Source organism: Arthrobacter sp. CAN_A1 (assembly GCF_015751665.1).
Classification (GTDB): domain Bacteria; phylum Actinomycetota; class Actinomycetes; order Actinomycetales; family Micrococcaceae; genus Arthrobacter_D.
Map to the genome: position 1 here is coordinate 283421 of NZ_JADOUR010000001.1, position 55374 is coordinate 338794.

A 55374-nucleotide genomic window follows, 5' to 3' on the forward strand; every position below is an offset into this window, starting at 1 on the left:
GAGCGGGTTGCCGCGTACAAGTACCCCCGCAGGGTGGTGCTCGTGGAGGCCCTCCCCAAGGGGCCGACGGGAAAGATCCTCAAACGCGAGATCCAGGTCTAGCGGCCGGGCTGCCTGCCTGACCGGAGGTCGCGGGGAACGGGCAGGGAGGCCCATCATGAGCGCACCAGGTGACCAGACCGCCAGGGTGTTGCGCGCCTGGGAACGGAACGCCGGGACCTACGACCGGCAGATCGCCTTCCTGGACCGGGTTTGGTTTGGGGGCGGCCGCGAATGGCTGGGTGCCCGGGCAGCTGGCCGGGTCCTGGAGGTTGCCATTGGTACGGGACTGAGCCTTCCTCACCTTCCGAATGATGTGCAGGTGACCGGGGTTGACCTCAGCCCGGCCATGCTCGCAGTCGCAGTTGACCGTGCACAACGGTTGGGCCGCGACGCGGACCTGCGGGTAGCCGACGCCGAACAGTTGCCGTTCGACGACAACTCATTCGATACCGTGATCTGTGGACTGTCGCTCTGCGGGATTCCCGCTCCGGAGGCCGCCATCCATGAGGCCTGGCGGGTACTGGTGCCCGGCGGGAGGCTACTCCTCCTCGATCACGTGGCCAGCACCTGGCCCCCGGTGTACGTGCTGCAATGGCTGCTGGAACGGTTCACGATCCGGGCCGCCGGCGAACACTTCACCCGCCGCCAGCTACCCCTCGTGCGCGCTGCCGGGTTCACCGTGGTCGAGGTGGAACGCCTCAAGGCAGGCACCATTGAAAGGATCAACGCCCGTAAGCCCTCAGCTGGTGGACCGGGGCGCTGAAACACGCAGCGCATTTGTGGCCCGGGGCTGTAATAGTCACGGTTCTTTGGCATGCTGTAGCAATGGCAAACCGAGCGGGCACAGTCGCCCTCCCCAGCGATCTCGTCAATATTTCCTCTCTTCTGGACGCGTATTTCGACGTTGTCCCGGACCTGAGCAACCCTGCACAGCGGGTGGCGTTTGGCACGTCGGGTCACCGCGGGTCCTCCCTGAAGGCGTCGTTCAACGAGGGGCACATCGCTGCGATCACCCAGGCGATCGTCGAATACCGGGCGGGGCAGGGCATCACCGGCCCCCTGTTCATGGGGCGGGATACCCATGCGCTGTCCGAACCGGCCCAGCAGACGGCCCTTGAGGTCCTGGCCGCGAACCAGGTGACGGTCAAGGTGGACGCGCGCGGCGCCTACACCCCCACCCCTGCCGTCTCCCACGCGATCCTTGCCTACAACGCCCGCGGCGCGGATCAGGCCGACGGGATCGTCATCACCCCCTCGCACAATCCTCCCGGCGACGGCGGATTCAAGTACAACCCTCCGCACGGCGGCCCCGCGGACTCGGACGCGACCAACTGGATCGCCGACCGGGCCAACGCCCTGATGGAAGGCGGGCTCCGCGAGGTTCGGCGCGTCCCCGCAAGCCAGGCGCTACAGGCGGAGGGCATCGGCTCCTACGACTTCCTGCAGCACTACGTCGAGGACCTGCCCACCGTCCTCAACCTTGACGCCATCCGGGCATCCGGACTGCATATCGGCGCCGATCCCATGGGCGGGGCGGCAGTCGATTACTGGGGTGCCATCGGTGAAACCCACAACCTCAACCTGACCGTGGTCAACCCTGCCGTCGACCCCCAATGGGCGTTCATGACGCTCGACTGGGACGAAAAGATCAGGATGGACTGCTCCTCCCCGTCGGCCATGGCCTCCCTGATTGCACGGTCGTCGGAGTTTGATATCTCCACCGGGAACGACGCCGACGCCGACCGGCACGGGATCGTCACCCCCGATGCGGGGCTCATGAACCCCAACCACTACCTTGCCGTGGCCATTGACTACCTCTACCGGAACCGTCCGCAATGGCGGGCGGACGCCGTCGTCGGGAAAACCCTTGTTTCGTCGTCGATCATTGACCGGGTGGCCGCCGAGCTGGGACGGTCCCTCGAAGAGGTCCCCGTGGGCTTCAAGTGGTTTGTACCGGGCCTGCTCTCCGGCGGCCTCGCCTTCGGTGGGGAGGAATCTGCTGGAGCGTCGTTCCTGCGCCACGATGGTGGGCCCTGGACCACCGACAAGGACGGCATTCTGCTGGCCTTGCTGGCCTCCGAAATCACTGCTGTCACCGGACGCACGCCGTCGCAGCACTACACCGGCTTGACCGACCGCTTCGGCTCGCCCGTCTATGCCCGGATCGACGCGGCGGCGTCGAGGGAGCAGAAGGCAGCGCTGGGGAAGCTATCCCCGTCGGATGTCTCGGCCACCACCCTCGCCGGCGAGGCCATCACCGCCCGGCTGACCACCGCGCCGGGCAACGGGGCGTCGATCGGTGGGCTGAAAGTCACCACCGAGAACGCGTGGTTCGCTGCCCGCCCGTCGGGGACCGAGGACGTGTACAAGATCTACGCCGAGTCCTTCAAGGGTGCCGACCACCTGGTGCAGGTCCAGGCTGAGGCAAAGGCCCTGGTCGACGGGGTCATCGGCGGCTAACCCCGTGGCCCGAACCGGGAAGGGCTGGTGTGGGTAAATCCGCGGCCAGCTCAGAGGAGCCGACGCAGGAGCCACCTCTTCAGACCGGTGTGCGGCGGGTAGGCCAGCCGTAGGGTGTCGATTCCGGTGCCCTTGGACAGCACCCCGCGCAGCTGGCTGAACGTGTCGAAGGAATAGCGGCCATGGTACGCGCCGGTGCCGCTGTCCCCCACCCCGCCGAAGGGCAGTCCGGGCACCGTCAGGTGCAGGTTGCAGGCGTTGTGGCCGATCGCGCCGGCACGCACCCGTGCCTCAAAGTCCTGCCGCGCAGTCGACTCGTTGCTGAACAGGTACGCCGCCAGCGGACTGGGACGGGAGTTGATGAAGTTCACGGCTTCGTCCATCCCGCTGACCGCCAGGATGGGCAGGATGGGTCCGAAGATTTCCTCCTGCATCACCGGAGAGTCCGGCCGGACAGCCGTCAGCAGTGTGGGTTCAAGGTATCGGATGGCCCGGTCGTGGGCCCCACCGGTGTAGACGGTGCCGCTGCCGAGAAGTGCCACCAACCGGTCGAAGTGCTGCTCGTTGATGATTCGCCCGTAGTCGGCGCTGCGGTGCGGATCCCTTCCATAGAACTCGGCGAGCGCCTCCTTCAGGTGCTGCAGCAACTGCGTTTCGAGCCCCGCTGTGACCAGCACGTAATCGGGTGCCACGCAGGTCTGGCCAGCGTTAAGGAACTTGCCGAAGATCAGCCGCCGGGCCACCGCGCGGAGGTTCCCGTCCATGACGACGGCGGGAGACTTGCCTCCCAGCTCGAGCGTGACCGGGGTGAGCTGCTCAGCCGCGGCATGGGCGACGATCCTTCCGACGCGTGCTCCCCCGGTGAAGAAGATGGAGTCGTACTGCTGGCTGAGCAGCTCGGTGCTCACTTCGGGGCCGCCCTCCATCACGGTCACGGCAGTGTCATCGCAGTAGAGCGGCAGCAGGTCGGCGATCACCGCCGACGTGGCGGGGGCAAGTTCGCTCGGTTTCAGGACCGCGCAGTTTCCTGCAGCGAGCGCGCCGACGAGAGGTGACAGGAGCAGTTGCACCGGGTAGTTCCAGGGACCGATGATCAGCACCACGCCCAGTGGCTGTGCCTGCCGGTGTGCCGCCGCCGGCAGCAGCCCGGCCGGCACCGGTACGCGTTCGGCTGTGGCCCACGCGGTCAGGTGCTGCAGGGCATACTCGGCTTCGGCCCTGACCAGCGAAAGTTCGGAAACCAGTCCCTCCAGGCGGCTCTTGCCCAGGTCGGCGTGCAGGGCGTCGGTAAGATCCACCTCCCGCTCGGCGAACAAGCGGATCAGCCCCTTGAGCTGGGCCCGCCGCCAGTCCAGGGGGCGGGTGGTCCCGGCGTCGAACGTCCGGCGCAGCCGGGCCACGGCCGTCGCCGCCCCGACCCCCGATGAGAGGGTCACTGTGCGCGACCCGTGAAGTGCTCCATGGAGCTGTACACCTTGAACACCCGCCCGGCGACCACATCCCACACCGGCTGCGGCAGGACGCCCCGCAGCGCGCTGCCCAGTGCCACCGACCACGGTAACTGGAGGCGGGGACGCCCGGCGAGCAGCGCCCGCCAGGCCTTGTCGACGACGTCGGCCGGGTCCATCAGGGGCGTCAGCAGGGGGCCCCTTGCCCCCTCGAACATGCCCGTCCGGATGTAGCTGGGAATCAGCGTGGTGACCTTGATGTGGCGGTGACCGGCCTCGCGCAGTTCAAGGCGCAGCGAGTCGCTCCACCCGATCACCGCCCACTTCGATGCCGTGTAGACGCTCATCCGGGGGACCGACAGAGTGCCGGACGCTGACGCGACATTGAGGATTCGTGCCTGCTCGCGCAACGCGATGAGCTCCGGCAGGAACGCCCGGGTCAGATGCATCAGGGCGAGGGTGTTGATCTGCATGACCAGCGCGATGTCCGCCTCCTGCTCGTGCTCCCAGAAGTACTTCCCCCGCACAATGCCCGCGTTATTGATCAGTACAGCTGGGATCCCGACGTCGTTCCTGACGGCCGCTGCCGCCGCAGTGATCTCGCTGAGCGAGGCGAGGTCGACGACGTAGCTGTGCACCGAGGACCCCGCGCCCCCGAGGGAATCGGCAGTCTCGTGGAGCGCCTCGGCATCAACATCCCAGAGGACAACGGCGGCGGCCCGCTCCCTGACCGCGCGTTCCGCGTACAACCGGCCCATCCCGCTGGCAGCACCGGTGATGAGGACTATTCGGCCTTCGACAGTGAATGACATGAGTGCAACGTAACATCCCGCGGCGGACTGTAGGATTTCCGACAGACCACCCCACATCTTTTGGAAGGCACAGCCATGAGCAGGCTCGGTACCTCTTGGACACTCCACGGCGATGGGAAGAACGTTTTGCCGGGGCAGTTTGTCGCCCCGGATGAGCGGCTGAGTTGGCCCCGGACGGTGGGCATCGGCGCGCAACATGTGGTCGCAATGTTTGGCGCAACCTTCCTCGTTCCCCTGATCACCGGGTTCCCGCCAGCTACCACCCTCCTGTTCTCCGGCATCGGAACCATCCTGTTCCTGATCATCACCGCAGGGAAAGTTCCCAGCTACCTCGGATCGAGCTTCGCCTTCATCGCGCCGATCGCCGCCGCCCAGAGCCAGCACGGAGCGGCAGGCGCGCTCGGCGGGATCATCATGGCCGGTGCGGTCCTGGCGGTCATCGGCGCCATTGTGCACAAGGCTGGGTCCCGGTGGATCCAGGTGGTGATGCCACCGATCGTCACCGGTGCCATCGTCGCCCTGATCGGCCTGAACCTGGCCCCCACAGCAAAATCAAGCTTCGAGCAGGCACCCCTGACCGCAGTCATCACCGTGGTGGTTATCCTCCTGGTGACCGTCCTGTTCAAGGGAATCCTCGGGCGGCTCTCCATACTTGTGGGCGTTGTCGCCGGCTACATCGTCGCCATGGTGCGCGGAGAGGTGGATTTCGCTGCCATCGGCGACGCCGCCTGGATCGGCCTTCCCCCATTCCAGACCCCCGAGTTCCACCTGTCAGTGGTGGGACTGTTCATTCCGGTAGTCCTGGTCCTCGTCGCCGAGAACATTGGCCACGTGAAGTCGGTGGCCGCGATGACCGGACGCGATCTTGACCCGGTAACCGGGCGCGCCCTGATGGCCGACGGCCTCGCCACGATGCTCGCGGGGTCCGGCGGCGGCTCCGGAACCACCACCTACGCGGAGAACATCGGCGTCATGGCGGCGTCCCGCGTCTATTCGACGGCGGCCTACTGGGTGGCGGGAATCGTTGCCATCCTCCTGAGCCTTTTCCCTAAGTTCGGGGCACTGATCGCCACTGTCCCCGCCGGTGTTCTCGGAGGAGCCGGGGTGGTGCTGTACGGCATGATCGGCATCCTTGGGGTCCGCATCTGGGTGCAGAACCAGGTCAACTTCTCCAACCCCATCAACCTGTCGACCGCTGGCGTGGCACTGGTCGTCGGCATCGCCAACTTCACCTGGACCATCGGGGAACTCACTTTCGAAGGCATCGCCCTCGGCACAGCCGCAACCCTCGTGATCTACCACGGAATGAACAGCCTGGCCCGCTGGCGCGGCAGTGAGCATGTCACCGGGCCCGACGACGTCGACGCCTCCGACAAGGGGTCCCGCCCGTCGAAGCTGGGCTGAGCAGCATGGACATCTTCGTGGTCCACGGGTACCAGGCGTCTCCCGGCGAGCACTGGTTTCCCTGGCTGACGTCCCGCTTCCCGTCGCCTCAGGACAGCGTCACTGTGCTCGAACTGCCCACGCCGAACGAGCCCACCACAGCCGGGTGGATTGCCGCCCTCCAGGAGTCCATCGGCCGCCCTTCGGCCGGGACCGTGATCGTCGCCCACAGCCTCGGCTGCATCGCTGCACTCCGCTTCCTGGCGTCACTGGACCCGGGCTGGTCGCTCGGTGGCCTGATCCTTGTCGCCGGATTCGCTGAGCCTCTCGACTCTCTCCCTCTCCTCGACAGCTTTACCACCGGCAACGAGTTTGTCGACCGGCTGGAGATCTCCCACTGCACGGTGATCGGATCAGACAATGACCCAGTGGTGACTCCGGCGCTAACCGCCAGCCTCGCGGACAGGCTCGGTGGCAGGCTGGTCATCGTCCCCGGGGGCGGGCATTTCGGGTCCGACGACGGCTACCTGACCTTCCCCGAGGTTGAGGCGGAACTCGTTGGACTGGCTACTACGGCTGTCCGCGACTAGCGCGCAGCCCGGCCGCGCCCCTGGCAAGTTTCCGGGAGCGCCAGTGACAGGCTTCGGAGGTCGTCGTCGTTTGTCGTGACCACACGCTAGCCCCACGGAAGTCCGGTGGGGAGCTCCGCAACCGGATTAGGCTTGGGCCATGGGCGAAACGATGCGGGTCGGGGTGTTCCGGGATGGAGTGTTCAGGTGCGTCTTCCTCAACGGAACCGTGGGGGCGGGTAAGACATCGGTCGCCCAGGCGGCCGCAGCTCTCCTGGCCGCCGACGGCGTACCCCACGCGGTAGTCGATCTTGACTGGCTGCGCTATGCCTGGCCTGCCCCGTCCGGTGATCCGTTCAACCGCGACCTTGAGCTGGCCAACCTTGCCGCCCTGGTGACCAATTTCCGTGCGGCGGGCCCCACCGTTCTGATCCTCGCCGGGGTGATCGAGGGCTCCGCGCAACGTCAGCAATACGAACTGGCGCTGGGCTGCCCCCTCATGGCGATTCGCCTGGACGCCCAGCCCGCCACAATCCGGGACAGGCTCCGTCATCGTCACGGCTCCCTCGATCCTGCATTGGAGTGGCACCTGCATCGGGCCGGCGAGTTACAGGCGATTCTGGAGGAGGCCAACGCGGACGATGCAGTCATTTCAACGGAGGGACGTGATGTCAGCCAGGTGGCCACGGCGGTGATTGGCCTCGCCACCGAACATGCAGCAGAAACTGACACATCCAAAAGATCGCCTGCGACGAAGTAACCCACAGACAGCTACTTTAATCTTCAATTGAATGGCTGGAACGTCGAGGCACACTATGAACATTTCTTCTCCCACCTGCACTGACCGCCCTGCGGCCGGCGCCGCAACGCGACAACTCCTGTTGCGTGAGGACGGCGTCCTGCACGTGTGGTGGCGCCCCTCCACCGTGGCCACTATCGAGGATGCCCGAGCCACCCTCGATGCTTCCCTCCTCAACCCCGGAACGCGCCGGATCCTCATGAGCATGACTGCCGTGGCATTCACCAACGCCGCGCGCCGGGCCTTCTGCGATGAGGAGGGCATCACTGCCATCGCGCTGGTTGGCGAGGATCCAGTGGACCGTGTGGTGGCAGCGTTTGCCGATAATGCGGCACACCCGGCCCAGTTCTTCACTTCCGAGGGCGAAGCGCTCGACTGGCTCGAAACCTTCGCCTGACCCGACACCGCTGCGTGCGCGTCAGCCGCGGTGTCCTGGGCAGTGCCTAAACTGGTGTGATGTTGAGGATCAGTTTGCTGGGCGGGTCAGGGTGGGAGACCAGTTGATGGATCTGCAGCAGGTGTGGGCTTCAGCTGAATGGCGGGTTGGAGTGCAGCAGTGGATTACCCAGGTGCTCGAAAGCTGCAACCTCACGCAGACCGGCCCGCTGGAGCCGACCCGAACCCGGTTCTGGTCCACTCAACTCACCGTGCCAACCAATCACGGACGCCTCTGGTTCAAGGAAAACAATCCCGGCCAGTTCGCTGAGGCCGCCCTCGTGGCCCGCATGTCCGAACTGATACCCGATCAGGTGGCAGCGCCTCTGGCCATCGAACCAGCCAAGGGTTGGCTGCTCACTCCCGACCATGGGAAGACCCTCGCCTCCCTCAATTCAGCCGACTACCAACTGTGGGTCCGGGTGGTGAAAGACTTCGCCGACCTCCAACGGGAGCTCATCCCCCACGGCGCCCCGCTGGCCGCCGTAGGCCTGGTCAGCATGGATCCCTCAGTAGCCGGGAACTTCGCCAGCAACCAGTTACTCCTTCACACCGGTCTGCCGCCCGAGCATCCCCTGCATCTCTCAGCACAGGCTGCCGACGGTGTCTTCGCCAGCATTCCTGCCCTTGAGCGGGCTGCTGCAACCGTCCTGGCTTCGGGAGTCCCGCTGAGCCTTGAACATAACGACCTCCACTCGGGCAATGCCTTCATCCCCGTCACCACCACCGCCCCGCTGCGGTTCTTCGACTTCGGCGACTCCTATTGGGCGCACCCCTTCAGTTCGCTCTATGTTCCTCTCACCGTGATGCAGGAACAGTGGCAGACCACGCCTGACGACGCGCGGATCCGGCAAGTCATTACCGCCTACCTGGAGTGTTGGACAGACTACGCTCCAATGACCGAGCTGCGACTCGCACTGGAGCCGGCCCTCCAGCTGGCGCGGCTGCACCGTTATGGGTCGTGGTTGCGGCTCCTGATTCACGCCGACAACGCCTCGATGGCCCAGTACGGCCCGCACGCCCTCGGCTACCTGAGGACCCTGACCGATCCGGTGCTTCGGTAGGCCGTAGGCTTGCCGGGTGATGGAATTTTCGCTGGCGGCCAACGGGTCGATCGACGTGGTGCCGATGGTTTCCCTGCTCGCCAACCACTTCATCCCCGGCTGCGAGATCCCCGACGCACCCGGGTTGTCCCACACCCGACTCCTCACCACACCCACCGGCCAGTACGCGGCCACAGTCACCGTCAACCCGTCAGGGGTGACAGTCACCACCACCGCGCCAGCCAGCCAACTCCCCGCCCTGACAGCGACGGTCAGGCGCTGGCTTGACCTGGACACCGACCTTGACCAGGTGGCCCGGGCCTTCGACCCGGACCCGCTGCTCGGCCCACTGGTCCGCCGACGCCCTGGCTTGCGCGCCGTAGGATACCCAGAACCATTCGAGGCTGCCATCATGACCGTCCTCGGCCAACAGGTCTCGGTGGCTGCTGCTGGCACCTTCGGTGGACGGCTGGCCGCCGCCTACGGAACTCCGGGCGACGCAGGGCTGACCACCTTTCCCACTCCCTGGATACTCGCCGCGGCCCCGGCGGAGGACCTTCGCGGCGCCGTCGGCGTTACCCGCACGCGCGGGGCAACAGTGCAGCATGTTGCCCGTGCCTTCTGCGATGGGCTCGCCCTCCACGGTGACCCCGTTGCAGTCAGGAAGGCGCTGCTGGCTATTCCCGGGATTGGCCCGTGGTCGGCCGACTATCTGGCGGTCAGGGTGCTTGGCGATCGGGACGCCTTCACGCCGGGAGACCTGGTGCTGCGCCGGGCCATGGGCAACCCCAGCATCAGCGACGCCGACGCCGCATCCCAGCAGTGGCGACCCTACCGCGCGTATGCACTGTTCCACCTCTGGACTGAAGCCACTACAACCGGCCAGAAAAGTGCCGCAACTGCACGGTAGTGATTGCCCGACAACGCGTCTGCGGGAGAGGCACTTTCCTGGCCCCGCATGGCCAACCGGTTGCCCGGGTCAGCTGCCCTGGGGCCACTGACCGCTGCGCTGCATGGCCGTGGCCAGGCGGTCTGCACGGTCGGACACCAGCCCGTCCACGCCGCCGCCCAACGAAAGAAGCCGATCCATCGACTCGGCGTCGTTGATGGTCCAGACGTGAAGCGGCAGGCCAGCCTTCCTGCACCGCCTGACAAAGCGTTCAGTCACCACCACCACCCCTGCGTGCCGCACCGGGACCTGCAGGCAATGGACCCGGGCCAACCGCGCGAGGCGGCGCGTCTGACCCAGCGGACTCAGCAGCCAGAGCGACGCCGACCATACCCTCCCAGCCGATGATGCCACCGGACGGGTCAGCAGTTTCAGCACCCGCAACCGCCGACGGTCCGAAAAGGACGCAACCAGCACCCGCTCATGCGCCCCCAGCCGTTCCACCAGTTCAACGAACGGCTCCACTGAGGCGTCGTCCTTGATGTCGATGTTCAGTTTCATGGCTGGCCACCGGGTCAGCACTTGTTCAAGGGTGGGAATCGGCTCGACGCCCTGGATGAGGACGGATCCCAGGTCCTCCAGCGTGCGATCAGCCAGCGGGCCCACGGCGTCGCACACGCGATCGAGCAGTTCGTCGTGGAAGACCATGACCACTCCGTCGCTGGTGGTGCGGATGTCAATCTCCAGATAGCCGAAGCCCAGCTCCACTGCTGCGGAGAAGGCGGCCATCGAGTTTTCCAGCCCATCGGGTGAGAACCCGCGATGAGAGAGGGCCAGCCTCCGCTGTTCCCCGTCCGGTCCGACGTTCCGCAGGTAGGGGAGCATCCCTAGCGGGCGGCCTTCAGCTCGGCCAGGCGCTCCTCAAGGATCTGCGCCACGCCATCATCCTCGAAAGCCGGGGCCAGCAGGTCGGCTGCGGCGATCGCTTCCGGGTGCCCGCTGGCCATCGCGTAACCGGTGCCGGCCCAACCCAGCATCTGGACGTCATTGGGCATGTCCCCGAAGGCGACGACGTCGGCCTGGCTGATCCCGCGGGTCGCGGCGAACTCGGCGAGGGTGACCGCCTTGTCGATGCCTGGCATCGACATCTCCAGCAGGGCGATGCTGGGCGCCGAGTGGGTGGCGGTGACCAGGTGGGCCACTGCGGGTCGGACAGTATTCAGGAAGTGATCGGGCAATACGTCGCGTTCCCGGGCCAGGAATTTGATCACTCGCTCTCCCGCAAGGGAATCCGCAAGCGGCATCGCAACGGCGCCGGCGAGCAGTTCCACCGCGCCCTCCTCGGCGAACCCGTGCTCGATGTGGAAGCCGTTGACTGTTTCGGCGGCGAAGGAGGCGGCGGGGTAGAGATCAAGTATGATCTCGCGGGCGGCAAGAATGTTGCTGTGCTCCAGGAGATGGGCGCTCAATACCTTCTCTTCGTGAAGGCTGTAGGTCACTGCGCCGTTGGAGCAGATAACTGTGCCGCGGTGCCCTAGCTGTTCCCGTAGCGGGTCCAGCCACCGCGGGGGTCGGCCGGTGACGAACACAACCTCGACTCCAGCGTCCAGGCAGGCCTGGAACACTTCGATTGTCCTGGGACTGATCCTGCCGTCGTGGCCGACGATCGTTCCGTCCATGTCGCTGGCGACCAGGCGCATGCAGGTACTCCTCAATAAACGGGCGTTCAAACAGCAGGGCTATCTAAGCCTACCTGCGCCGACCCCGGCGGAACTGACCGGATCAGCGGGTTATGCCGGCCGTCCTGGGCGAGGCCGCTGGCTTCTGTCCAGGACGGCCGGCCGGCGCGTCCTACTGCTCGAAGGTGGGGATCAGCCGGGCGCGTCCGAGGGTATGCGAGAAGAGGTTGAACCCCAGATAGGCGTTGCTGCCTTCTGCGGGCACCTCAAGGGCTTCCACGTCTACTGCGTGCACCACCACGTGGTAGTGGTGTGGCCCATGACCGGCCGGAGGCGCCGCACCGATGAAACCGCTGAAGCCGCCGTCGTTCTTCAACTGAACTGCGCCCTCGGGCAGGTCGGTGCTGCCGTCCACGCCGGCACCGGACGGCAGGGATGTGGTGCCCACTGGAAGGTTGAAGACCGCCCAGTGCCAGAATCCGCTGGCGGTTGGGGCGTCGGGGTCGTAGACCGTCACGGCAAAGCTTTTAGTTCCCTCGGGGAACCCGCTCCAGGACAGCTGGGGCGACAGATCCCGACCGCCCTCGATGCCCATTGCCCCCGAGGCGTGCCTGATGTCCAACGGCTGGTTGTGCTCGACGTCGGTGCTGGTGAGGCTGAAGTCGGGGACTGCGGGGAGGTCTGCGTAAGGATCGCGGGTCATAACTGCTCCTGTTTCACTGGGGGTCTGCTACTAGCTCGCTGCGCACCGGTGGATTGGCACCGGCACGTGAGACGGTTACTGCCGCCGCCTTTGCTGCATAGGCGAGGACTGCTTCCAACTGCTCAACGGATAGGTGGCGAAGCTCATTCCGCTGGTGCGCGCCGACGAGGCCGCGGTCCACCAGCGAGCCCAGCAACGCCGACATGAATGAGTCTCCGGCGCCGACGGTGTCCACCACCTGGGTGGCGGGGGCCGGGACCGAGGTTTCGCCGCGTGCCACGACGGCCCACGGACCGAGGGAGCCGCGCGTCACCACCACCATCGCAGGGCCCTGAGCGAGCCATTGCCGGGCTGTTTCGAACACGTCCTGGCCCGGGTAAAGCCACTCAAGGTCCTCATCGGAGGCCTTGACGACGTCGGCGAGTGCGACAAATTTCTCGGCCTGAGCGCGGGCGAAGCCCACGTCCTTGACGATGCTCGGCCGGCAGTTCGGATCGTAGGAAATGGTCGCCAGCGGATGGGCGTGCTGGACGACGGCGAGCACCTCGGTTGCCCCCGGCTCCAGCATGGCGGCAATCGAGCCGGTGTGCAGGAGGGTGGTGCCGTCGAGGATCTGGTCGCTTTGCGCACGGACGGAGGGGAGGTCCCAAATAAGCTGGAACGTGTAGGAGGCTCCGCCGGCGGGATCCAGGCGGGCAGTGGCAATACTTGTGGGGTGACGGTCCTGCCCCATCGGTGTCAACACCGAGTTGCTGCTCAAGTGCTCGTGGATCATCCGGCCATACTCGTCGTCCCCCCAGCGGCCGATGAACCGGCAGGGGTGCCCCAGCCGGGCAAGCCCCACGGCCACGTTCATCGGGCTCCCACCCACGTGGGCGCGAGGTGAAGCGACATCGCTGATGACTTCGTCTATGAGGGTTTCCCCGATCACGGTGAGCACGCTAACAAGTTAGCATCCCCACCCGGTAGACGACCCCGCCGGGTGCCGAGGGGTTCACCAGGCCAACACTCGTTTACTGGGTGTGATCTCCGACACAGCGGACACCATCCCGTGCCTAGTTGCCTAAGGCTACGGTTAGACTGGATGAGCGGGCCGCCCCGAGCGGAGCCAGAAAACTTACTACCTGTTGGGGAATCCATGAAGATCAGAAATGCCGCGGCCATCGCCGTCATCGCTCTTGCCACGCTGACCGCGTGCGGCGAATCCACCGAGTCCGCTGCCCCTTCGGAGGCTGCGGCTCCCACCCCCGCGAGCTCGACCGCGCCCGCGCAGAACATTCAGCCACCGGAAACAAACGACCTGATGGGCGAGGCAAGCCCCGAAGGCGCGCGGGCATTCCTCCACCACGTCTTCGAGCTGAAGTCCTACAACCAGCGCACCGGGGAGACCGAACAGCTCCTCGCCGCCTTTGATGGCGCCGAAGCAGCGGCTACCGAGGCCGAAGACTTTGCGGCTATCTACGAGGATAGCGGTTGGGTTCTCGGCGGACAGCCGAAGGTCAAGCAGATCATCGTCACCACCCCCGCTGATGAGGTGGCCGAAGACGTTGAGGTTGACGCCCTGATCACCGTCAACCCTGATGCCTACACCTCGTTCGATGAGGCGGGCGAGGTTCAGGAAACCCGCCCGTTCGACCCCGCCGGCACCATCTACTCGGCGACGGTTGTTTACACGGACGGCGCCTGGAAGGCCACCTACCTCGAAGAGACCCCCGACGTGGAAATTCCGTCCGAGTAATCAGGTTCCGGTCGTCAGCGCAGGCCGTTGACGACCGGGCCGGGTTTTCCGCACAGCCTACCCGCCGGTTCGCTCTCGCTCTCGCTGTGAGGCCCAGTAGGCGGCCCCCACCAGTGCGGCGTCGTCGGGCAGGATTGCCTGTTCGATCGTGAAATCCTCGAGGCGCTCATCCACCAGCCTCAGTCCGGCGCGGATGGCGGGCTCCACCAGATCCCAGGACCTTGACATGGACCCGCCGATCACAAGGATCCCAGCATCGAAGCGCCTGATCACCACCGCCAGGGTTTCCCCGAGGGCGCCAAATGCGGCGTCCAGCACCCGCCGCGCGGTCTCATCACCGGAGCGGCTGAGGTCGGCGATGATGTGAACATCGGGGCCCGTTCCCGGATCCACCCCGGCGGCCTCAGCAAAAGCCGCGCGGATGGCCCTGCGGGACACAGTGTTCTCCAGCGGACTGCCCCGATACAGCTCGTGATGGATGCTCCCATCGGGAGAAACTGCTGGACCGGTGCTGACGGGTGTCCCATCGACCAGGAACGTTGACCCGACGCCGGTCCCCAGGGTGATGCAGATGGCACGTTCACGATTGCGGGCGGCGCCGAGCGCGTACTCGCCGATCCCGAAAGCGTCGGCATCATTGAGGAAGTGGATGATGCCGGGGGTGGGGGTGATGCGCTCCATCAGGGCGGCACCGAGATTGAAGCCGTTCAGGCTGTCGAACTTCCCCACGTGTTCAAACCGGCCGATCCCCTGCTCGTAGTCGAATGGTCCGGGGATCGCCACCGACCAGGTGGCTCCTGGTGCTCCCCCGAGTGCGTCGGCGGCAACCCCGATCTCCTCGACCAGGCTCGCCGCGGTGCCCTGGGCCTGCAGGTCAACGCGGGCCAGAGACTCCCGGTCAATGCGCCACGTTCCGGATTCCACCAGCGCGGCGGTGAGGTGGGTGCCTCCAATTTCAAGCACGGCAAGGGTGGTGCCACTCATCGATGGGCGCCTTTCAGTCGGTCTGATTACGGTATCCCCGAACCCGGATCAACAGTAATGCGTTGCGGTCCGCTGCGTTACCGGTCGGGCAACGTCTTCGACGGCGCCATCAGCCGATCCACTGCCTGCACCACCTGTGTCCAGGCGTCGGTGCCGGGCGTGATCATGGCGAAGTGATCGCCGGGAATCATGATCAACTCCGCGTCAGCTCCAGCGGCATCCGCAGCGGTCACGTAACTCTCCGATTGGCTGAGCGGCACCGTCGAGTCCTCCTCCCCGTGCAGGGCCAGCACCGGAACGGCGAGGGGAATCGCTGTCATTGGGTCGGCCAGCCGGTACCGTTCGGGGTCCCCGTCAGAATCTACGCTCAACAGGTTCCGCACCGCTCCCCCGCCCAGCGCCAGCTCATCTGCCTCGGCGAGGTTCAGGACCCCCGACTGGCTGACGACGCCGGTCAACGGCACCAGCGGCGTCCCGGCCCCGGGTGCGCCGTCAGGAAGCGTCGACCGTCCGGCAGCCCACACCGCCAGGTGGCCTCCCGCCGAGTGGCCGAGCGCCGTCGTCGTGCCCAGATCGAGTCCATGCTCCGCTGCCGCGGTCGCGAGGAGGTCAATCCCTGAGCTCACGTCGTCGAAAGTCTCCGGCCAGCCACCCCCGTTGCCGGCCCGCCGGTACTCAAGATTCCAGCAGGCATAACCGCGGGACGCCAAGTCCTCGGCAAGGGGCTGGCCCAGATCCAGTCCATAGCCGGCGCCCCAGTAGCCGCCGTGAATGATGATGACGACGCCGGGCCTGCGCTGGCCCACCGGGAGATACAGCTCGGTGAACTGGCTCGGATCGTCACCATAGGTGTAGCGCTGCGGTGTCACAGGGTCCTCCGGATTCTGGGTGGGGCCGGCGGGCGCACCGGGGGCGCAACCTGCGAGTGCTGCTGCGGCAGTCGCGGCGAAAAGGGTGCCAGCTGCACTCAGCAGCGTGCGTCGGGGTAGGTAGTCCACACCGGAAGCGTAGCCGCACCTGCCCTTCCCTTGTGGTCATCCCGATGTTTGAATGAACAAACCAATCAAGGGGGAATCATGCAGACCACCGGAACACGGCGGCTCGTCGCCGGCAGCGCGGCCCTCGCGGCAACGCTCCTGATTCTGTCGACAACAGTTTTTGACGTTATCAACAGGACTGCCTTAGAAGCCTCGATTTTTCTGCTCGCGACCGGAGCGGCTCTCCTCAGCGGCGGATTGTTCCTCCTGATCAGTGGCTTACGGGCACGGTCCCGGGACCTCAACACCGTACGCACCTACGATTCGCTCGGGTACGACTCGCCGGGTTTCGATCCGCGGCGCGGGACAACCTACGGGGGCAGCTCTGTCAGCACCCCCGACATGGCCCCGGTCAGATGTGCCGGGGATCTCGGTTCGCTCTAGCCCATCCCTTCCGTTGTGGTGACCCCGGTGCTTAAATGGACAGACCAACCAAGGGGGAACCATGCACAGCACAGGAACCTGGCGGCTCGTCGCCGGCGGCATCGCTCTGGTAGCGACCATCTTCGTCCTACCCACCGCGCTGTTTGAGGTGTTCAACGGCACCGCCGAGGGTGGCACTATCGCCCTCTTCAGTGTGGGAGCGGTCCTCCTGCTGGGCGGACTGTCTCTGGTGATCACCGGGCTGCGGATGCGATCCCGCGACCTGAATACGGCGCGCAGCTACGACACCCGGCAGGCGACCACCCAGGACGACGACCGGCCCATCGACAGCCACTCCATGCCGACCGCCGCCCGCCAGGGACAGATCGGCGGCCCCCTCTAGCCCTCCCTCCGGCGGGACTGTCAGACCCGGCCGATAGGATGGCCTGAAGCCATCGTCGGAGGAGTCTCTATGAGCGCCTGGGATCAGTTGGATGACCGTCTCCGCCCCGCGGTGGAAGCGAGCACCCGCGAGTTCGAACGTGTGCGCCCGCGCCTTGAAGAGGTGACCCGGCAGATGCAGGCAGGGATCCAGGAGATCTTTGTCGGCTCCGAGTTGAGCCCCCTGTTCGTTACCGCCCGGACCAAAACCGTCCAGTCGTTCCGCGACAAGGCCTCACGGATGCTCGCTGCAGCCGTACCCGGGGACCTCCCCACCCTCGTGTTCCCTGACCCGCTGCGCAACCTGACCGACGTCGTCGGGGTCCGGGTAATCACCACCTTGCCGCACGAGGTGGACGTTGCAGCCAACCTGATCAAGCGGCAACGCCAGGAGTTCGACTGCCGCGGTGACCGCGAAAAGGACATCGGCACCATCGAGTCCGGCACCTACGGCTACTCAAGCCGGCACCTGATTCTGAGGACAATCCAGAGCGACGCCGTGAAGGAGTACCAGCGGGCCCTTGACCCTGCAGCAAAGGCAGGCGGAAGCTACATGCTCGAGGTGCAGATCCGCACCGTGCTGGCGCACGCCTGGTCAGAAATCGAACACGACATCAGGTTCAAGGCCTCCAACCCGCGCGCCTGGAGCCCCTACTTTGACCGGCAGTTCACGGGAACTGCGGCCATGCTCGAATCGGTGGAGTCGGCGTTCGCGGAACTCCACGAACGGTATGAGACGGTCACCGGGTTCTGGGACGAGGACGGCGAAGGAAGCGCCCCGCTTACCCCCAACCGGGTGCGGGACGTCTGGCAGACCCTGCTCCCCCACGTCGACCGGAAGTCTGACGACAACTGGGGCTGGGCAGCCGAGTTGCTCGCCGCACACGGACTGACGACGACGACGGCCCTCGCCTCGCTGCTCCAGGCGGACACCATCACCTCGGTGCGGCGCGCCCTGGATCACCGGTACTCGCCGGGCCCGGACCGGCTACTCGACGATGTGCTGCTGTGGCACTACGGTGAACGCCACCTCGATCTGACCGCCGAGGCCGCAGACGCCGCGGTATCGCCACGGCGCGATAGCCTGCAGCGCAGGCACCGGCAGATGGCCATCTACCGGGCGCTCGAAGCCAACCGGTAACGCCGCCGTAACGCCCGCTCAGCTAAGGTTCCGCCTACCTGCGACGGGGCAGGTCCTGCGGGAGGAACTGCACCATGTCCAAGTACGCACTCTGTGTCGGCATCAACAAGTTTGAGAACCTCCCGACCAACGGCTGGCTCAACGGCTGCGTCAACGATGCCAAGGATTTCGCCGCCCTGCTCACGGACCAGTACGGTTTCGCGAAGCGCAACGTCACGGTGCTGCTGGACTCGAAGGCGACGAAGGCCGCCGTCGTCGGGAAGTTGCAGGCGATGATCAAGCGGGCCAAACCGGGGGATCACCTGGTGTTCACCTTCTCCAGCCACGGCACCCAGGTGCTCGACGCGTCGGGAGACGAACCGGATGGCGCCGACGAGGCCTTTGTTACCTTCGATATGCGGCAGAAGGGCGACCAGTGGGACGCCGCCACGCTCATTCTCGATGACGAACTGCACGACCTGCTGGGGACCCTGCCCGACGGTGTCCTGCTCGACGTCGTCCTCGACACCTGCCACAGTGGCACCGGCCTGAGGGCCCTGGACCTGCTGCCCACCCGGCGGCCGCGGTTCGTGCCGCCGCCCACCCCGCTCGGTCTTGAGCTGACAGAGTCAGCGGATCCGCGGGCTTTCCGCGATCTGGTGCGGTCAGACACGAAAGCCAAACCCGTCCTCTTCGCAGCCTGCCGGTCGGATCAAACGGCGGCCGACGCCGACTTCTCCGGCAGGTACAGCGGTGCCTTCAGCTATTTCCTACTCAAGGCGCTCAGGGACGACCCGACCAAGAGCCGCCGGGAAATCCTGAAGCGGGTCAGCGCGGACCTGCGCGGCGGGCGGTTCACCCAACGGGCCCAGCTGGAGGCGCCGGCGGCAGCCAAGAGCCTGGCGTGGGGCACGGCGCCCTAGGCAATACACCAAGGCGATACACCGGGGCGCGGACCAGCTACCGTCCACGACCCTGCCGGTGGAACGTGAGCTTCTCCGCTCCGCCGCCGGCCCGGGATCCTGCAGCGGCGGTAATCTCCGCGAGCATCGCCGCGTCACGGCTCTTGGCCTCCCGGATGTCCTGCTGCCGCCGGGCGTCGTAGACCGGTTTCAACGCCGCGTAACAGAGGTGGCCCCCCTCGTCGAAGCGCAACAACCCGCCGCCCCTGACCGTCACCGGCCCGGGGCCCGTCAGACCCAGGCGGCGCATTTCAGTGCGTCCGATGGTGAACTCCTGCACAAACGAGGCACCGATCTCCGACACCACGAACCCGTCGGGACTGAGCCTGATACTCGGGCGCACCCGGTCCACGGTGATTGAGTGCCGTTCGTCCATCGCAGTTTCCCGCAGCAGGTCGCCGTTCTCCCAGATGAACCTGACGATCTCCTCCGGGTCCGTTCCCAACGCCGACAGGCGCACGGGATACCTGAGGCTGTTCATGGCACCCGTCCCGGAGAGCAGCTCGTCAGGGTCCGTGGTCACTCCCACTTCGGCGAAGGCGTCCCGCACCACCTGTCGATAGCGGTACCGGTCCTGCGGCACCAGCACCAGATCGGCGGACAGGATGCCCCGTAGGAGGTCGGTCCAGGTCACATCCACCGGCGCCATGTAGCCCAGTCCGCGAATCAGCATGGCCAGCACCTGCTCGCCCACCTTCGCCCCCGATTTCGCCACCTGGTACAGACTTGATCGGCCACCGGGCTGGTCCAGCCGGACCTTCCAGAGCCGTGCCACCACATTGAGGATGACCTGAACAATCGGTTCCCCTCGTCGATGCGGATCCGGCAGGGTCCGCCAGTCGCCGGGTACCGGAGTCCGCATGGACTGACGTGCCGGTCCGTGCGAGAAGAGTCCGTCCCCGAAACTGAACAGACCGCTCAACAGGATTTGCTCATCCAGCCCCGCCAGATCTGTTACCCCGGATCCCAGCGGGTCCAGTAACTGCTCCACCCGGTCCGCTGACGAGAATACCGACAGCATGGCCACCAGATCGGCGATCGCCTCATGCAGGGCAAACTGGTCGAGGGACGCGAACTGATCCGACCAGCGCGTCCGGTAGCCGGCGAGGATGGCGTGTGTCACCTCATGAGACACCAGGTCCCGGTACAACGCCAGCGGCACGGACAACCGCTCCCTGCCATCCCTGCGATGCCCAAACCTGATCACTCCCTCCTCCCGGTCGTAACCGGAGTCGGCGTAGGGCACCGTATCGTAGGCGTGGATTTTCAGTCGCCGTCCGCGGGCCCAGCCCATCCGGCGGCCCAGGGTGGATTCGAACGCGGCGAGGGTCGACGCTGCCACCGCGTAGGTATGTTGCGCGAGGAACCGCCGGTTGGCCAGCAGCTCCCCCAGATCGCGGGGCGGGCACTCGTCCATCAGCATCCACGGGTCGTTGTCCTCCCCGAGGAGCAGGTCCAACGGTTTACCGTGGGGACCGCGGACGACGACGTCGAACCGTGCCCCGCGCGGACCTCCACTGACCCGTTCAACCGGCACCCGGAGCGTCGTCGTCATCGGACCATCGCGGCCAAGCGTGAAGGGACCTTCGGCGAGGATGGTCAGCGGGCGCAGCTCCCCGGTGTGGCTCCCTGGGCCGAGCATCACGCCCACAATCGGCACCTCTTCCTCCGGCCTGCCCGTGATGCTTGGTGGCCCACTGGGCAGCTACCTGCAATATCCACCTCCGCGGCGCGGCCGTCAAGGATCATCCCCAGTAACACCCCGGTAACAGGCCCCGGCGGATACTGCGTCCTGTGCGGTCGCCGTCGCCGTGGCACTGCTACCGAAGCGAATGCCGCTCACCAAGGAGTAGCCATGAGTACCCCCACCGCCGCGACCGCCACAGCCCCACGCGGCTCAGGGCTGAGTGCCGGGCAGATCGCAGCCCTCAAGCCCCATATCGTGAACCTCACCCGCGGCAGGTTCTCCACCGGCGGGGAAACCAGCACCACCGCCGCCGACGTGGACGCCATTTTCGAGCGGCATCTTCCCGCCTTCGCTCCGGCGGACTCAGCTGTACCGATCATGCTGTACGCCCACGGCGGCCTGGTGAGCGAGGGCGCCGGGTTGCGGTCCGCCCACCTGCAGAGCGAGTGGTGGAAATCGAACGGGGTGTATCCGATCTTCTTCGTCTGGGAGACCGGCTTCCTCGACGCGGTTTTTGGTGCACTTCCCGGCACCCGCGGGGTGCTCGGTGAGGTGAAAGACAGGGCGATCGAGCTATTGGCAAGGGCGGCCAACGGGGAGAAGATCTGGGGCGAGATGAAGCAGTTCGCCGAGGATGCGTCGGCACCCGGAGGCGGGGCTCTCTATGTCGCCCAAGCCCTGGCGAAGTATGTCTCAGCCCATCCCCAGACCACTGTGCACGCCGTCGGGCATAGCGCCGGTTCCATCTTCCACTCCCATTTTGTGCCAGCCGCGCTCAAGGCCGGCGTTCCGGAGTTCACCACCGTGAGCCTGCTGGCTCCGGCTGTCCGAACGGACACCTTCAAGGCGATGCTGGCCCCGGAGACCGGTAAAGGCATCAAGTCCCTGGCCATGTTCACCATGACGCAGGATACGGAACTGACTGACACCTGCCCGGGTGGGTACGGCAAGTCGCTGCTCTATCTGGTCCGGGCGTCCTTCGAGAAGGAGGAATTCACTCCGATCCTCGGTCTGCAGGAGTGCGTTAACGCAGACCCGGAGTTGCGCAAGTTCTTCAGCGCGGATGGTGCCAAGGCGAAAGCCGAGGTGGTCTGGTCGGTGACCGAGGGTGGGCCCCAGACCCGCAGGAGCACCGCCACCTCGCATGGGGGTTTTGACGATAATTCTTCGACCATGGAAAGTGTTGCCCGCCGGATCACCGGGAAGAAGCCGAAACCGTTCGGCACCCGGGCGGTGAGTGAACCCTGGGCCGTGGCACCCATCGCCCGTGAGGAACCCCCGGTGAGCACCCGCCGCGCACTGTGCATCGGGATCAACGCCTATCCTCCCGGCAGCGAGCTTCATGGCTGTGTGGCCGACGCGCAGGCCTGGGGCAAGCAACTGGAATCGGTCGGGTTCGATGTGACCACGCTCCTCGACGCCCAGGCCACCCGGGTCAACATCCTCCAGGGGATCTTCGAGCTGGTCACCCACAGCACCACCGGGGACGTGCTGGTGGTGCAGTACGCCGGTCACGGGACCTACGTCGACGATCTCGACGGCGACGAAAAGGAGGCAGGAAATGAGGAGAAACTGCACGACGAGGCCCTCTGCCCGGTTGATTTCCAGGGCGGGAACCTGATTATCGACGACGATCTCGGGGAGATTTTCGATCTGCTGCCCGACGGCGTGAGCCTGACAGGATTCTTCGATTCGTGCCATTCAGGCGACGGCACCCGGCTGTTACCGTCCTTCGGCGTCGCAGTCGTTGATGGAGCGCAACAGGCGGCCGATCATGGACGGCGGGCCCGGTTCCTCGTGCCAGACGAGACCACCACCAGGAATTTCAGGCTGCGGCGCGGTTCCGCCACGAGTGCGCTCCGGCGCACCAACGCCCGCGAGCTGCTTTTCAGCGCCTGTCAGCCCGACGAGGTGGCTTACGAGACGGGTGGGCACGGCGACTTCACCGCCGCGGCCAGCCTGCTGCTGGCCCCCAGCGCCGGGAAAGTCACGAACGCCGATTTCCTGGCGAAGGTGCTTGAATCATTCGCCCATCAACCGCGGCAAAACCCTTACTTCTACGGCGTGACGGCAGCGGCGACCAGGACGTTCCTGGCACCGTTGACCGCACCGTTGACCGCACCGTTGACCGCACCAGCGCTTGAGGGGCAGGGTCTCCGGCCGGCGCCCGGCCCCGCGGGTCAGATTGTGGCTGAGGCGAAGGGGGACGCCGCCGCACGCGCACGTGCGGCGGCAGCCTTCCTGCGGGCAACTGCCGATTTCCTTGAGGGATGAGACCGGCGGGTGTGCTAGACGACAGTCGGGTGAGTGTTCTCGGTCGGCGATGCCGGGGTCGCACCGTTCTTGGCGCCACCCCAGTTCTTCAACATCTCGACGGCGTCCAGCCCGGTGGTGTCCTTGAGTAGCTGGAAGGTCTCCTGCAACCCGCCGGATACGTTCTTGCTCAACTGGGTGGCACCATCGTTGGAGATGACAGTCATTTTGTCGATTCCCGCCATCGGGGCGGCGATTTCCCGCGCGATCTGCGGGAGAATCTCCATCACCTTGTTGAGAATTGCGGCTTCGTTGAACTGCTCGTAAGCCTTGGCCTGGGCTTCGATTCCTTGGGCCTCAGCAATTCCCTTCTGCCGGACAACATCTGCCTCCGCCTGGCCGCGGAGCGCAATGATCTCCGCTTCCGCCGCACCGTTGGCACGGGTCACTGACGCCGCTGCGTTACCGCGTGCGGTGTTCGCTGCGGCCTCCGCCTCGGCGGTCACCTTGTCCCCCTCAGCACTGAGGCGCCGTTTGGTCAGCGCTACTTCAGCCTCCACCTGATCAGCTTCCGACTGACGCTTACGCTGCTCGAGCTTACCTGCGGCTTCCTGCTCCACCCGGTACTTCTCAGCGTCAGCGGGCTTGCGGATCTCAATATCCAGTTCACGTTCACGCAGCTCGGATTGCCGCGAAGCAACCGCCTGCTCCTTGACCAGAATGGACTGACGCTGCTCGGCAGCCGCAAGTGGTCCGGCAGCATCGGCCTGGGCCTGCCGTGCGTCAGCAACCTCTTTGAGCTCGGCGCGGCGGATTGCAAGCTGTTGTTCAGCCAGAGCCACCTGTTCGTCGGCGATAGCTGCGGCCTGTGCAGCTTCCTGCGCCGCGTTCGCTTCAGCGATCTTGGCCTGTTTCTCGGCGAGCGCCGCCTCGGGTCGGCCAAGGTTCTTCAGGTAACTGGAGTCATCGTCGACAGACTGGATCTGGAAAGTATCAATCTCCAGGCCCTGGTTGTGCATCGAATGCTCGGCCTCTTCCTTGACGCTCTTGGCGAAGGAAGCACGGTCCTTGATGATGGAATCCACGGACAGGGTGCCCACGATGGAGCGCAACGAACCCGATAGGGTTTCCTGGGTGTAATGGTCGATCTGGTCTTGCTGGTTCAGGAATCGCTGGGCTGCCCGGCGCACCGCTTCCTCGTCGCCACCCACCTTGATCTGCGCGACGCCGGTGAGACGCAGCTTGATGCCGTTCTTGGAGATGCCCTCAATCTGGAGGGTCACCTGGCGTGAGGCGAGCGAAATGGAGAACGCACGCTGGCTGAACGGGTTGATGAATGTGCGGCCGAACACCACGCGCTGGCTTTCCTGGCTGCCTTTGCCGGTGATGATCAGTGCTTCGGACGGGCTTGCAATCCGCAGTGCGAGACGCGCGACGATGGCGGCAACAACTGCCAACACCACCAACACGGCGAGCACAATGCCGACAACAATAAACTGACTGAGGTCCACTACAGCCCCTTCTGTGGGATTCAATAAGGTTTGAGTGGCCGGAAGTTCCAGTGCCGGCCGAATCGGCTGGTTCATCACTGGAGAGCCCGTGCGGTCCCCCACCGCCCGTCATGTGTCGGACGCCACCCTATGGACGGTACACGACCCGTTCATCCGCGGCAGGAGTTTGCGGCGGGACGAAACCGGAGGTCCCCCAGCGCTGAGCTGGCGGACCTCCGGCGTGAGTCATCAGACGAGGTTTCGCAACGAAGTTACGCCTCCGACACCGCAGCGGCCAGGTTGTTCAGCGAGGACTCCAGATCGTGGGCGGAAACCGCCGGGAAGGACACCATCTTGAGCACCTTCGTGTCGGTGACGGCGGCCCAGTCGTAGGTCAGTGCCACCTCGGTGGAGTCCGGACCCTGTGGGGTCAACTCCCACACCCACTGCCATCCCGCAGGCTCGGTGCCGGCCTCGGCCGTCTTCCACGCGAGTAACTTGTTGTGGTCATAGCCCACCACATGGTTGTCGGTTTTGTAGTCGCCGCCCATCTTTTCCCAGTGCTGGTTCATGGTGAATACCTGTCCGACAGCGGTGATCCGATCCGACTTGTCGTCGGACTGCACCATTCCCGAACCGTCAACCTGCGCATGCCGCTCAGGGTTGGACAGGACATTGAAGATCGCGGCCGCTGACGCGTCGATGACTCGGGTTGCGGCGATGGATTTCTCACTCATTGTGGTTCTCCTTTGATGTTGTCGGTCTTGAGCACCCTCTATTGCAGTCTATGAGGTTCTTCCCGCCTACAGTTCGATGACGACGTCGGACGGCCGTTTATCGGGTCGCCAGCCACGCCACACGGGGTGGCGGAGTTTCCCGCCGTCGGTGCGTTCGCTGAACTGGACCTCCCCGACCAGCGCGGGGCGCACCCAGTGCGCGTCCGAGGCGTCGGCGGCCGGCACATCGGCGAGCGGCGCGGTTTTCCGGGACATCTTCCGGAGGCGGGAGCCGAGTTCGGCGAGGTCCCGTTCGGTCAGGCCGGACCCGACCCGCCCCACATACTTCAGGTCGACGCCGTCGGGCACGGCCACCAGCAGGGAACCCACCTTGTGCGCCCGGCTGCCTTTGCCCGGACGCCAGCCGACCACCACCACCTCCTGGGTGAGCTGTTGTTTGATCTTGATCCAGCCCCGCGAGCGCCGGCCCGCGGCGTAGCTGCCGTTCGTGAGTTTCGCCATCACTCCCTCAAGGCCGAGCTCCTTGCTCGCTGCGACAGCCTCCTCAAGGGTCGCATCGAGGGCTGGTGGCACCTGGATGTGGCCATCCGCCGGACTATCCACGGCCTGTTCGAGAATCTCGCGTCTCTGGTCGTACCGGAGCTGCAGCAGGGAATTGCCGTCAAGGTAGAGCAGGTCGAACAACATGAAGTGCACCGGGGCTTTCCGGCGGGCAGCTTCAATTTCGGAGCCCTTGGTGAGGTTGAACCGGTTCTGCAAGAGCCCGAAATCGGGGCGGCCAGACCGGTTCAGAGCGACGATCTCGCCGTCCAGCACCGCGTTCTCGGCATTGACGTAGTCACCCAGGTCAGCGAGCTCGGGATACAGGAGGGTCATGTCGTTGCCGTTGCGGCTGGTGAGGCGCACTCCGTCGGGTGTGACCGTGGCGATGGCCCGGACCCCGTCCCACTTCATTTCAAACGCCCAGTCGTCCTCGGCGGTCACGTCAGCGGTAGTCCCCGGTGTGGCGAGCATGGGCGTGAGTTCCGGCGGGGCTGCGTCGCTGGCCGCCGGGGGTTTGCCACCCGAACCGTGGTCATCCCCTTGGTCCTTCATCAGGTGCATCAGCCAGTTCCTTTCACCCGATCCGTCCCCTCCTCCGGTGTGGATCAGGGCATACCGCCGGACGGCGCTGCCGCTGCGGGCCAGCCCGCCGTCGTCACGGCCCTGGACGGTACAGATCACTTCTTTGCCCTCACGCCACTTTTCCGTCTCATAGGTCCCGGAATCCCAGATGTGCATCTCCCCCGCGCCGTACTCCCCTGTGGGGATGGTGCCCTCAAAGGTTGAGTATTCCAGCGGGTGGTCTTCGGTCTGGACGGCGAGGTGGTTTGTGTCCGGGGTGTCCGGCGGACCCTTGGGCACCGCCCAGGAGACGAGGACGCCATCGTGCTCCAGCCGGAAGTCGTAGTGCAGACGGCGGGCGTGGTGTTCCTGGATGACGAACCGGTTGCCGCCGGTATGACCCACACTGTCGGGGATGGGTTCCGGCGTTTTCGCGACGTCCCGCATGGAACGGTAGGTGTGGAGGCGGTCGGTGGAACCTGCACCATCGCCTGCCGTGGCGTCGTCGTCGTTCCGGCCTTCCGCCGGTCGGTCGTCGAGTCCTGCCAGCAGGTCGCCTAGCTCGTGCACCCGGTCCATCATCTGCCGGTAGTCGATCTGCGCCAGCGTGGGGTCCTCCATCTCCGCCCAGGAGCGGGGGGCGGCAACGGTCGGGAGCAGTTTGCCACGCATCGAGTACGGCGCCACCGTGGTCTTGTTCCGATTGTTCTGGCTCCAGTCGACCAGCACCCTGCCGCCGCGGAGGGATTTCTTCATGTCGCTGACCACCCGGTCGGGGTGGTCGGCTTCAAGTGCGCGGGCCAGCTCGTGGGCCACCGTTGACACCTCGTCGGAGGTTTGCGAGCCGTCCAACGCCGCATAGAGGTGGATGCCCTTCGACCCGCTGGTCACCGGGTACGGCGTGAGGCCCATATCCTCCAGGATCGCGCGGGCATCGCGGGCAACCCCGGCGCACTCCGCGAGGCTGACCCCTTCTCCCGGATCAAGGTCGAGCACCAGCCGGTCCGGGTTGCTGATTTCCCCGTCAGCTCCGAACCGCCACTGCGGTACATGGATTTCCAGGGCGGAGATCTGGCCGAACCAGGTCAAGGTGGCCAGGTCGTTGACCATCGGGTACAGGTTGACATGGTCTTTGTGGGCAATCGAATGGCGTTGCACCCAGGCCGGTGCCGACTGGTCAAGGTTCTTCTGGAAAAACACCTGGCCGGGTTTCTCGGCGGTCCCCACCCCGTTGACCCAGCGTTTGCGGGTGACCGGGCGGTCGCGGGCGTGCGGGATCAGGTACCCGGCAATGGCGGCGTAGTAGGCGAGGACGTCGGCCTTGGTGGTGCCGGTCTGGGGGTAGATCACCCGGTCCAGGTTGGTCAGCCGAAGGCGCTGTCCGTCCACAGTGACGGTCTGCTGCAGCTGGCCTTTACTGGAACCCATGGGACCAGTCTTGTCCGGAATGGCATCAAACTCCACCTCCGGGACGGCGTGCACCCGGGGCTAGTCGCTGAACTGCTCCTGGTACTGGGCCACCAGCCGTTCCCAGTCGGCGGGGTTTTGCCCGAGCGGCCGCTCGTTCAGCAGGTCGTCGAGGCCGATCAGTGTGAAGTGCCAGCCCGCGGCCGAGTTTCCGGCCGCCTCCGGATCCTGCAGGGTGTTGGTCAGGGAGAGCAGGCAACCGGAATCGCCGTCGTCGTCAAGCTCCCAGCTCAGCACCTCACGGTCCCAGGTATAGGCGAGGAGCCGCGGCTTCTCAGCGTCGAGGACCTTGCCCTTCGTGGGCCGCTCCCCGGGGAACGTGAACGTCACCTCGGCACCCCTGCGCGGCAACAGGTCCATTTCGCAGGGGAACCAGTACTTGAGTTTGCGTGGGTCCGTCAGGTGCTTCCACAGCACTGCTGCGGGGAAGTCGTACCGCATCTCGAACCGGAGGGCCGGCTTCCCGTCGACTGTCGTCTTGGCGACCATGGGCTGGGCTTTTTCAGGATTCACCAAGCCATCGTATCCGCGGAACCCAAACACTGGTTCACTTGGTACATGAGAGCCATCTGGAAGGGCGCCGTTGCTTTTGGGCTGGTCAACGTGCCGGTCAAGGTCTACAGCGCCACCGAAGATCATGACATCAGCCTCCACCAGGTCCATGACAAGGACGGCGGTCGTATCCGCTACCAGCGTCGCTGCGAAATCTGCGGGGAGGTGGTCGAGTATAAGAACATCGATAAGGCGTACGACGACGGCGAGCGCACCGTGGTGCTCACGGAAGAGGACTTCGCGACGCTTCCGGTGGAGAAGAGCCGGGAGATCGGCGTCGTCGAATTTGTGCCCAGCGACCAGATTGATCCGATCATGCTTGACCGTTCCTACTTCCTGGAGCCGGATTCGACCTCCACCAAGGCCTACGTCCTGCTGCGGCGCACCCTTGAGGAGACTGACCGGACGGCGATCGTTCAATTCACGCTGCGGCAAAAGAGCCGGCTGGGAGCGCTCCGCGTCCGTGGTGACGTGCTGATGCTTCAGTCGCTGCTCTGGGACGACGAGGTGAGGGAAGCCAAGTTTCCGTCCCTCGATGAACGGGTGCGGATCTCAGCAAAGGAGAAGGAGATGTCAGCTGCGCTGGTCGACTCCTTCTCCACCGATTTTGATCCCGAGAACTTCACCGACGAGTACCAGGAACAGCTGCGTACCCTCATTGACGCGAAGCTGGAGAAGGGTGAGGCGCTCGACACCGAGGAGACGTTCGGGGAATCCGCTGACGACGACGGCGGCGGCAAGGTCCTTGACCTGATGGAGGCGTTGCGGCGAAGCGTCGAAAAGAATCGCGAGAAGAAGGGCGCCACCGGAACGAAGGCGCCCGAGTCGAAGACCGCTGCACCAGCCAAAGCAAAATCGAAAGGCGCCTAATGACCAACCCGTCCTCCCTGCCCAGCTTTTTTACCAATGCACGTGGTGAGCAGACCATTGCCCAGGCCCCCAACGCGCCGGTGCTGGGCTGGACCGTGTTCGGGATCGCCTCCCGGATGGCTCTGAAGGAAGACAACCAGCGGATCCTGCGGACCGCCAGCCTCGCCTGCCTGGGCCTCTGGGCGGTGCTGGAGCTCACCCGCGGGGAGAGCGGATTCCGCCGGACCATGGGCGGGCTGACTCTGGGCTGGATCGCACTGCGCTAGTCCGCGGCTGCTGGTGTTCCTCCGGGCACGAACCGGTACCCCATGCCCTTCTTGCCTTAAGTGAGGGCACTGAAGGCTTCGGCTTTGGCTGTGGGCCCCGCGACGATGATGAGGTCGTCGCTGTACACGGTGGTCTGGGCTGTGGTGTGACCCCACTCCCCACCGCTTCGCCTGACCGCGACGACCGTGACGCCGTGCCTGCCACGGATGCCGGTTGTTCCCAACTCCCGGTCCCAGATCTCGCGGGGAGGGCGGGTCTTGACGAGGGCAAAGTTGTCCTCAAACTCCACATAGTCGAGCATCGCCCCACGAACCAGGTGGGCAACCCGCCTGCCCATGTCGTGCTCCGGCCTGATGACATGTTCCACCCCCAACTGGGCGAGGATCTGGGCGTGGGCTTCGCTGACTGCCTTCGCCCAGATGGTGGTGTTCTTGAACTGCAGCAGCAGCGACGTCGTCAGAATGCTCGCTTCCAGGTCACTTCCGATCCCCACCACCACCCGGTCAAACTCGTTGACGGACAGCTGCCGGAGAACTTCAGGGTTCGTCGAGTCTGCGCGGACCACATGGGTCAGCCGACCATTGAAGGACTGGACGATGTCCTCGCGTGCGTCGATCCCCAGCACCTCGGTGCCAGCCTCAGCGAGTTCGAGTGCGAGTGCTCCCCCAAACCGGCCGAGCCCGATCACTGCTACTGAGTCAGCTTCTGCGATCCGGTCGAGGGACTTCGGGGAAAATAAGCTAGCCAATGAGGGGCCTTTCTTTCGGAAACTCGTAGAGAACAGGCCGCGACCGAAGGGCCAGGGCTGAGGCGAGGGTGATGGTTCCCAACCGTCCGACAAACATGACAGCCACCAGGACCAGCTGGCCGGCAGCAGGAAGCTGGGCGGTGATTCCGGTGGACAGCCCGACCGTTGCGAATGCGGAAACCACCTCGAAGAGCAGCCGGTCGAGACCAATGTCGGTGGTCAGCATAAGGATCATGGTGGCTCCAACCACCAGGGCCACCGAGAGCAGCACCACAGTGATCGCCTGCCGGTGCACCGAACGGGGGAGCCGTTTCCCGAACACGTTCACTGCAGCACCCCCGCGGATCTCCGTGTACAGGATGAAGAACAGCACCCCGAAGGTGGTGATTTTCAGTCCACCAGCGGTTCCTGCGGGTCCCCCGCCGATGAACATCAGAAGGTCCATGATCAACCAGGTCACGGGGTCGGCCTGGCTGAGGTCGACGCTGTTAAAGCCCGCTGTGCGGGTCTGTACCGATTGGAAGAAGCCGGCGAGTATCTTGTCGGGTGCGCTCAGCGGGCCAAGCGTCCCCGGGTTTGACCATTCGAGGCCGGTAATCAGCAGGGCACCGGTCAGCAGGAGGATGACCGTTCCGCTGAGCACCAGTTTGGTGTTCATGCTCCACCGGCGGGGCACACGAAACTCCTTCAGCAATTCGAAGACAGCGGGAAAGCCAAGTCCGCCGATGACGACGGCCAGCGCAATCGGACCGCAGATCCACGGGTCAGAAACGAACCCCATGAGGCTGTCGCTGAAAAGGGCGAAGCCAGCGTTGTTGAAGGATGATATCGAATGGAAGACACCCAGCCAGGCAGCTCCGAGCGGGCTGTGGCCGTAGCCCGCCCAGAATCGCACAGTGAGGAGGACAGCGGTTATCACTTCGACGACCAGTGTTACCTTCAGGACGCCCAGCAGGACCCGCCGGACATCCCCAAATCCGGCGTTCTTGGTTTCGGCCGCTACTGACATCCGGGACTTCAGCCCCAGCCGGCGGGCCAGCAGCACTCCCAGCAAGGAGGCAAACGCCATGATTCCGAATCCGCCGAGCTGGATCAGCACCAGGATGATTACCTGCCCAACGGGCGTCCAGTAGATAGCAGTGTCGACGACGGTCAATCCCGTCACGCAGACTGCCGAGGTTGCGGTGAAGAGTGCCTCGAGAACCGTGGCACCGCCTGGTCCGACCTTGGACACGGGCAGCATCAGGAGGGCGGTGCCCACGGCGATGGCGGCGGCGAACCCCATGACAATGAATTGCGCCGGGTGTTTCGGCGAGAGGGCTTCGGCCGTAGCGGCCGACCAGCGGGACGCACCACGCAGGATGGCCGCGGCCCCGCTCACCGTCACCTCGATGGCGGAGTTGATGGACTTCACCGCTGGAACTAACCCCCACAAATCACCGGCCCCGCAGAACCGCGGGCTGATCTGTCAATTGAACCGCCTTGATCTGGCGGCACCGGCGATCTTTATAGGTTCTTTACGGTCGGATGGTGAAGCTCACTCAGCGGGGTAGGGTGCGGCCCGCAGCGCCTTGGGCATGGCCTCACCCACCCAGTAGGTGCCACCCTGCGCCGGAACCGTGAACCCGACGTCGTTCAGGGCCTGCATCATGTCAGCTCAGCTCGCTGCTGGACGGTGCGGGAGAGAACATGAGGCTACCGACGAGGGCGAAGGCGGTGAGGCTGTCCGTCGGCGCGTCCAATCAATTGTCAGCGGGTGAGCTGTTCCGCCAGGGCGGCGAGGCTCTCAGTGGTGTAGGTGGGGGGCGGCGGCGCAGCGGTCAGCGGCATACGTGGAGGACGCGGGTGCGGGCTTCCAGAGCGGAGCGTCCTCAACGGACAGCAGCAGGTGGAATCGGTCCCGCACCCCGGCCCGCTGCGGCCAGACCGAAGCCGTCGCGGAGCACTCCAGCGAACCAACTGTCCGCCAGCTCCTCAGGCACTCCCACCTCGGCGAAGTGCTGTGCCAGGGGGGACAGATCGGAGCGGTTTCGTTGACGTCGAAGACGATGACGGGCTTGGCCATTTACTGTCGGTAGCCCTCTACCTGGTCAATGGGGCGGGCGCCAGCGTCGGCAGGATTACCGCCGGCGTCGTGTTTTGCGCGGCGCTGGCGCAGCAGATCCCAGCACTGGTCGAGGTCCTGGCCCACCCGGCGCAGCCGTTCGCGGCGTGACTCAGCTTCCTCCGCCGGGCCCTCCCGGAGCTGGTGTTCTTCGTCGACCAGCGTCTGGATGCGCTGCAGAAGGTCCTGGTTGTCCATGGTGGAAACTCCTCAACGGTGGTGCGTTCCAGGCTGGATAGCCTACCCGGAGTGTATGTGGGCTCAGGGTGTCAGGGTATGCAGTCCCAGACTGAAATGCCAGACCATCGTGTCCTGTCAGCAACTTCGGGGGTCAACGGATTTTGTGCAACCCGAGTATGGCCTAAACTAGCTACTGTTGCTCTGCGCTGAGGCGCAGCGACACCCGCCTGTGTAGCTCAGTCTGGTAGAGCATCCGCTTCACACGCGGAAGGCCCGGGGATCAAGGCCCCGCGCAGGCACCACGACCGGCCCACCGCAATCGCGGTGGGCCGGTTCTGTTTACCCCGAAAGAGCAGCAGGCTTGCTTTCACAGCTCGGTCATCGCAAGGATGGGGCTATGGCATACTCACCCAGCACAGCAATAGTCACTGGATCCGACTCGGGGATTGGCCGGGCAACCGCCCTCGCCCTCGCAGAGGCCGGGTGCGATGTAGGAATCACCTGGCATTCCGATGAGGACGGCGCCAACGAAACCGCGCGCCTGGTCCGCGGGTTCGGTCGCAAAGCTGTGGTGACCCAACTCGACACCACTGACGCACCAGCGTGCGGCGATGTGGTGGACCAGATGATCAGCGACCTCGGCGGACTCGATGTCTTCGTCAACAACGCTGGCGTCAATGGCGGTACCCCCTTCATGGACACCAGTTACGACGAATGGCGGGGTACCGTCGCAGCGAACCTGGACGGCGCCTTCGTCTGTATCCAGCGTGCCGCTGCCGCCATGATCTCAGCGGGGAACGGCGGCCGGATCATCGCCGTCACCAGCGTGCACCAGGAACAGCCGCGCGTCGGCTCCGCCGCCTATGATGCATCAAAACACGGCCTCGGCGGGCTGATCAAGACCATCGCGCTGGAATTGGGTGATCAGGGGATCACCGCCAATGCTGTCCTTCCCGGAGAAATTTCGACGCCGATGAACGACGCCGGCGACGAGGACCCCCACAATGTTGACCGGCCGGGCATCCCCCTGGGCCGTCCGGGTGCGGCCGAGGAAGTCGCGGCGGTGATTGCGTTTCTCGCGTCCCCCGCGTCCAGCTACGTCAACGGCGCGTCCTGGGTGGTCGACGGCGGCATGCTACAGATGGGACCCCAGGCCGGGTCGCATCTGACCACCGGGAAGTGGCGAACGGTTTAGGGAGACCCTGGGCGCCCGGGACCACCCCGGACGCTCAGGTGGCATTCACCTGCTGTTCAGGCGGGATCAGTACGTTTGGAGGCATCCGCCACCACACTGAAAGGATTTCCGGCCATGGACAATTCCACACTTTCGCCCGAACCTATCAAGGACTGGTCTACCCTCCGCCGGGGGCAGCAGGTCGCGTTTAACCATCACAGCGATGGGCCGGTGGCCGGCGTCGTCGAGATGCGCACTGACGACGCATCGGTCCTATGGATCCAGCTCAACGGCGGCGCAGGCCGGCGTCTGATTCACTGCGACGACGGATACCGGCTCAAGCCCGCAGATTAGCCTGCACCCGCTGCCAGCTACGGCGGCAACTCCCGCAGGTACCCAGCGAAACCGCCCGGGGTGCGGCCCATCGTCCTGGCCGAGGTGGTGGCCCTGATGGTGTCCACCGCCGACCAGGTGACGCCGAGCGCTTTCAGGCGGTTCACCAGATCGACATCCTCGTGGACATCCAAGGCAGCGAATCCGCCAGCCCGTTGGTAGCCATCCGCCCGGAAGCCAAGATTAGCCCCGTGGATGTAGTCGTGCCCGTGTTCAAGCGGATGCGCCGCGTGCCATGCCCGGTCCCGTTCAATGCCCAACCCCGACGGATCAGGCACCACGGTGCCCAACACGAGCTGAACTCCTTGTGCTGCCAGCCGGCACTGCTCAGCGAGCCAGTGCCGCGGCACCACGGTGTCGGCGTCAGTGTTGGCCACCCAGACCTGACCGGCGGGCCGCTCCACGCGAGCGAGCGCATCAGCGATCCCGGCGCGGCGGGCTGGTCCGACCGACGCAAAGTCGACCTCCAGTGACCGGGCAAACGGGTGCTCCCTCATCACACTCTCCGATGAGTCGGTGCAGCCATCCAGCACCACGGTGACCATCAGGTCGACGGTCGGGTAGGCGGCGGCCAGGGCCCGGCCGGCCAACTCCAGGGCTGCAAGACAATCCGGCAGGCTCTCCTCCTCGTTCCGGGCGGGAACGACGACGACGACGGCCGCCGGCAGCTGGTGAGCTGTCACAGTACGCCTGTGGCCCGGGCCACCGATACCGCTGGTGGATGCACCAGCAGGTCGATGCGGAAGTCCTCCTCGGACTGTTCAGCGAACAGGGCCAACGATGATGATCCGCGGAACAGTTCGTGCACGGTGTCCCCGTCCAGCTCCCAGCCGTCCACCGGGTGACGCCAGTGGCAGAGCAGCACCACGCCGTCGGGAGTCAGGGACGCCGCTGCCCGGGCGACGACGTCGAGCAGTTGCGTCCTGGTGAGGAAATACCCCACTTCGGAAATCACTATGAGGTCGAACGCGCCCGCGGGCCAGTCCCGCGGTACCGAGGCAACCCGTGCGGTGGCGGCGGGATAGCCTGCGAGCCGTTGCTGGGCAGCAGCGACCGCCGTCGGGCTGATGTCCAGTGCCAGCAGCGAATCGGAGCGCGCCGCGAGCTCGGCGGAGAGCACGCCGATCGAGCATCCCAACTCGAGAGTCGCAGCGAACCGCTCCCTGGGCAGCAGGGCCAACGCGACCGAACGTTTGCGGCGTTCGTAGAACCGGTCCTGGAGCCCCCACGGATCTTCCGCCCCGGCGTGCAACCGTTCGAAGATCCCCGAAGACGGTGTAGGGATGAAGGTTTCGAACCCGCGGGCGAAGTGTTCGAGGAATGCAGGAGCCAGCAGGGCTTCGTCGCCGGGTGCGTCGGAGAGCGGCGTTGTCTGGCTCGCGTGCAGGAGGAGCGCCGACTGCTTCATCGCCTGTTCATCGCCGGCCAGGTCAAGCACCTCAAGGTTCTCCCAGGGCACCTCGGGGGACTCCGGTGTCGCCCAATGCCACAGCCATATTGGATATTCCAGTAACGGCATATTCATGTCGACGGCCAGGCGGGCCGCCGCCGTGCCGGCGGCTTCGTGATCTCCGTGGCCGTCGCCGCGCCAGGGTGCCACCAGGAGGGTGCGCTCCCCCGGCCGTCCCCCCTCAGTGACGATCCGGCGCAACTCCTCTGCGAGGGCATCAGCGTCCAGCGAGCCGTCCGGGAGGTGAAGAAAGTGGGTTCGCGCTGACGGAGCGATGAGCTCGACAACCCCCTCCAGTTCCCCGCGGCGTACCTCGGCCAGCTGCGCCGGGGTGTGCGTGGGCGAGTCGGGGTGAGACGCCTCACCGTTGGTGGCGATCACCATGTCGGTGACCACGCCGGCGCGGGCCAGGCGGCGCACCAGCCCGGCTGCGCCCAGCGTCTCGTCGTCGGGGTGCGCTGCAACCACGACCACTCGCTCGGGCATTCTGCCATCGAAAAGTGCCTCAATACTCAGCCGCGCGTCGGACCGCCAGTCCTGGCTCCAGCTCTGCTCAGGCGTCCCCGCCTGATCATGGGTAAAGGTCACCACGGGGCAACCTCCAGCTGCTGAAGGTGACGGCCCAGTGATGCCGCATCGCGTTCGGCGTGGTGCTGACGCAGGTAAACCTGAAGGTCAGCCACGCGCCGCGCATGGTCTTCTTCCACCACAAGGGGAGCCGGTCCCAGCCCGTGACCCACTGTCGAAAGAATCGCCTCTGCGGCGACCGCGACGATTCCCCTGACCCTGGCAGCGATCAGCGCTCCAGCGGCGCCCGCGGCCCTGCCGGCGTCCACGTCGGTTGCCGCCTCAGCGAGCGCCGCACGGGCTCCGTGAAGGTGCCGGTCAACGTCACCGAGGTGCATCAGTGCCACCTGGTCCGGTGGTCGTTCCCCCACCGAGCGCAGCAGGCGCCGGGCGACGCCCACCGCTCCCCCATACCAGCACGCAGCCACCCCTAATCCGCCCCAGGCGAATCCGTCGCGTTCCAGATACCAGTTGTCGGCACCGACCGGTGCAACGGGTACCTGGTCGAAGTCGACTGGGCCGCTGTCAACAGCGGCGAGCCCGCGGCTCACCCAGGTGCCGGATGTTGCTGTCACTCCGTGCCGCTGCAGATTAACCGTGAAGGCACGCCGTTGGCCGTCCGGGACATGGGCTGTCACCACTGCATGGTCAAGGTTGGCGGCCAGTGAGCACCAGGCCTTTCGTCCGGTGAGCAGCCAGCCGCCGTCGGGACCGCGCTGCGCCTCGAGACGGGCCCCCGGTGCTTCGGCAGCAAACACGCCCCAGGAGCCGGGACTGACCGGGAGGTGGGCCTGCTGAACAATGGCCAGGGCGTCCAGGTGGGGTTCAACGGTTCTGGCCACCGACAGGTCAGCGGCGGCCAGGGTCGCCAGGGTCTCCCAAAGCTCCAGTGTCGAACCAACCCCGGGCAATGGAGTTTTCCCGCCAAGGTCGGCGGCCAGGGCAAGGGCCTGCGGGACCGATCCCGCAGCAACCACCGCCCGCTCGTACAGGGCATCCTGGGAGTCTGACCCAGGCCTCAAAAGTACTGCCCGCTTCGGCTTCGTCACATGGCCCTCTTCCTCTACCGGTCCAATCATCAGCATACTTACTCAATCCGGGGTTCGTCGTCCCCGGGAACCTGGTGACACGGGTGAATCCTTGACGGAAACAGAAAATCGGAGTGGGCTTAGGTCCCACACCCCGACGGCGGAAGGCCCCCGATGACATCCCTCTGGCAGGCGACCCGACCCCACTTGCCGACCGACCCCTTCGTGCCCGGTGCCAGCTTCGACTCGGTGGTGGTCGGTGCCGGGATCACCGGCATCTGCACCGCCCTGCTGCTCGCCCGGTCCGGTCAGCGGGTCGCCGTCCTTGAGGCGCGGCGCGCCGGGGATGTCACCACCGGGAACACCACAGGCAAAATTTCGCTCCTGCAAGGGACCCAGCTCTCTTCCATTATCCGGCACCACGACGCCGAGACCGCCCGCCACTATGTCACCGGGAACCATGAGGGGCAGTCCTGGCTGCTGCGTTTCTGTGATGACCACGGGATTCAGTACGACACCGCCGATGCCGTGGCCTACGCGGTCACAGACTCTGGGGCTGCGACCCTCGCAGCTGAGCATGAGGCTTGCCTGCAGGCCGGGCTGGCGACGGTTGTGGAGGAATCCTCCACCCTCCCGTTCGCTGTCACCGGCGCGCTTCGCCTGCCTGGGCAGGCACAGTTCCACCCGCTGCAGGGTCTCGCAGGGCTCGCCGCCGATCTGCGGGCGCACGGGGGGCAGCTCGCCGAAGGGGTCAGAGTTGAAGGAATCAGTACCGGCAGGCTCAAGGGCGACAAGATCCAGGTCAACACTGCCCGCGGGTCGGTGACCGCCGAAAACCTGATCCTCGCCACCGGCACGCCCATCCTCGACCGTGGGGGCCACTTTTCCGTGCTCACCCCTCAGCGGTCCTACGCGGTCGCCTTCGCTGCCGAGGACACGGAGTTGCAGGCGCTCGACCAGATGTTCCTCTCCATCGATGCGCCGACGCGGTCCCTGCGCACCGCCGTCGTCGCCGGACGCAGCTACCTGATAGTGGGGGGCAACGGGCATCGGGTGGGCCGCGAAAGCCACACGCAGGGCCTGGTTGACGATCTGGTGCGCTGGACCCGGGAACACTTTCCCGCGGCGAGGCCTGTCCACTTCTGGTCCGCGCAGGACTACGAGCCGGCTTCCGCCCTGCCCTACGTGGGGAAGCTGCCGCTGAGCCGCCACCGGATCTACACGGCAACCGGCTACAACAAGTGGGGGATGACCAACGCGGTGGCTGCAGCGCTGGCCCTGTCGGCGGAGATCCTCGGTGGACAGATGCCTTGGGCCAGCAAACTCTACGCCACCCGGATCGCACGGCAGGATGCCCTGAGTACCGTCAAATCGAACGCCGGCGCCGGGTTGGAGCTACTCAACGGCTGGCTGGGCGGGCTGGCCCGCACCAGGACGGTGAACCCACCGGAGGGTCAGGGGATAGTAGTTCGCAACGGTGCACGGCCAGAGGGTATTTGCGTGGTCGACGGCGTGACGCACCGGGTATCGGCGGTGTGCCCCCATCTGGGCGGCGTCCTCGGCTGGAACGACGCCGAACGGTCCTGGGATTGTCCCCTGCATGGGTCGCGCTTCACGGCGAACGGCACCCTCCTCGAGGGACCAGCTACCCGAGACCTCGCTCCGGGCTCCTGACGGCGCTGCCTGAGAATTCGTTCACCTACTGTTCACCTGTATCGTCGAGGGGGTGCTGTCCCTCCCTACGCGTCGCTTCTCACTGCTGGTCATTGCCGTCCTCGGCCTCTCCCTCACAGCCTGTGGATCCGACTATCCGCTCGGCCCCGAGCAGGAAGCCGCGGCAAAACGTGCCAGCTCGGACCTCAGGGGCACCATTACCGGCGCCGGGTCATCGGCTCAAGGTCCGGCGATGGACGGCTGGACCGCTGGCTTCGGGACCCTCCACTCGCAGGCGCAGCTGCAGTATTCCCCCGACGGTTCCGGCGCGGGACGGGGCGCGCTGCTAGCTGGAGCTGTACAGTTCGCCGGTTCCGATGCCTACCTCAACGACGAGGAGCTTGATGAATCCTCCGAGGCGTGCGGCCCGGGCGGGGCCTTCAACATTCCGGCGTATGTGTCCCCCATCAGTGTGACGTTCAACCTCCCCGGTATCACCGAACTCAATCTTGACGCTGAAACCATAGCGGGTATCTTTCTGGGGGACATCACCAGCTGGGATGATCCGGCAGTCGCCGACCAGAACCCCGGTGTCGCGCTGCCCGCCCTGAGGATCACCCCGGTGAGCCGGTCGGACGATTCCGGAACCACTGAGAACTTCACCGACTATCTTCATGAAGTGGTCCCCGAGCTGTGGACCACCGAGGCTGGCGGCACCTGGCCGAGCGAACTCGGCAACGAAAACGCCAAGGGTAACGCCGGCGTCGTGAGCACCGTTTCCGGCACCGAGGGCGCAGTGACCTATGCCGACGATTCAGCGGTCGGGCCACCCCTGGGACGGGCGAACCTGCTGGTGGGCGACGCATACGTTCCCGTGAGCACCGAAGCCGCGGCAGCCGCCGTCGACATTGCCACCCCGGTTGAAGGGCGCCCGGACTACGACATCGCGTTGACTCTTGACCGGACCACGACCGAACCCGGTGTCTACCCGCTCATCCTGGTCTCGTATCACGTGTTCTGTTCGTCCTACGCTGACGCGACGACGGTGGAACTCATCAAGGAGTTTGGCACCTACGTTGTCAGCCCGGAGGGCCAACAGGCGGCAGCCGAATCAGCGAAAAGCTCACCGATCTCCGCGCAGCTCTCCGACCGTGCCGCCGACGCCATAGCGACTATCACCCAACGAGACTGACAGCACTCTGTTAACTGGCCTCGGCCGGAGCCCCATTGCGTGGGGGCTCCGGCCGAGTCATGTGTGCAGAACTACCGGTTAGCTCGGCGCGACTGTTGCGCGCGGGCCACCCGATTCAGGATCATCCAGCGAGGGATCGCTAAGATCCGCCGCTCCGGCCGTGGCTGACCCGGAGGCGGTTCCTGACGGTGGCGCGTCAATATCGCCCCGCCAGGACCCGGTCTCCGTGCTGGTGCTCTCGATGAAATCCTTAAAGCGCTGGAGGTCGGATTTCACCTGTCGGTTGTCGGCGTTCACTGCCGAGCCAACCTTTTCGGTGAAGGTCTCCGGGTGCCAATCCAACTGGACAGCAACGCGCGAGGTGGTGTCGTCAATCCGGTGGAAGGTGACCACTCCGGCGTGGGACTTTCCGTCGACGCTCTTCCAGGCAATTCGTTCATCAGGGTGCTGCTCGGTGATCTCGGTGTCGAACTCCCGCTCCACTCCACCGATTTTGGTGACCCAGTGGCTCCGGGTATCTGATGCCTGGGTGATTGATTCCACCCCGCCCATGAACTGGGGGAACGTTTCGAACTGTGTCCACTGGTTATAGGCGGTGCTCACGGGCACTGCTACGTCAATGGATTCCTGAACTGTCGTCATACTGGTTCCTCCTGTAAGTTCCACGATAAAGAACTACTAAGCTCACTTATCGTATTACTTCCCGCTGGATTTCCACAACATTCGCGGTCTAGGGTGAAGACTGATCCACCCCATACTTTGGCTCTCTCCCGGGATCGGGGAAGGGCAGGTCCGACTCACAGGAGGATAGTTATGAAGGCGTCAAAAACACTGACTGACAACATGCAGGCCGTACTGGTTGAACTCATCGAGCTTCACCTGCAGGGCAAGCAGGCGCATTGGAACGTCGTCGGGAAGAACTTCCGCGACATGCATCTGCAGCTGGACGAAATCATCGACGACGCCCGCCTCTTCGCCGATCAGATCGCGGAGCGCATGCGTGCCCTGCACGCCGTCCCCGATGGTCGCAGCGCCTCAGTTGCGAAGGGCACCACCCTCACCGAGTTCCCTGCGGGGCTGGTCTCGACCAAGGACACGGTCACCATGGTCGTCGCAATGCTTGAGGGCACCGTGAAGACGATGCGAGACGTGCACGATCAGATCGATGAGGAAGATCCCACCACGGCCGACATCCTGCACGGCTTCATCGAGAAGCTCGAACAGTACGCGTGGATGGTCGACGCCGAGAACATGGAACCGACGGCGACGGTTACCAAGCCGGCCAAGGTCTAGTTTCTACGACCCGCCTTCCCTGGTTAGTGTCCGGGGAAGGCGGGTTTTTCCTTGGCCAGAAAGGCCCGGGTTCCTTCCCTCATGTCTGAGGTGGTGAACGCCTGCCTGAAGGATTCAGCTTCGAGAGCAAGCCCCTCGGTGGTGGAAAGGCCGTCGACGCGCCCAACAGTCCTCTTCACGGTGGCGACCGCCGTGGGAGACTGCCTGGCGATTGCCGCCAACGTCTTCTGTGCACCCGCGAGCAGTTCGTCGCGGCTACCGAAAATTGCGTTGACGAGGCCGAGCCGAAGGGCTTCGTCTCCGCTGATCCGCCGTCCGGTGTACAGGAGTTCGCGGGCGACGGCCGGTCCCACTCTCTGCTGCAGTCGCACCGACCCGCCGAAGCCGGGAACCAGGCCCAGGCTCACCTCCGGCTGACCAAACGAGGCTGAGCTTGTGGCATAGATAAAGTCACAGGCCATGGCTAGCTCGCAGCCTCCGCCCAGGGCGAACCCGTTGACGGCGGCGATCACCGGTACCGGAAGAGCCTCAAACGCCAGAGTGAGCGCGTGCATCCTGGTGCTGCACTCCCAGGCTTCATCGGCTGTCATTGCGGTCATCTCGCGAATATCTGCCCCGGCAACGAAGGCCTTCTCACCCCCGCCCGTGATGATCACGCCCCGGAACAGCCAGTCGCCGTCGTCGGCCGCTGTTGTGAGAACGTCTAGCACCTGACCCAGATCCTCAATCACCTGCGACGACAGGGCGTTGAGTGCCTCCGGCCGGTTGATAGTGATACTGACCAACGAGTCCTCATGGGAGACGAGGAGTGTTGAATATTCTGTGAAGTGCATATGCGGTGGGTTCTTCCTGTCGGCAGTGACTGTGGGGTCGAATCTACGGTTTAGGTGAGCAGCTCCGGCGGAAGGATGAGGAGCAGCCCTATTGCCGATCCGTTGAAGACCACGTGGGTGACGATTGCGGGACCCAGCCGCCCTGTCCACACAGTGAGGACGCCGCAGATCACGCCAACGGTGAAGGTGCCGACCAGGAGGTAGACCGAGGAACGGAGGTCGCCGACCGCACCTGTGTGCAGGAGACCGAAGGCGAGTGAACTGACGAGGATTGCCACCACCGTCGCAGTGGTCAGTGAGCGCTGGGGGGTAGCAGGCGAAACCTGGCCTTTGGCCGACCCGCGCAACCACCATGCATTCTGGACGGCGCGCAGGACAAGACCGCGGTTGAAGAGTTCCTCAAGGAACGGTGCGATCAGCGCTCCACCGAGGATTGCGTTCACGAAGATCCAGCCGCTGTCGCCAGCCAGGAAGACACCGGCGTTTCCCTGCAGGACTTCACCCTCACCCAGCGGCCAGACCAGGGTGATAGTCACCTGTACCAGGGCCAGGATGATCCGGGCGGCGATGCCGACCCCAACACCGATCGCCAGGTCGATCCATTTGAACCGCAGACCGAAGTCTCTGGCGAGCGATCCGAAACCCCACAGCCGCGACGACAGCAGGCTGCTCCCGAGCAGGGCGATCCAGGTGAAGCACAACGACACGAAGACGAGTTCCGGCCCGAACGGGAGGACCGAGGAGAGAGCCAGCGTAGCCCCCAACGGTAACGCCAGCACCAGGACCAGGCCGACTGCCGCCTGCCAAAGTCCCCACCCCGGTTTGAGGGGGCCAGTCGGACTGAGCTGCGCCGGGTTGGCGAATCGGGTGTGTGAAGGACCGTTCATGCCGTGTAGTGGATCCGCCGCCGGCACCCCGGGCTGGTCGGGGGTGGGTGTGATCCGCATAGTCAGCACACTACCCGCCCTCCTCTCCGTGCAGCCAGAGCGGGAGTCTCCGGCGGATGCCATTGACCAAACGTGCTCAGGGGTTTTAGGTAAAGGAATCAGTCAGAGCGTCGGAACGGGTGGAGTCAATGAACGAATTTGGTTTGCCGCCCGGGTTCGTCTTCGGAACCGCCACCGCTGCCGCCCAGATTGAGGGCGGAATCCATCAGGGCGGCCGCGGCGAAAGTATCTGGGATGCCTACGCCAGGACCCACAGGAACATCCTCGATGCGTCAAGCGCTGCAATCGCCTGCGATCACTATCACCGGTACCTCGAGGACTTCGATCTGCTTCAGCAGTTGGGCGGGCAGGTGTACCGGATGTCGATCGCCTGGCCGCGGATCCAGCCAACGGGTCGCGGACCCGCCAACCCGGACGGCGTCGCCTTCTACCATCGGCTGCTCGATGCCCTGCTGGAGCGCGGGATTCAGCCCTGGGTCACGATTTACCATTGGGATCTGCCGCTTTCACTGCAGGACGCTGGAGGGTGGCAGAACCGGGACACGATAGCCGCGTTCACCGACTACACGCGGATTCTCCGCGACGAGTTTGGCACCAAGGTAGCTGCCTGGATGACCCTTAACGAGCCAGTGGTGCATACCGGCGTCGGGCATGCGATCGGACATGCGGCTCCCGGCCTGATGCTGCTGGGCAGTGCTTTCGTCGTCGCTCATCATCTGCTGTTGGCGCATGGGCACGCGGTCCGGGTCCTGCGGGAGACCCTCTCCACACCGGTGGGCATCGTCAATAACCACTCCCCGGTGGAACCCGCCACTGACTCCGATAGGGACTCACGTCTCGCGGTGCTTTACGACCACTATCACAACGGCCAGTTCGCCGGTCCGGTCCTGGCCGGCAGGTATCCGCCGGAGCTGGAGGAGGTGGACGGATTTTCCTTCGAGGTGATCCACCGTGGCGATATGGAGATCATCTCAGCACCACTGGACTTCTACGGGGTCAACTACTATTTCCCCACCAAGGTTGGTGCGGCTCCCCCGTTTTACCCGGTGCCCTTTGCGCCGAAGCCCTACGACGGCGTCCCGGTCACCGACTTCGGCTGGCCCGTCCTACCCGCCGGCCTCCCCACGATCCTCAAGCAGCTCAAGGCTTCCTATCCCCACCTTCCCCCGGTCTACATCACCGAGAACGGCTGCGCGTACGACGACGAACCGCAGGGCAGGTCGGCGGGCCCGCACGGCAGCCTGCAGGATCCGCGGCGGATCGAGTTCCTCGAGGGGCACCTGGCGGCCATCGGTGAGGCAGTGGCCGCCGGCGTTGACGTACGCGGCTATTTCCACTGGACCCTGATGGACAACTGGGAGTGGCAGGAGGGGTACACAAAGAAGTTTGGTCTGGTCCGATTGGAACCCGCGACGCTGGAGCGGGTGCCCCGAGCATCCTTCCACCGGTATGCGGAGATCATCCGCTCGGTCAGTGGCGCTTCCAGCCGGGCAACCCCCTCCGCCGAACCGTGAGCTCTGGCGACTCAAACCCCGGCAGCCCGCCAGAGCCCACGGTTCGGCGGAGGTGTGGGGGTTGGGGAGGGAGGGGCTAGCGGCGCCCTCGCCCGCCGGCACCGGGTTTCCGGCCGCGCGGAGTCTGCTTCTTACCCCCTGGTGATGATCGCTGAGACCCGCCAGCCTTCTGTCCCGACTTCGACGACCCCGCCGGTTGCTTCTTGCCAGCTGCCTTCAACGCCTTCTTTTCCTTCTTTGCCGGTTCCTTGGCCGAAGGCTGCCGTGAGCTGTGTTCGGTACGTCCGCGGACAATGCCGATAAACTCCTCGATGTCCTCGGAGATATTGTCGGCCAACCAGGTGACGGCGATGGTGGTGGCAGGCACATCCAACACCGGACGGTAGACAGCGTCCCTGCGGGCATAGAGGCGGGCAATCGACATGGGCACAATCACCACTCCTGCGCCGGTCGCCGCCAGTTCGATAGCAGCCTTCTCCCCACCATTCGTCACGGTGTCCAGCAGGTTCTCGGCGGCCAGTTCAGCAAATGGCACCTCGTCAAACAGCGACAGTTCGTGGTCCTTGCCCGCAACCACTACCGGCTGTTCCTCATACAGCGGAATGACGCTGAGTCCCTCACGTTCCACGGGGAGGCGGACAAAACTGAGGTCAACGGTGCCGGCCCGGAGGGCCAACTCCTGGCTGGCGGCATCGTATTCGACGGTTGCCAGCGGTTTGGCCGGATGCCTCTCACGCCACCTGCTCACCCATTTGCCGGGGGTCACACCCGGGACAAAACCTACGGTGAGGATGCTGGGCTGGGGCTCGGACACCTGATCACACTAACCCACCAGCGCATCCGGCGGCCCGGCGCCCGGGTCGATCAAGGAGGAAGGTCAGTAGCTGGCGGGAGAATCGCCGTCGGGCACGGGAACGAACTGAGCTGCCAGGGCCTCCGAGCCACGCGCCAACAGCGCGACGTCGGCGCCCACCAGGATGAAACTGGCGCCGCTGTCCAGATAGTGACGTGCGGTAGCGGGGTTGAAGGCGTTGACTCCGGCCGGTTTCCCCATCTTCTGCGCCGCTGACAGACAGTGCTCGACGGCGGCGCGCACCCGGGGGTGGTCCTGCTGCCCCAGTACCCCCATGGACGCAGCGAGGTCGGCTGGCCCCACGAAAATCGCATCAACACCGTCGACGGCGAGGATCGCCTCAACGGCAGCAACTGCGGCAACCGACTCGATCTGCACCGTCAGGCTAAGGGTTTCGCCTGCGCGGGCCAGATAATCGGGAACCCGGTTCCAGCGGGCGGCCCGTGCCAGCGCCGAGCCGACGCCGCGGACCCCTTCCGGCGGGTACCGGGTGGCGGCCACGGCCGCTTCAGCGTCGGCAACTGTGTGAACCATCGGGATCAGCAGGTTCTGCACTCCCAGGTCGAGGTACTGCTTGATCAGTACGGTGTCGTTCGCGGGGGGACGGACCATCGCGTGGACCGGGTAGCCGTGCACGGCCTGGAGTTGGGCAAGGATGGATTCGAGCCCGTTCGGGCTGTGCTCGGCGTCGATGAGGAGCCAGTCCAGGCCAGCCCCGGCGCAGAGCTCGGCAATCAGCGGACTCCCCGAACACACCCACATTCCCGCCAACGGGCGATCCGCCCCGGCGAGCGCGGCACGAAAGGTGGTCTCTAGCGGAAGTGGCATGTCACTGCTCCCAGTGGTCCGTAGTCGGCGTGGATGGTGTCGCCCTTTTGAACCCACAGTGGTCGCGTGAAGGAGCCGGCAAGGATAATGTCTCCAGCTTTCAGGCTGTCGCCGTGGGCAGCAATCTTGTTGGCCAGCCAGTGGACGCCTGCGGCCGGGTGGTCAAGCACCCCTGCCGCCACACCGGTCTCCTCGACGGTCTGGTTCTTGTAGAGAATGGCTGCGACCCAGCGGAGGTCGACGGCGTCGGGCCGCACCGGACGGCCGCCCACCACCATGGCCCCCATCGCCGCGTTGTCCGAGATGGTGTCAACGATGGTCCTGCCCTCCATCTCGATCCGGGAATCGAGGATCTCCAGGGCGGGAACCACGTAGTCGGTGGCGTTGAGGACGTCGAAGATGGTGCACCCGGGACCGGACAGGTCAGTTTTCAGCACAAACGCCAACTCCACCTCGACCCGCGGGTGGGTGTACCGGTCCCAGTCCACCGAGCAGCCGGTATCCAGCACCATGTCGTCGAAAATGGCCCCGTAGTCAGGTTCGGTGATGCCGGTGGCCGCCTGCATGGCCCTGGAGGTGAGGCCAATCTTGCGTCCCACCAGCGTCCGGCCGGCGTCCTCATTGCGCCGACGCCAAAGCCGCTGCACGGCGTAGGCGTCGTCGACCGTCATGTCGGGGTACCTGAGGGTCAGGCGGGGAACCGGGGTGCGGTTGCGGCCGGCCTCGACCAGTTCATCGGCGATGGCTTCAATAAATGTGGCGTCAAGCATGGCTACAGCTGCGCTCCCAGCTTGAATCCCTGGGCATCGCTGTCGCCGTCCTTGCGGGTGTAGGAGAAGCCGTCTGCGCCCACCGTCACCGCCATCTCGCTTTTTTCCTCGCGGACGACGACGGGCTGTGGATTACCGTCGAGGTCGAGGACCAGCGACGCTTCGCTGTACCAGGACGGGACGACGGCGTTGCCCCACCAGTCGCGGCGCTGATTGTCGTGAACGTCCCAGGTCACTGTGGGATTGTCCGGGTCACCCGTGTAGTAATCCTGGGTGTAGATCTCGATCCGGTGCCCGTCGGGGTCAAGAATGTACAGGTAGAAAGCGTTGGAGACGCCATGCCGCCCGGGGCCGCGTTCGATCCGGTCGGAGATGCGTAGGGCGCCCATTTTGTCGCAGATCTGGATGATGTTGTGCTTCTCGTGGGTGGCGAACGCGACGTGGTGCATCCGCGGACCGTTTCCTCCGGTCAGGGCGGTGTCGTGCACCGTCTGTTTGCGGTGCATCCAGACCGCGTAGCTGACGCCGTCCGCATCCTGAATGTCTTCCGAGACCCGGAAGCCGAGATCTTCAAGGTATTTGCGTCCGCGCGGCACGTCGGGGGTGACCTGATTGAAATGGTCCAGGCGCACCAGTTCGCCAGCTGAGTAGAGATCGTAGCGCTGGGTGAGACGCTCCACGTGCTCAACGTCGTAGAAGAACTCGTAGGGAAAGCCCAGTGGGTCCTCGACCCGGACGGAATCGCCGACACCCTTCGTGAAGCCCTCCTTCCGGCGTTCCACCCGGCAGCCCAGCTCTGTGTAGTACGCCTCGGCGGCGTCCACATCGGCCGGGGACTTCACCCGGTAGGCAAAGGCGGCGACGGCAGCCACCGGACCCTGCCGCAGCACCAGGTTGTGGTGGATGAACTCCTCCAGCGACCGCAGATAGATGGTGCTCTCGTCCTCTTCGGTGACGTGCAGCCCGAGGACATCGACGTAGAATTCCCGCGACCTGACGAGGTCAGTGACGACTATTTCCATATAGGCGCAGCGAACAATGTCCGGCGCCGGGACGGTGGGAGTGGGGACAAAGGTGGTCATGACGGTCTCTCTTCGTTGAGCGGGACAGCGGTGAAAGGGACTAGTACCTGCGCGCGGCGGTGGTGTTTCATGAAGTGGTGTTCCCAAACTTTGGGGTGTGGACGGCGCCGAGGCTGATGTGGACTGCCTGCTGGTCGGTATAGAAGTCGATTGACCGGTAACCGCCCTCGTGGCCCAGGCCCGACGCCTTCACCCCACCGAACGGGGTGCGAAGGTCGCGCACGTTGTGGCTGTTCAGCCACACCATGCCGGCCTCCATGTTCTGGGAGAAGGTGTGGGCCCGGGTCAGATTCTGCGTCCAGATGTAGGCGGCGAGCCCGTACTTGGTGTTGTTGGCGAGCGCCAGCGCTTCGTCGTCGTTCTCAAAAGGGGTAATGGCGACGACGGGTCCGAAGATCTCCTCCTGGAAGATTCGGGCATCCGGGGCAACATCGGCGAACACCGTTGGCGCAATGTAGTTGCCCTCGGGCAGGTGTGCCGGACGACCACCGCCGGCCAGCAGCCGACCCTCGGACTTCCCGATCTCCACGTAGGAGGCAACCTTTTCGTAGTGCTCGGGGTGAACCAGGGCGCCCACCTCGGTCTTTGGATCGTGGGGGTCGCCGACGACGATGGCCTGCGCGCGAGCGGCGTACTTTTCGCAGAACTCATCGTAGATGCCCCGCTCCACCAGGATGCGTGACCCGGCAGTGCAACGTTCACCGTTGAGCGAGAAGACACCGAAGAGCGCCGAATCAATGGCCGCGTCGAGGTCCGCGTCGGCGAAGATGACACAGGGGGACTTCCCGCCGAGTTCCATGGACAGGCCCTTGAGGTGTGCAGCGGCGTTCCGGAAAATGGTCTGGCCAGTGGTGGTCTCGCCGGTGAAGGAGATCAGCGGAACATCGGCGTGTTTGACCAACGCGTCCCCCGCCTCCTCGCCAAGCCCGTTGACCAGGTTGAACACACCGTCGGGCAGCCCGGCTTCCTTGAAGATCCTGGCCCAGAGGGAGGCGGACAGCGGAGTGAACTCGGCGGGTTTGAGGACCACAGTGTTGCCGGTGGCCAGTGCCGGGGCCAGTTTCCAGGATTCCAGCATGAATGGAGTGTTCCAGGGGGTGATCAAACCCGCCACGCCGATGGGCTTGCGGTTGACGTAGTTGATCTGGGAGCCCGGAACCTTCATGGCGTCGTCGAACTGGGCCACAATGAGGTCGGCGAAGAAGCGGAAGTTCTCGGCAGCGCGCAGCGCCTGGCCCCTGGCCTGGGTGATGGGCAGTCCGGTGTCGAAACTCTCAAGGTCGGCGAGGCGCGATTCCTGCGCCTCGACGGCGTCGGCAATCCGGTTGAGGACCCGCGCGCGTTCGCGAGGTTTCATCCGCGGCCAGGGGCCGTTTCTGAACGCTTCGCGTGCGGCGGCGACGGCGCGATCAATGTCTTCCTTCTGCCCGGCCGCTGCGGTGGCGTAGGTGGTGTTGGATACGGGATCCAGCACCTCAAACGTTGCCCTGCCCACTGAGTCAACGAACTCTCCGTTGATGTAGTGCTGGAGGTGAGTGGGCAGGTTCTCCGGTACGTAGTGGCTGGTTTCAGGGGCAGTGGACGTCATTGGTTCTCTTCCTGAGTGCTGTAGGGGACTGGTTCCGGGGGTGCTGATACCTGGGCCAGATAGGCGTCGAGGGTTGCTGCCCGGTGCTGTCGGGCCGCACGCTCAATCGTGTCAGCGCCGGCGTCCGATTCGATGAGCCGAAGGAGTGCATCGTGTTCCTGGACCGATTCCCTGGCACGTGCCGGGACAAACCGGAACGTTGACGACCGTAGCGTGGCCAGCCTGTTCCAGCCCCGGTGCACCAGGTCAAGAATGTGGGGGTTGGGGCAGTGCTCGAAAAGTATGCTGTGGAAGTCCTGGTTGAGTGCAGTAAACCGGACCGGATCGAAATGCTCAAGGCACTCCCGCATCTCGCCGTTCACCGCGCGGGCCCGGGCGATGGCTACCGAGTCGATCAGCGGCGCTGACAGCGCGGTAGCGGCGCCTTCGATGATGCTGAGGGTCTGCATGGTGTACAGGTACTCTGTCGGGTCGATCCCGGAGACGGTGGCGCCGACATTGCGCTCAAACGTCACCAGCCCTTCAGCCTCCAACCGCCGGATCGCCTCCCGGACCGGAACCACACTGACCCCTAAGTCCCCAGCGATCTTCGCCAGCACCAGGCGGTAGCCGGGTGTGAAGGAGCCTTCAACGATGCGCGTCTTGATCGCTGTGTAGGCCCGCTCGGATTTGCTCTCCGGACTGACCTCGCCGTGCATGGGTGATGATGGTGCGACGACGGCGTCAGTCACGCGATGCCCCGTCCGCCACCCATTGCACGTACCTGGCCTTCCAGGCTGCGTTCATGGGGTAGAGCCCGTCGACGCCGTTCCCCTGTTTGACCATCTCGAAAATGAAGGTCTCCTCCTGCTCCTGCAGGATGCAATCGTCAACCAGTTCCTCGGCAAGAGCCGGCGGGATCACCAGGATGCCATCCGAATCGGCCACGATAATGTCCCCGGGCTGGACTGTCGTCCCGCCGCACGCGATGGTGATGTCCGTGTCCCACGGGACGTGCCGCCGGCCGAGGACCGCAGGATGCGGGTTGGCGAAGTAGGTGGGCATGTCGAGGTCGGCCACCGCTGAATAGTCGCGGACCCCGCCGTCGGTAATGATGGCTGCTGCTCCGCGCATCTGGGCGCGCATGGCCAGGATGTCCCCGACTGTTCCGGTGCCCTTTTCACCCCGCGCCTCCATGACGAGGATCTCGCCGTCATTCACCGAGTCGATGGCGCGCTTCTGGGCGTTGAACCCGCCACCATGTGAGGCGAACAGGTCCTCCCGGTTGGGAACGAAACGCAGGGTGCGGGCCAGCCCCACCACACGGCGCTCCGGGCGGGTGGCCTGCAGCCCGTCAATGCTCACATTATTCAGCCCGCGCTTCCGCAGCTGGGAGGACAGCGTGGCGGTGGCAACGCTCTCGAGCTTCTTCTTCAGGTCCGGGGCCAAGGCAGGTGCAAGGGGCGGCAGCCCGGCCGCCTCCCGCGATCCGTAGGCTTCCTCGCGCTGGGTGTCATCGGTCTTCGGCTGGGCACCAAAGTCAGCGAACGGCGTCGTTCCCTCAACCACCCTGGTGCTCAGTCGACCGCTGCTCTGAGTGCCCCCGGTGACCTCTATATCGATCGTGTCCCCGGGGTGGGCCACCGACGCGCCGGCCGGGGTCCCGGTCAGGATGATGTCGCCTTCTTCAAGGGTGAGGAGCTGGGACAGGTCGGCGACAAGCTGAGCGAACGGAAACAGGAGGTCTTCGGTGGTGTCGTCCTGCACCAGGGTGTCGTTGTGCCAGGTGCGCACCCGCAGCGCGGCGGGGTCCAGCTCCTCAGCAGGAATCAGTCGCGGACCAAGCGGGGTGAAGCCGTCACCGCCCTTGGAGCGAACGTTCGAACCCTTGTCGGCGTACCGGAGGTCATAGACCCCCAGATCGTTACTGGCCGTCACCCAGGCGACGTGACTCCAGGCGTCGTGAGGGCTGACGCGGCGTGCTGTTCTGCCGATGATGAGGGCGATTTCGCCCTCAAACCCGAGCAGTTCACAGCCCAGTGGCCGCTCGACGGTGCCCGGAGCATCGACTGTTCCGAGCGCGAGCGACGTCGGCGGCTTCAGAAAGTAGGACGGCTTCAGTGGCGTGCGCCCACGCTGCGCCGCTCGGCTCGGGTAGTTGATGTGGACCGCGATCACCTTGCGGGTGCGTGCCAACAGCTCGACGCTTACCGCCCGGCTCCGGGACTCAACACTCATGCCGCGTTCTCCTCATCCTCATGTCATGTACGAAATCGTATACGATCAACTATCGTCTGTGATGTATGGCACGTCAACCCTTGGTGGCCACGCTCATCGTTGTGTGCCATGTCTATTCGTCGTACAGTTTGAGCACCATCATTCGATTATTGGATTACCTGTTCAAATAAAGAACAGGCCCGGGTGGCTGCAGAGACTTTCACAAAGAAGTGAGTGAGGAAATCCGTGCACTTTCACCATCACGGCTACGTTTCAGGTGATCCGCGAATTCAGGCTGTTGCCGGCGTCGGCATCGATCGTCCCGAGGTCCTGCCCGATGAAGTGGACGTGTTGATCGTCGGGAGCGGTCCGGCAGGAATGCTTGCGGCCGCGCAGTTATCCCAGTTTCCGGACATCACCACCCGCCTTGTGGAGCGGCGGTCTGGCCGGCTCGCCATTGGGCAGGCCGACGGCATTCAGGCACGCAGTGTGGAGACCTTTCAGGCGTTCGGCTTTGCTGAACGAATCACCGCAGAGGCCTACCGGATCACCGAGATGGCGTTCTGGAAGCCCGACCCGGCGGACCCGGCACGCATTATCAGGACTGCCCGCCCGCTGGACGATCCGGCGGGCGTCAGCGAATTTCCGCACCTGATCGTCAACCAGGCGCGGGTCCTCGACTACTTTGCTGAAGTCATGGCGCATTCGCCCACCCGGATGAAGCCTGACTACGGCCTGGAGTTCGCCGGCCTGGAGGTTTCCGACGGGGAAGAATATCCAGTCAAGGTCACGCTTACCCACTCCAGTGGACCGCTGGAGGGAACGCAGCGGTTTGTGCGGGCCAAGTACGTGATCGGTGCCGATGGGGCCCGCAGCCAGGTCAGGACCGCCATTGGTTGCACGCTTGCCGGTGATGCGGCGAATCATGCGTGGGGCGTCATGGATGTTCTGGCTACCACCGACTTCCCCGACATCCGGCTGAAATGCGCCATCCAGTCCGGCGCCGGGGGAAGCATCCTCCTCATTCCCCGGGAGGGCGGCCACCTCTTCCGCATGTATGTGGACCTGGGCGACGTCGATACGCACACCACAGGCGGGATCCGCAGCACCACCATTGAGGAGATCATCGAGAAGGCGAACGCCATCCTTCACCCCTACACGTTGAACGTCCGCAATGTCGCCTGGCACAGCGTGTATGAGGTGGGCCACCGGCTGACCGACCGGTTCGACGACGTCCGCCCCGAAGAGCTCGGCAGCCGCACCCCGCGGGTCTTCATCACCGGGGACGCCTGCCACACGCACAGCGCAAAAGCCGGCCAGGGAATGAACGTCTCCATGCAGGACGGCTTCAATATCGCCTGGAAGCTCGGGCATGTCCTGGAAGGCCGCAGCCCTGAAAGCCTGCTGTCCACCTACTCCGCAGAGCGGCAGGTCGTAGCGAAAAACCTGATCGACTTCGACAGGCAGTGGTCCTCCCTGATGGCCAGGAAACCTGATGAGTTTGAAGACCCGACGGAATTGGAGAACTTCTATACGAGCACCATGGAGTTCCCCGCCGGATTCATGACCGAATACACGCCCTCCCTGATCGTGGGCGAGGCCACGCACCAGGAACTCGCCACCGGCTTTCCCATCGGCAAACGCTTCAAGTCAGCACCGGTGGTGCGCGTCTGCGATACCAACCCGCTTCAGCTTGGCCATCAGGCGACGGCTGATGGGCGGTGGCGGATCTACGTGTTCGCCGATGAGGCCCTGCCCGGGCCCCAGTCGAAGGCCGGCATCTTTGCCGACTGGCTGGAGTCCTCGCCGGACTCCCCGCTCGCCGTGACGCCCGGGGACGCCGATCAGGACGCGTGGTTCGACGTCAAAGTGATCTATCAGCAGGATCACCAAAGCCTCGACATCGGCGCTGTACCGGCGGTGTTCAAACCAACGGTGGGACCATTCAAACTGGACTATTTGGAGAAGGTATTCGGGGTCGACCCCAGCCAGGACATTTACGAGCTGCGGGGGCTGGACCGGGGCGGCGTCGTCGTCGTCGTCCGGCCGGACCAGTACGTTGCCCACGTGCTGCCGCTCACGGGAACAGCCGAGCTTGCCGCATTCTTCGCGGGAATGCAGACCGGGCGCAGGCCAGAGGCAGCGGGGGGAGCTAGGGTTAAGGGATGACCCCCGCTAAAAGCCCCCAGACCATGAAGCCCGCTACAGCGGCGAAGAAACTGGGAATCTATCTGCCAGCCGCGCCACAGGAGTTCCAGGACAACGACGTGACCCGCGCGGAGTTCAGTGACCTGCAGCAGAATCCTCCTGAGTGGTTGGCCGAACTTCGCCGCAGCGGCCCCCATCCCCGCCCGGTAGTGGCGCAGAAGTTGGGCATCTCGATCAGCGGTCTGGCCCGTGGGGGAGTTACCGAGCCGCTCACCACCCCTGATATCACTGCACTGCTGCAGGAACCGCCAGCGTGGCTGGTAACTGAACGCGCCACTCATGCTGCGGTCCGCAAACAGGACCTGATCACCAAGAACCTGCATGCGGAGAAGTCCGACCAGTAGGCCCTTTTCCCACGTCCGTGTCGACTTTTTGCGGAAATGAAGCATACTTACCATTATGCTGCTTGCACATCCGCTCTCCATCGCCGTCATGGCTCACCTGCACCATCCGATAGCCAGCCCCTATCCCGGCGGGCTGGAAATGCACACCGCTCTACTCACCGAAGAGCTCACCGCCCGGGGCCATGCAGTGACCCTGTTCGCCAAGGCCGGCAGCCGGGTGCCTGCCACGGTGGCGCCTGTTCTGGATGCAGGGTTCACCTTCACCAGGCATCCCGACGGCCCTGCACGCGATGCGCAGACACACCTCCTCGACGGTGCGCAGCGTGTCACTCTTGACCTCATCAACGAGGGCGATTTCGACGTCGTCATCAACAACTCGCTCAGCCCGCTACCGCATGCCAATCCGCCGCGTCAGCCTATGCTGACCATCCTTCACACTCCACCGCTGCCACGGGTGACCGACGTCTTCGATGCGGACGGCTACAGCCCGACCCCGCGGCATAAGATCGTCAGCGTGTCAGCGGCAAACGCGCTGCAGTGGAAAAGCCACCTTCAAAACATCAGCGTGGTTCACAATGGAATCCGGCTCGAGGAGTGGCGCACTGCGGGTGGAGTCCGACGACGACCCAACACAGCGGTCTGGTCCGGCCGGATTACCCCCGAGAAGGGCCTGCACGTGGCAATTGAAGCTGCCGCCCTCGCCGGGATGCGCATCCGTTTCGCCGGTCCCATCAGTGATCGGGACTACTTCGACAAAACCATCGCTCCGCTGCTGAGCGCATCGGTCCAGCATGTGGGTCACCTCGATCACGGCCAGCTGGCCTCTTTCCTCAGCTCAGGTGCGGTGTTCATCTCGTCACCGTTATGGGCAGAACCCTTCGGACTGAGCACCGTTGAGGCGATGGCCTGCGGTACCCCGGTGGCTGCCCTGCCCTGTGGCGCGATGACTGAAGTTATCGACGACCGCGCCGGTGTGGTCGCTCAGGGGTTTGCGGCAACTGATCTTGCGCTGGCCGTCGAGCAGGCGCGCCAGTTGGACGGCAACTCGGTGAGGGCCTCTGCGGCGCGGTTCGCAGCCGAGGTGATGATCACCAG

At 65.0% G+C, this 55374-nt stretch carries 56 protein-coding genes and 1 tRNA gene (2 of these 57 only partly in view); 27 read left to right on the forward strand and 30 right to left on the reverse strand.

Annotated features, from left to right (window positions below; translation table 11 throughout):
- The 3 genes from IWX62_RS01410 to pgm form a co-directional block, all read left to right on the forward strand.
- Window positions 1-102 carry the end of a long-chain-fatty-acid--CoA ligase gene (locus tag IWX62_RS01410; protein WP_196839571.1) on the forward strand. 1422 nt of this gene lie to the left of the window's left edge, so 102 of the gene's 1524 nt are visible here — the last part of the coding sequence; the start codon falls outside the window, past its left edge; it ends in the stop codon at window positions 100-102.
- A gap of 55 nt (window positions 103-157) precedes the next feature.
- Window positions 158-805, forward strand: a complete 648-nt coding sequence (locus IWX62_RS01415; RefSeq protein WP_196839572.1) for a class I SAM-dependent methyltransferase — start codon at window positions 158-160, stop codon at window positions 803-805.
- 62 nt (window positions 806-867) lie between these two features.
- A complete protein-coding gene (gene pgm, locus IWX62_RS01420; protein ID WP_196839573.1) occupies window positions 868-2502 on the forward strand; it encodes a phosphoglucomutase (alpha-D-glucose-1,6-bisphosphate-dependent) in 1635 nt (544 codons plus the stop codon).
- A gap of 50 nt (window positions 2503-2552) precedes the next feature.
- Here the strand turns inward: pgm and IWX62_RS01425 are convergent, their stop codons facing one another.
- Both IWX62_RS01425 and IWX62_RS01430 read right to left on the reverse strand, forming a co-directional pair.
- A complete protein-coding gene (locus IWX62_RS01425; protein ID WP_196839574.1) occupies window positions 2553-3938 on the reverse strand; it encodes an aldehyde dehydrogenase family protein in 1386 nt (461 codons plus the stop codon).
- The gene (locus IWX62_RS01430; protein WP_196839575.1) at window positions 3935-4762 is read right to left on the reverse strand and encodes an SDR family NAD(P)-dependent oxidoreductase; all 828 of its coding nucleotides are present in this window, start codon (window positions 4760-4762) and stop codon (window positions 3935-3937) included. Before IWX62_RS01430 ends, IWX62_RS01425 begins: the two co-directional genes overlap by 4 nt.
- A 75-nt stretch (window positions 4763-4837) precedes the next feature.
- On the opposite strand from IWX62_RS01430, the gene IWX62_RS01435 reads away from it, so the two are divergent.
- The 6 genes from IWX62_RS01435 (at window position 4838) to IWX62_RS01460 (ending at window position 9901) form a co-directional block, all read left to right on the forward strand.
- A complete protein-coding gene (locus tag IWX62_RS01435; protein WP_196839576.1) occupies window positions 4838-6166 on the forward strand; it encodes a uracil-xanthine permease family protein in 1329 nt (442 codons plus the stop codon).
- Between the two features lie 5 nt (window positions 6167-6171).
- Window positions 6172-6735, forward strand: a complete 564-nt coding sequence (locus IWX62_RS01440; RefSeq protein WP_196839577.1) for an RBBP9/YdeN family alpha/beta hydrolase — start codon at window positions 6172-6174, stop codon at window positions 6733-6735.
- A 139-nt stretch (window positions 6736-6874) separates the two neighbouring features.
- The gene (locus IWX62_RS01445) at window positions 6875-7474 is read left to right on the forward strand and encodes an AAA family ATPase (protein WP_196839578.1); all 600 of its coding nucleotides are present in this window, start codon (window positions 6875-6877) and stop codon (window positions 7472-7474) included.
- A 55-nt stretch (window positions 7475-7529) separates the two neighbouring features.
- Entirely contained in the window at window positions 7530-7910 is a 381-nt protein-coding gene (locus tag IWX62_RS01450) for a DUF7793 family protein (RefSeq protein WP_196839579.1), read from the forward strand.
- A 106-nt stretch (window positions 7911-8016) separates the two neighbouring features.
- Window positions 8017-9012, forward strand: coding sequence for a phosphotransferase (locus IWX62_RS01455; RefSeq protein ID WP_196839580.1), 996 nt, complete (start codon window positions 8017-8019; stop codon window positions 9010-9012).
- A gap of 19 nt (window positions 9013-9031) precedes the next feature.
- Window positions 9032-9901 (forward strand): DNA-3-methyladenine glycosylase family protein, encoded by an 870-nt coding sequence (locus IWX62_RS01460; protein WP_196839838.1) that lies wholly within the window; start codon window positions 9032-9034, stop codon window positions 9899-9901.
- A gap of 69 nt (window positions 9902-9970) precedes the next feature.
- On the opposite strand, the gene IWX62_RS01465 is transcribed toward IWX62_RS01460, so the two are convergent.
- The 4 genes from IWX62_RS01465 to IWX62_RS01480 form a co-directional block, all read right to left on the reverse strand.
- Complete coding sequence (locus IWX62_RS01465) at window positions 9971-10765, reverse strand: glycerophosphodiester phosphodiesterase family protein (protein WP_196839581.1); 795 nt, start codon at window positions 10763-10765, stop codon at window positions 9971-9973.
- A gap of 2 nt (window positions 10766-10767) precedes the next feature.
- Window positions 10768-11580 carry an HAD family hydrolase gene (locus IWX62_RS01470; RefSeq protein WP_196839582.1) on the reverse strand — a complete coding sequence of 271 codons (813 nt, stop codon included), beginning with the start codon at window positions 11578-11580 and terminating at the stop codon, window positions 10768-10770.
- A gap of 151 nt (window positions 11581-11731) precedes the next feature.
- Complete coding sequence (locus tag IWX62_RS01475; protein ID WP_196839583.1) at window positions 11732-12262, reverse strand: YbhB/YbcL family Raf kinase inhibitor-like protein; 531 nt, start codon at window positions 12260-12262, stop codon at window positions 11732-11734.
- Between the two features lie 13 nt (window positions 12263-12275).
- Entirely contained in the window at window positions 12276-13202 is a 927-nt protein-coding gene (locus tag IWX62_RS01480) for a carbohydrate kinase family protein (RefSeq protein WP_196839584.1), read from the reverse strand.
- Between the two features lie 198 nt (window positions 13203-13400).
- Here IWX62_RS01480 and IWX62_RS01485 point away from each other — a divergent pair, with 198 nt between their 5' ends.
- Window positions 13401-14000 carry a DUF6318 family protein gene (locus IWX62_RS01485; RefSeq protein WP_196839585.1) on the forward strand — a complete coding sequence of 200 codons (600 nt, stop codon included), beginning with the start codon at window positions 13401-13403 and terminating at the stop codon, window positions 13998-14000.
- Between the two features lie 57 nt (window positions 14001-14057).
- Here the strand turns inward: IWX62_RS01485 and IWX62_RS01490 are convergent, their stop codons facing one another.
- Both IWX62_RS01490 and IWX62_RS01495 read right to left on the reverse strand, forming a co-directional pair.
- Window positions 14058-14984 (reverse strand): ROK family protein, encoded by a 927-nt coding sequence (locus IWX62_RS01490; protein ID WP_196839586.1) that lies wholly within the window; start codon window positions 14982-14984, stop codon window positions 14058-14060.
- A gap of 77 nt (window positions 14985-15061) precedes the next feature.
- A complete protein-coding gene (locus IWX62_RS01495; RefSeq protein WP_196839587.1) occupies window positions 15062-15982 on the reverse strand; it encodes an alpha/beta hydrolase in 921 nt (306 codons plus the stop codon).
- A 78-nt stretch (window positions 15983-16060) separates the two neighbouring features.
- Here IWX62_RS01495 and IWX62_RS01500 point away from each other — a divergent pair, with 78 nt between their 5' ends.
- The 4 genes from IWX62_RS01500 (at window position 16061) to IWX62_RS01515 (ending at window position 18868) form a co-directional block, all read left to right on the forward strand.
- Window positions 16061-16405 (forward strand): hypothetical protein, encoded by a 345-nt coding sequence (locus IWX62_RS01500; RefSeq protein ID WP_196839588.1) that lies wholly within the window; start codon window positions 16061-16063, stop codon window positions 16403-16405.
- Window positions 16406-16466: 61 nt separating this feature from the next.
- The gene (locus IWX62_RS01505; RefSeq protein WP_196839589.1) at window positions 16467-16787 is read left to right on the forward strand and encodes a hypothetical protein; all 321 of its coding nucleotides are present in this window, start codon (window positions 16467-16469) and stop codon (window positions 16785-16787) included.
- A gap of 69 nt (window positions 16788-16856) precedes the next feature.
- On the forward strand, window positions 16857-17966 hold the full coding sequence (locus IWX62_RS01510; RefSeq protein ID WP_196839590.1) for a GTP pyrophosphokinase: 1110 nt from the start codon (window positions 16857-16859) through the stop codon (window positions 17964-17966).
- A 74-nt stretch (window positions 17967-18040) separates the two neighbouring features.
- Window positions 18041-18868 (forward strand): caspase family protein, encoded by an 828-nt coding sequence (locus IWX62_RS01515; RefSeq protein WP_196839591.1) that lies wholly within the window; start codon window positions 18041-18043, stop codon window positions 18866-18868.
- A gap of 37 nt (window positions 18869-18905) precedes the next feature.
- Here IWX62_RS01515 and IWX62_RS01520 read toward each other — a convergent pair whose 3' ends face one another.
- Window positions 18906-20567: a hypothetical protein gene (locus IWX62_RS01520; protein ID WP_196839592.1), complete on the reverse strand. Its 1662-nt coding sequence runs from the start codon at window positions 20565-20567 to the stop codon at window positions 18906-18908.
- A 195-nt stretch (window positions 20568-20762) separates the two neighbouring features.
- On the opposite strand from IWX62_RS01520, the gene IWX62_RS01525 reads away from it, so the two are divergent.
- Window positions 20763-22868 carry a caspase family protein gene (locus IWX62_RS01525; RefSeq protein WP_196839593.1) on the forward strand — a complete coding sequence of 702 codons (2106 nt, stop codon included), beginning with the start codon at window positions 20763-20765 and terminating at the stop codon, window positions 22866-22868.
- Window positions 22869-22882: 14 nt separating this feature from the next.
- Here the strand turns inward: IWX62_RS01525 and IWX62_RS01530 are convergent, their stop codons facing one another.
- The 4 genes from IWX62_RS01530 to IWX62_RS01545 form a co-directional block, all read right to left on the reverse strand.
- Window positions 22883-24358 (reverse strand): flotillin family protein, encoded by a 1476-nt coding sequence (locus tag IWX62_RS01530; RefSeq protein WP_196839594.1) that lies wholly within the window; start codon window positions 24356-24358, stop codon window positions 22883-22885.
- 251 nt (window positions 24359-24609) lie between these two features.
- The gene (locus IWX62_RS01535; RefSeq protein ID WP_196839595.1) at window positions 24610-25074 is read right to left on the reverse strand and encodes an SRPBCC family protein; all 465 of its coding nucleotides are present in this window, start codon (window positions 25072-25074) and stop codon (window positions 24610-24612) included.
- 66 nt (window positions 25075-25140) lie between these two features.
- On the reverse strand, window positions 25141-27606 hold the full coding sequence (locus tag IWX62_RS01540) for an ATP-dependent DNA ligase (protein WP_196839596.1): 2466 nt from the start codon (window positions 27604-27606) through the stop codon (window positions 25141-25143).
- 60 nt (window positions 27607-27666) lie between these two features.
- Window positions 27667-28158, reverse strand: a complete 492-nt coding sequence (locus tag IWX62_RS01545; RefSeq protein ID WP_196839597.1) for an SRPBCC domain-containing protein — start codon at window positions 28156-28158, stop codon at window positions 27667-27669.
- A gap of 45 nt (window positions 28159-28203) precedes the next feature.
- On the opposite strand from IWX62_RS01545, the gene ku reads away from it, so the two are divergent.
- Both ku and IWX62_RS01555 read left to right on the forward strand, forming a co-directional pair.
- Window positions 28204-29067 carry a non-homologous end joining protein Ku gene (gene ku / locus IWX62_RS01550; RefSeq protein WP_196839598.1) on the forward strand — a complete coding sequence of 288 codons (864 nt, stop codon included), beginning with the start codon at window positions 28204-28206 and terminating at the stop codon, window positions 29065-29067.
- Window positions 29067-29333, forward strand: coding sequence for a hypothetical protein (locus tag IWX62_RS01555; protein ID WP_196839599.1), 267 nt, complete (start codon window positions 29067-29069; stop codon window positions 29331-29333). Before ku ends, IWX62_RS01555 begins: the two co-directional genes overlap by 1 nt.
- A gap of 56 nt (window positions 29334-29389) precedes the next feature.
- Here the strand turns inward: IWX62_RS01555 and IWX62_RS01560 are convergent, their stop codons facing one another.
- The 4 genes from IWX62_RS01560 to IWX62_RS01580 all read right to left on the reverse strand — a co-directional run bounded on the left by IWX62_RS01560 (window position 29390) and on the right by IWX62_RS01580 (window position 32384).
- Window positions 29390-30082, reverse strand: coding sequence for a potassium channel family protein (locus IWX62_RS01560; RefSeq protein WP_196839600.1), 693 nt, complete (start codon window positions 30080-30082; stop codon window positions 29390-29392).
- Window positions 30075-31442 (reverse strand): potassium transporter TrkG, encoded by a 1368-nt coding sequence (locus IWX62_RS01565; protein ID WP_196839839.1) that lies wholly within the window; start codon window positions 31440-31442, stop codon window positions 30075-30077. Before IWX62_RS01565 ends, IWX62_RS01560 begins: the two co-directional genes overlap by 8 nt.
- A 426-nt stretch (window positions 31443-31868) precedes the next feature.
- A complete protein-coding gene (locus tag IWX62_RS01575) occupies window positions 31869-32147 on the reverse strand; it encodes a hypothetical protein (protein WP_196839601.1) in 279 nt (92 codons plus the stop codon).
- Complete coding sequence (locus IWX62_RS01580) at window positions 32148-32384, reverse strand: DUF2630 family protein (RefSeq protein WP_196839602.1); 237 nt, start codon at window positions 32382-32384, stop codon at window positions 32148-32150.
- A 207-nt stretch (window positions 32385-32591) separates the two neighbouring features.
- Here IWX62_RS01580 and IWX62_RS01585 point away from each other — a divergent pair.
- From IWX62_RS01585 to IWX62_RS01595, 3 genes are all read left to right on the forward strand, one after another.
- Window positions 32592-32668 (forward strand) — tRNA-Val (locus IWX62_RS01585).
- Window positions 32669-32763: 95 nt separating this feature from the next.
- Window positions 32764-33561 (forward strand): SDR family oxidoreductase, encoded by a 798-nt coding sequence (locus tag IWX62_RS01590; RefSeq protein WP_196839603.1) that lies wholly within the window; start codon window positions 32764-32766, stop codon window positions 33559-33561.
- A 114-nt stretch (window positions 33562-33675) separates the two neighbouring features.
- Window positions 33676-33894, forward strand: a complete 219-nt coding sequence (locus IWX62_RS01595) for a hypothetical protein (protein WP_196839604.1) — start codon at window positions 33676-33678, stop codon at window positions 33892-33894.
- Window positions 33895-33911: 17 nt separating this feature from the next.
- On the opposite strand, the gene IWX62_RS01600 is transcribed toward IWX62_RS01595, so the two are convergent.
- From IWX62_RS01600 to IWX62_RS01610, 3 genes are read right to left on the reverse strand one after another with little or no spacing between them, the layout of a single operon-like run.
- Window positions 33912-34616, reverse strand: coding sequence for a glycosyltransferase (locus tag IWX62_RS01600; RefSeq protein WP_196839605.1), 705 nt, complete (start codon window positions 34614-34616; stop codon window positions 33912-33914).
- A complete protein-coding gene (locus IWX62_RS01605) occupies window positions 34613-35974 on the reverse strand; it encodes a PIG-L family deacetylase (protein ID WP_196839606.1) in 1362 nt (453 codons plus the stop codon). Before IWX62_RS01605 ends, IWX62_RS01600 begins: the two co-directional genes overlap by 4 nt.
- Complete coding sequence (locus IWX62_RS01610) at window positions 35968-37029, reverse strand: acyl-CoA dehydrogenase (RefSeq protein ID WP_333483136.1); 1062 nt, start codon at window positions 37027-37029, stop codon at window positions 35968-35970. Before IWX62_RS01610 ends, IWX62_RS01605 begins: the two co-directional genes overlap by 7 nt.
- A gap of 123 nt (window positions 37030-37152) precedes the next feature.
- Between IWX62_RS01610 and IWX62_RS01615 the strand changes: the two genes are divergently transcribed.
- On the forward strand, window positions 37153-38652 hold the full coding sequence (locus tag IWX62_RS01615; RefSeq protein WP_196839608.1) for an FAD-dependent oxidoreductase: 1500 nt from the start codon (window positions 37153-37155) through the stop codon (window positions 38650-38652).
- Window positions 38653-38704: 52 nt separating this feature from the next.
- Window positions 38705-39823: a phosphate ABC transporter substrate-binding protein PstS gene (gene pstS, locus IWX62_RS01620; protein ID WP_196839609.1), complete on the forward strand. Its 1119-nt coding sequence runs from the start codon at window positions 38705-38707 to the stop codon at window positions 39821-39823.
- Window positions 39824-39901: 78 nt separating this feature from the next.
- On the opposite strand, the gene IWX62_RS01625 is transcribed toward pstS, so the two are convergent.
- Window positions 39902-40465 (reverse strand): SRPBCC family protein, encoded by a 564-nt coding sequence (locus IWX62_RS01625; RefSeq protein WP_196839610.1) that lies wholly within the window; start codon window positions 40463-40465, stop codon window positions 39902-39904.
- Window positions 40466-40636: 171 nt separating this feature from the next.
- Between IWX62_RS01625 and IWX62_RS01630 the strand changes: the two genes are divergently transcribed.
- Window positions 40637-41116 (forward strand): Dps family protein, encoded by a 480-nt coding sequence (locus IWX62_RS01630; protein WP_196839611.1) that lies wholly within the window; start codon window positions 40637-40639, stop codon window positions 41114-41116.
- 23 nt (window positions 41117-41139) lie between these two features.
- On the opposite strand, the gene IWX62_RS01635 is transcribed toward IWX62_RS01630, so the two are convergent.
- Window positions 41140-41949, reverse strand: a complete 810-nt coding sequence (locus IWX62_RS01635) for an enoyl-CoA hydratase/isomerase family protein (RefSeq protein ID WP_196839612.1) — start codon at window positions 41947-41949, stop codon at window positions 41140-41142.
- Window positions 41950-41999: 50 nt separating this feature from the next.
- Window positions 42000-42896 (reverse strand): CPBP family intramembrane glutamic endopeptidase, encoded by an 897-nt coding sequence (locus IWX62_RS01640; RefSeq protein ID WP_196839613.1) that lies wholly within the window; start codon window positions 42894-42896, stop codon window positions 42000-42002.
- Between the two features lie 128 nt (window positions 42897-43024).
- Between IWX62_RS01640 and IWX62_RS01645 the strand changes: the two genes are divergently transcribed.
- Window positions 43025-44410: a GH1 family beta-glucosidase gene (locus IWX62_RS01645; protein ID WP_196839614.1), complete on the forward strand. Its 1386-nt coding sequence runs from the start codon at window positions 43025-43027 to the stop codon at window positions 44408-44410.
- A 76-nt stretch (window positions 44411-44486) separates the two neighbouring features.
- Here the strand turns inward: IWX62_RS01645 and IWX62_RS01650 are convergent, their stop codons facing one another.
- The 7 genes from IWX62_RS01650 to IWX62_RS01680 all read right to left on the reverse strand — a co-directional run bounded on the left by IWX62_RS01650 (window position 44487) and on the right by IWX62_RS01680 (window position 51748).
- The gene (locus tag IWX62_RS01650; RefSeq protein ID WP_196839615.1) at window positions 44487-45224 is read right to left on the reverse strand and encodes a LysR family substrate-binding domain-containing protein; all 738 of its coding nucleotides are present in this window, start codon (window positions 45222-45224) and stop codon (window positions 44487-44489) included.
- A 63-nt stretch (window positions 45225-45287) separates the two neighbouring features.
- A complete protein-coding gene (locus IWX62_RS01655; RefSeq protein WP_196839616.1) occupies window positions 45288-46091 on the reverse strand; it encodes an aldolase/citrate lyase family protein in 804 nt (267 codons plus the stop codon).
- Window positions 46076-46861 (reverse strand): 2-oxo-hept-4-ene-1,7-dioate hydratase, encoded by a 786-nt coding sequence (gene hpaH, locus IWX62_RS01660; RefSeq protein WP_196839617.1) that lies wholly within the window; start codon window positions 46859-46861, stop codon window positions 46076-46078. Before hpaH ends, IWX62_RS01655 begins: the two co-directional genes overlap by 16 nt.
- A gap of 2 nt (window positions 46862-46863) precedes the next feature.
- A complete protein-coding gene (gene hpaD, locus IWX62_RS01665; RefSeq protein WP_196839618.1) occupies window positions 46864-47943 on the reverse strand; it encodes a 3,4-dihydroxyphenylacetate 2,3-dioxygenase in 1080 nt (359 codons plus the stop codon).
- Between the two features lie 67 nt (window positions 47944-48010).
- Window positions 48011-49531, reverse strand: a complete 1521-nt coding sequence (gene hpaE, locus IWX62_RS01670; RefSeq protein WP_196839619.1) for a 5-carboxymethyl-2-hydroxymuconate semialdehyde dehydrogenase — start codon at window positions 49529-49531, stop codon at window positions 48011-48013.
- Complete coding sequence (locus IWX62_RS01675; protein WP_196839840.1) at window positions 49528-50229, reverse strand: GntR family transcriptional regulator; 702 nt, start codon at window positions 50227-50229, stop codon at window positions 49528-49530. The genes hpaE and IWX62_RS01675 overlap by 4 nt, the downstream gene beginning before the upstream one ends.
- Window positions 50230-50254: 25 nt before the next feature.
- On the reverse strand, window positions 50255-51748 hold the full coding sequence (locus IWX62_RS01680; protein ID WP_196839620.1) for a fumarylacetoacetate hydrolase family protein: 1494 nt from the start codon (window positions 51746-51748) through the stop codon (window positions 50255-50257).
- 225 nt (window positions 51749-51973) lie between these two features.
- On the opposite strand from IWX62_RS01680, the gene IWX62_RS01685 reads away from it, so the two are divergent.
- The 3 genes in view from IWX62_RS01685 to IWX62_RS01695 are tightly spaced (at most 55 nt apart) and all read left to right on the forward strand, a layout consistent with a single transcriptional unit that may run on beyond the window.
- Entirely contained in the window at window positions 51974-53896 is a 1923-nt protein-coding gene (locus IWX62_RS01685) for an FAD-binding monooxygenase (protein WP_196839621.1), read from the forward strand.
- On the forward strand, window positions 53893-54279 hold the full coding sequence (locus tag IWX62_RS01690; protein ID WP_196839622.1) for a DUF5997 family protein: 387 nt from the start codon (window positions 53893-53895) through the stop codon (window positions 54277-54279). The genes IWX62_RS01685 and IWX62_RS01690 overlap by 4 nt, the downstream gene beginning before the upstream one ends.
- A gap of 55 nt (window positions 54280-54334) precedes the next feature.
- On the forward strand, window positions 54335-55374 hold the 5' portion of the coding sequence (locus IWX62_RS01695; protein ID WP_196839623.1) for a glycosyltransferase. Its footprint extends 70 nt past the window's final position; 1040 of the gene's 1110 nt are visible here — the first part of the coding sequence; its start codon is at window positions 54335-54337; the stop codon falls past the right edge of the window.

What these genes read in the sequence shown, in the direction of transcription:
- hpaH (WP_196839617.1), bottom strand. Translation starts at nt 46,861, where the DNA reads ATGCTTGACGCCACATTTATTGAAGCCATCGCCGATGAACTGGTCGAG.
- IWX62_RS01510 (WP_196839590.1), top strand. Translation starts at nt 16,857, where the DNA reads ATGAGCGCCTGGGATCAGTTGGATGACCGTCTCCGCCCCGCGGTGGAA.
- ku (WP_196839598.1), top strand. Translation starts at nt 28,204, where the DNA reads ATGAGAGCCATCTGGAAGGGCGCCGTTGCTTTTGGGCTGGTCAACGTG.
- IWX62_RS01575 (WP_196839601.1), bottom strand. Translation starts at nt 32,147, where the DNA reads ATGGCCAAGCCCGTCATCGTCTTCGACGTCAACGAAACCGCTCCGATC.
- IWX62_RS01485 (WP_196839585.1), top strand. Translation starts at nt 13,401, where the DNA reads ATGAAGATCAGAAATGCCGCGGCCATCGCCGTCATCGCTCTTGCCACG.
- IWX62_RS01490 (WP_196839586.1), bottom strand. Translation starts at nt 14,984, where the DNA reads ATGAGTGGCACCACCCTTGCCGTGCTTGAAATTGGAGGCACCCACCTC.
- IWX62_RS01465 (WP_196839581.1), bottom strand. Translation starts at nt 10,765, where the DNA reads ATGCTCCCCTACCTGCGGAACGTCGGACCGGACGGGGAACAGCGGAGG.
- IWX62_RS01680 (WP_196839620.1), bottom strand. Translation starts at nt 51,748, where the DNA reads ATGAGTGTTGAGTCCCGGAGCCGGGCGGTAAGCGTCGAGCTGTTGGCA.
- IWX62_RS01540 (WP_196839596.1), bottom strand. Translation starts at nt 27,606, where the DNA reads ATGGGTTCCAGTAAAGGCCAGCTGCAGCAGACCGTCACTGTGGACGGA.
- IWX62_RS01435 (WP_196839576.1), top strand. Translation starts at nt 4,838, where the DNA reads ATGAGCAGGCTCGGTACCTCTTGGACACTCCACGGCGATGGGAAGAAC.
- IWX62_RS01655 (WP_196839616.1), bottom strand. Translation starts at nt 46,091, where the DNA reads ATGCCACTTCCGCTAGAGACCACCTTTCGTGCCGCGCTCGCCGGGGCG.
- IWX62_RS01475 (WP_196839583.1), bottom strand. Translation starts at nt 12,262, where the DNA reads ATGACCCGCGATCCTTACGCAGACCTCCCCGCAGTCCCCGACTTCAGC.
- IWX62_RS01460 (WP_196839838.1), top strand. Translation starts at nt 9,032, where the DNA reads ATGGAATTTTCGCTGGCGGCCAACGGGTCGATCGACGTGGTGCCGATG.
- IWX62_RS01415 (WP_196839572.1), top strand. Translation starts at nt 158, where the DNA reads ATGAGCGCACCAGGTGACCAGACCGCCAGGGTGTTGCGCGCCTGGGAA.
- IWX62_RS01675 (WP_196839840.1), bottom strand. Translation starts at nt 50,229, where the DNA reads ATGCACGGCGAGGTCAGTCCGGAGAGCAAATCCGAGCGGGCCTACACA.
- IWX62_RS01515 (WP_196839591.1), top strand. Translation starts at nt 18,041, where the DNA reads ATGTCCAAGTACGCACTCTGTGTCGGCATCAACAAGTTTGAGAACCTC.
- IWX62_RS01555 (WP_196839599.1), top strand. Translation starts at nt 29,067, where the DNA reads ATGACCAACCCGTCCTCCCTGCCCAGCTTTTTTACCAATGCACGTGGT.
- IWX62_RS01450 (WP_196839579.1), top strand. Translation starts at nt 7,530, where the DNA reads ATGAACATTTCTTCTCCCACCTGCACTGACCGCCCTGCGGCCGGCGCC.
- IWX62_RS01535 (WP_196839595.1), bottom strand. Translation starts at nt 25,074, where the DNA reads ATGAGTGAGAAATCCATCGCCGCAACCCGAGTCATCGACGCGTCAGCG.
- IWX62_RS01640 (WP_196839613.1), bottom strand. Translation starts at nt 42,896, where the DNA reads ATGCGGATCACACCCACCCCCGACCAGCCCGGGGTGCCGGCGGCGGAT.
- IWX62_RS01595 (WP_196839604.1), top strand. Translation starts at nt 33,676, where the DNA reads ATGGACAATTCCACACTTTCGCCCGAACCTATCAAGGACTGGTCTACC.
- IWX62_RS01440 (WP_196839577.1), top strand. Translation starts at nt 6,172, where the DNA reads ATGGACATCTTCGTGGTCCACGGGTACCAGGCGTCTCCCGGCGAGCAC.
- IWX62_RS01610 (WP_333483136.1), bottom strand. Translation starts at nt 37,029, where the DNA reads ATGATTGGACCGGTAGAGGAAGAGGGCCATGTGACGAAGCCGAAGCGG.
- IWX62_RS01580 (WP_196839602.1), bottom strand. Translation starts at nt 32,384, where the DNA reads ATGGACAACCAGGACCTTCTGCAGCGCATCCAGACGCTGGTCGACGAA.
- IWX62_RS01625 (WP_196839610.1), bottom strand. Translation starts at nt 40,465, where the DNA reads ATGACGACAGTTCAGGAATCCATTGACGTAGCAGTGCCCGTGAGCACC.
- hpaE (WP_196839619.1), bottom strand. Translation starts at nt 49,531, where the DNA reads ATGACGTCCACTGCCCCTGAAACCAGCCACTACGTACCGGAGAACCTG.
- IWX62_RS01455 (WP_196839580.1), top strand. Translation starts at nt 8,017, where the DNA reads ATGGATCTGCAGCAGGTGTGGGCTTCAGCTGAATGGCGGGTTGGAGTG.
- IWX62_RS01690 (WP_196839622.1), top strand. Translation starts at nt 53,893, where the DNA reads ATGACCCCCGCTAAAAGCCCCCAGACCATGAAGCCCGCTACAGCGGCG.
- IWX62_RS01630 (WP_196839611.1), top strand. Translation starts at nt 40,637, where the DNA reads ATGAAGGCGTCAAAAACACTGACTGACAACATGCAGGCCGTACTGGTT.
- IWX62_RS01615 (WP_196839608.1), top strand. Translation starts at nt 37,153, where the DNA reads ATGACATCCCTCTGGCAGGCGACCCGACCCCACTTGCCGACCGACCCC.
- IWX62_RS01430 (WP_196839575.1), bottom strand. Translation starts at nt 4,762, where the DNA reads ATGTCATTCACTGTCGAAGGCCGAATAGTCCTCATCACCGGTGCTGCC.
- IWX62_RS01525 (WP_196839593.1), top strand. Translation starts at nt 20,763, where the DNA reads ATGAGTACCCCCACCGCCGCGACCGCCACAGCCCCACGCGGCTCAGGG.
- pgm (WP_196839573.1), top strand. Translation starts at nt 868, where the DNA reads ATGGCAAACCGAGCGGGCACAGTCGCCCTCCCCAGCGATCTCGTCAAT.
- hpaD (WP_196839618.1), bottom strand. Translation starts at nt 47,943, where the DNA reads ATGACCACCTTTGTCCCCACTCCCACCGTCCCGGCGCCGGACATTGTT.
- IWX62_RS01500 (WP_196839588.1), top strand. Translation starts at nt 16,061, where the DNA reads ATGCAGACCACCGGAACACGGCGGCTCGTCGCCGGCAGCGCGGCCCTC.
- IWX62_RS01645 (WP_196839614.1), top strand. Translation starts at nt 43,025, where the DNA reads ATGAACGAATTTGGTTTGCCGCCCGGGTTCGTCTTCGGAACCGCCACC.
- IWX62_RS01470 (WP_196839582.1), bottom strand. Translation starts at nt 11,580, where the DNA reads ATGCGCCTGGTCGCCAGCGACATGGACGGAACGATCGTCGGCCACGAC.
- IWX62_RS01590 (WP_196839603.1), top strand. Translation starts at nt 32,764, where the DNA reads ATGGCATACTCACCCAGCACAGCAATAGTCACTGGATCCGACTCGGGG.
- IWX62_RS01505 (WP_196839589.1), top strand. Translation starts at nt 16,467, where the DNA reads ATGCACAGCACAGGAACCTGGCGGCTCGTCGCCGGCGGCATCGCTCTG.
- IWX62_RS01445 (WP_196839578.1), top strand. Translation starts at nt 6,875, where the DNA reads ATGGGCGAAACGATGCGGGTCGGGGTGTTCCGGGATGGAGTGTTCAGG.
- IWX62_RS01635 (WP_196839612.1), bottom strand. Translation starts at nt 41,949, where the DNA reads ATGCACTTCACAGAATATTCAACACTCCTCGTCTCCCATGAGGACTCG.